This window comes from Nonomuraea sp. NPDC049750, assembly GCF_040659625.1.
Lineage (GTDB): Bacteria > Actinomycetota > Actinomycetes > Streptosporangiales > Streptosporangiaceae > Nonomuraea.
Map to the genome: position 1 here is coordinate 1 of NZ_JBFANB010000021.1, position 57,671 is coordinate 57,671.

The 57,671-nt window shown below is 68.6% G+C and carries 49 protein-coding genes (1 of these 49 running past the window's edge); 28 read left to right on the forward strand and 21 right to left on the reverse strand.

The features are described 5' to 3' along the window. The 3 genes from AB0J16_RS39700 to AB0J16_RS39710 form a co-directional block, all read right to left on the reverse strand. Positions 1-788, reverse strand: a 788-nt coding sequence (locus AB0J16_RS39700) for a non-reducing end alpha-L-arabinofuranosidase family hydrolase (RefSeq protein ID WP_358550047.1), incomplete at its 3' end; no start/stop codon positions are given. 105 nt (positions 789-893) lie between these two features. Continuing rightward, positions 894-2,540, reverse strand: coding sequence for a glycoside hydrolase 43 family protein (locus AB0J16_RS39705; protein ID WP_358549795.1), 1,647 nt, complete (start codon positions 2,538-2,540; stop codon positions 894-896). Then, the gene (locus AB0J16_RS39710; RefSeq protein WP_358549797.1) at positions 2,537-4,564 is read right to left on the reverse strand and encodes a beta-L-arabinofuranosidase domain-containing protein; all 2,028 of its coding nucleotides are present in this window, start codon (positions 4,562-4,564) and stop codon (positions 2,537-2,539) included. The genes AB0J16_RS39705 and AB0J16_RS39710 overlap by 4 nt, the downstream gene beginning before the upstream one ends. Before the next feature lie 813 nt (positions 4,565-5,377). On the opposite strand from AB0J16_RS39710, the gene AB0J16_RS39715 reads away from it, so the two are divergent. Next, positions 5,378-6,619 (forward strand): glycoside hydrolase family 30 beta sandwich domain-containing protein, encoded by a 1,242-nt coding sequence (locus AB0J16_RS39715; protein WP_358549799.1) that lies wholly within the window; start codon positions 5,378-5,380, stop codon positions 6,617-6,619. Here AB0J16_RS39715 and AB0J16_RS39720 read toward each other — a convergent pair. Next, complete coding sequence (locus AB0J16_RS39720) at positions 6,576-8,189, reverse strand: PLP-dependent aminotransferase family protein (RefSeq protein WP_358549801.1); 1,614 nt, start codon at positions 8,187-8,189, stop codon at positions 6,576-6,578. The two genes, AB0J16_RS39715 and AB0J16_RS39720, sit on opposite strands and share 44 nt — an antisense overlap. A 118-nt stretch (positions 8,190-8,307) precedes the next feature. Between AB0J16_RS39720 and AB0J16_RS39725 the strand changes: the two genes are divergently transcribed. Then, positions 8,308-9,285: an aldo/keto reductase gene (locus AB0J16_RS39725; protein ID WP_358549803.1), complete on the forward strand. Its 978-nt coding sequence runs from the start codon at positions 8,308-8,310 to the stop codon at positions 9,283-9,285. Between the two features lie 46 nt (positions 9,286-9,331). Here AB0J16_RS39725 and AB0J16_RS39730 read toward each other — a convergent pair whose 3' ends face one another. Beyond that, on the reverse strand, positions 9,332-10,495 hold the full coding sequence (locus tag AB0J16_RS39730) for a serine hydrolase domain-containing protein (RefSeq protein ID WP_358549805.1): 1,164 nt from the start codon (positions 10,493-10,495) through the stop codon (positions 9,332-9,334). Between the two features lie 257 nt (positions 10,496-10,752). Between AB0J16_RS39730 and AB0J16_RS39735 the strand changes: the two genes are divergently transcribed. Then, on the forward strand, positions 10,753-11,847 hold the full coding sequence (locus AB0J16_RS39735; protein ID WP_358549807.1) for a glycoside hydrolase family 43 protein: 1,095 nt from the start codon (positions 10,753-10,755) through the stop codon (positions 11,845-11,847). 36 nt (positions 11,848-11,883) lie between these two features. Here the strand turns inward: AB0J16_RS39735 and AB0J16_RS39740 are convergent, their stop codons facing one another. Then, positions 11,884-13,161: an ROK family transcriptional regulator gene (locus AB0J16_RS39740; protein WP_358549809.1), complete on the reverse strand. Its 1,278-nt coding sequence runs from the start codon at positions 13,159-13,161 to the stop codon at positions 11,884-11,886. Positions 13,162-13,319: 158 nt separating this feature from the next. Between AB0J16_RS39740 and AB0J16_RS39745 the strand changes: the two genes are divergently transcribed. The 5 genes from AB0J16_RS39745 (at position 13,320) to AB0J16_RS39765 (ending at position 19,047) form a co-directional block, all read left to right on the forward strand. Then, a complete protein-coding gene (locus tag AB0J16_RS39745; RefSeq protein WP_358549811.1) occupies positions 13,320-16,847 on the forward strand; it encodes an alpha-N-acetylglucosaminidase TIM-barrel domain-containing protein in 3,528 nt (1,175 codons plus the stop codon). A 437-nt stretch (positions 16,848-17,284) separates the two neighbouring features. After that, positions 17,285-17,632, forward strand: coding sequence for a hypothetical protein (locus AB0J16_RS39750; protein ID WP_358549813.1), 348 nt, complete (start codon positions 17,285-17,287; stop codon positions 17,630-17,632). Then, a complete protein-coding gene (locus AB0J16_RS39755; protein ID WP_358549815.1) occupies positions 17,632-18,384 on the forward strand; it encodes a transposase in 753 nt (250 codons plus the stop codon). The genes AB0J16_RS39750 and AB0J16_RS39755 overlap by 1 nt, the downstream gene beginning before the upstream one ends. Beyond that, on the forward strand, positions 18,381-18,533 hold the full coding sequence (locus AB0J16_RS39760) for a hypothetical protein (RefSeq protein WP_358549817.1): 153 nt from the start codon (positions 18,381-18,383) through the stop codon (positions 18,531-18,533). Before AB0J16_RS39755 ends, AB0J16_RS39760 begins: the two co-directional genes overlap by 4 nt. Before the next feature lie 346 nt (positions 18,534-18,879). Continuing rightward, complete coding sequence (locus tag AB0J16_RS39765) at positions 18,880-19,047, forward strand: hypothetical protein (RefSeq protein ID WP_358549819.1); 168 nt, start codon at positions 18,880-18,882, stop codon at positions 19,045-19,047. Between the two features lie 228 nt (positions 19,048-19,275). Here AB0J16_RS39765 and AB0J16_RS39770 read toward each other — a convergent pair whose 3' ends face one another. From AB0J16_RS39770 to AB0J16_RS39780, 3 genes are all read right to left on the reverse strand, one after another. Then, a complete protein-coding gene (locus AB0J16_RS39770) occupies positions 19,276-19,491 on the reverse strand; it encodes a hypothetical protein (protein ID WP_225301007.1) in 216 nt (71 codons plus the stop codon). A 679-nt stretch (positions 19,492-20,170) separates the two neighbouring features. After that, entirely contained in the window at positions 20,171-20,365 is a 195-nt protein-coding gene (locus tag AB0J16_RS39775) for a CsbD family protein (RefSeq protein ID WP_358449388.1), read from the reverse strand. 94 nt (positions 20,366-20,459) lie between these two features. Further along, positions 20,460-20,972, reverse strand: a complete 513-nt coding sequence (locus AB0J16_RS39780; protein ID WP_358549821.1) for a hypothetical protein — start codon at positions 20,970-20,972, stop codon at positions 20,460-20,462. A 216-nt stretch (positions 20,973-21,188) separates the two neighbouring features. Between AB0J16_RS39780 and AB0J16_RS39785 the strand changes: the two genes are divergently transcribed. The 3 genes from AB0J16_RS39785 to AB0J16_RS39795 all read left to right on the forward strand — a co-directional run bounded on the left by AB0J16_RS39785 (position 21,189) and on the right by AB0J16_RS39795 (position 24,481). After that, the gene (locus tag AB0J16_RS39785) at positions 21,189-22,337 is read left to right on the forward strand and encodes an NAD-dependent epimerase/dehydratase family protein (protein WP_358549823.1); all 1,149 of its coding nucleotides are present in this window, start codon (positions 21,189-21,191) and stop codon (positions 22,335-22,337) included. 401 nt (positions 22,338-22,738) lie between these two features. Then, a complete protein-coding gene (locus AB0J16_RS39790) occupies positions 22,739-23,161 on the forward strand; it encodes a hypothetical protein (RefSeq protein WP_358549825.1) in 423 nt (140 codons plus the stop codon). Between the two features lie 6 nt (positions 23,162-23,167). Beyond that, entirely contained in the window at positions 23,168-24,481 is a 1,314-nt protein-coding gene (locus tag AB0J16_RS39795) for a hypothetical protein (protein ID WP_358549827.1), read from the forward strand. 130 nt (positions 24,482-24,611) lie between these two features. Here AB0J16_RS39795 and AB0J16_RS39800 read toward each other — a convergent pair whose 3' ends face one another. From AB0J16_RS39800 to AB0J16_RS39815, 4 genes are read right to left on the reverse strand one after another with little or no spacing between them, the layout of a single operon-like run. Further along, positions 24,612-26,474: an ABC transporter ATP-binding protein gene (locus AB0J16_RS39800; protein ID WP_358549829.1), complete on the reverse strand. Its 1,863-nt coding sequence runs from the start codon at positions 26,472-26,474 to the stop codon at positions 24,612-24,614. 34 nt (positions 26,475-26,508) lie between these two features. Beyond that, on the reverse strand, positions 26,509-27,693 hold the full coding sequence (locus tag AB0J16_RS39805; protein ID WP_358549831.1) for a BadF/BadG/BcrA/BcrD ATPase family protein: 1,185 nt from the start codon (positions 27,691-27,693) through the stop codon (positions 26,509-26,511). After that, positions 27,690-28,589, reverse strand: coding sequence for an N-acetylmuramic acid 6-phosphate etherase (locus AB0J16_RS39810; protein WP_358549833.1), 900 nt, complete (start codon positions 28,587-28,589; stop codon positions 27,690-27,692). The genes AB0J16_RS39805 and AB0J16_RS39810 overlap by 4 nt, the downstream gene beginning before the upstream one ends. Positions 28,590-28,597: 8 nt before the next feature. Beyond that, the gene (locus AB0J16_RS39815) at positions 28,598-30,772 is read right to left on the reverse strand and encodes an alpha-N-acetylglucosaminidase TIM-barrel domain-containing protein (protein ID WP_358549835.1); all 2,175 of its coding nucleotides are present in this window, start codon (positions 30,770-30,772) and stop codon (positions 28,598-28,600) included. An 87-nt stretch (positions 30,773-30,859) separates the two neighbouring features. Here AB0J16_RS39815 and AB0J16_RS39820 point away from each other — a divergent pair, with 87 nt between their 5' ends. From AB0J16_RS39820 to AB0J16_RS39860, 9 genes are all read left to right on the forward strand, one after another. Next, positions 30,860-32,107 (forward strand): ROK family transcriptional regulator, encoded by a 1,248-nt coding sequence (locus AB0J16_RS39820; protein WP_358549837.1) that lies wholly within the window; start codon positions 30,860-30,862, stop codon positions 32,105-32,107. A 50-nt stretch (positions 32,108-32,157) separates the two neighbouring features. Continuing rightward, positions 32,158-33,477 carry an extracellular solute-binding protein gene (locus AB0J16_RS39825; RefSeq protein ID WP_358182840.1) on the forward strand — a complete coding sequence of 440 codons (1,320 nt, stop codon included), beginning with the start codon at positions 32,158-32,160 and terminating at the stop codon, positions 33,475-33,477. A 55-nt stretch (positions 33,478-33,532) separates the two neighbouring features. Next, a complete protein-coding gene (locus AB0J16_RS39830) occupies positions 33,533-34,426 on the forward strand; it encodes a sugar ABC transporter permease (RefSeq protein WP_358550049.1) in 894 nt (297 codons plus the stop codon). Between the two features lie 2 nt (positions 34,427-34,428). Beyond that, positions 34,429-35,244, forward strand: coding sequence for a carbohydrate ABC transporter permease (locus tag AB0J16_RS39835; RefSeq protein ID WP_358549839.1), 816 nt, complete (start codon positions 34,429-34,431; stop codon positions 35,242-35,244). A 187-nt stretch (positions 35,245-35,431) separates the two neighbouring features. After that, on the forward strand, positions 35,432-35,632 hold the full coding sequence (locus tag AB0J16_RS39840) for a ferredoxin (RefSeq protein WP_358549841.1): 201 nt from the start codon (positions 35,432-35,434) through the stop codon (positions 35,630-35,632). Next, on the forward strand, positions 35,629-36,816 hold the full coding sequence (locus tag AB0J16_RS39845) for an FAD-dependent oxidoreductase (protein ID WP_358549843.1): 1,188 nt from the start codon (positions 35,629-35,631) through the stop codon (positions 36,814-36,816). The genes AB0J16_RS39840 and AB0J16_RS39845 overlap by 4 nt, the downstream gene beginning before the upstream one ends. Before the next feature lie 18 nt (positions 36,817-36,834). Beyond that, positions 36,835-38,040 carry a cytochrome P450 gene (locus tag AB0J16_RS39850; RefSeq protein WP_358549845.1) on the forward strand — a complete coding sequence of 402 codons (1,206 nt, stop codon included), beginning with the start codon at positions 36,835-36,837 and terminating at the stop codon, positions 38,038-38,040. Between the two features lie 31 nt (positions 38,041-38,071). Further along, on the forward strand, positions 38,072-38,266 hold the full coding sequence (locus tag AB0J16_RS39855) for a ferredoxin (protein ID WP_357951422.1): 195 nt from the start codon (positions 38,072-38,074) through the stop codon (positions 38,264-38,266). Between the two features lie 120 nt (positions 38,267-38,386). Further along, positions 38,387-38,914 carry a hypothetical protein gene (locus AB0J16_RS39860; protein ID WP_358549847.1) on the forward strand — a complete coding sequence of 176 codons (528 nt, stop codon included), beginning with the start codon at positions 38,387-38,389 and terminating at the stop codon, positions 38,912-38,914. Positions 38,915-38,956: 42 nt separating this feature from the next. Here AB0J16_RS39860 and rfbB read toward each other — a convergent pair whose 3' ends face one another. Further along, a complete protein-coding gene (gene rfbB, locus AB0J16_RS39865; protein WP_358549849.1) occupies positions 38,957-39,937 on the reverse strand; it encodes a dTDP-glucose 4,6-dehydratase in 981 nt (326 codons plus the stop codon). Between the two features lie 249 nt (positions 39,938-40,186). On the opposite strand from rfbB, the gene rfbA reads away from it, so the two are divergent. Together rfbA and AB0J16_RS39875 are read left to right on the forward strand one after the other, a co-directional pair. Then, positions 40,187-41,089 carry a glucose-1-phosphate thymidylyltransferase RfbA gene (rfbA, locus tag AB0J16_RS39870; RefSeq protein ID WP_358549851.1) on the forward strand — a complete coding sequence of 301 codons (903 nt, stop codon included), beginning with the start codon at positions 40,187-40,189 and terminating at the stop codon, positions 41,087-41,089. Between the two features lie 60 nt (positions 41,090-41,149). Further along, positions 41,150-41,389 (forward strand): DUF5988 family protein, encoded by a 240-nt coding sequence (locus tag AB0J16_RS39875; RefSeq protein WP_357951430.1) that lies wholly within the window; start codon positions 41,150-41,152, stop codon positions 41,387-41,389. A 121-nt stretch (positions 41,390-41,510) separates the two neighbouring features. On the opposite strand, the gene AB0J16_RS39880 is transcribed toward AB0J16_RS39875, so the two are convergent. Further along, complete coding sequence (locus tag AB0J16_RS39880; protein WP_358549853.1) at positions 41,511-42,350, reverse strand: TetR/AcrR family transcriptional regulator; 840 nt, start codon at positions 42,348-42,350, stop codon at positions 41,511-41,513. A 345-nt stretch (positions 42,351-42,695) separates the two neighbouring features. Between AB0J16_RS39880 and AB0J16_RS39885 the strand changes: the two genes are divergently transcribed. After that, complete coding sequence (locus AB0J16_RS39885; protein ID WP_358549855.1) at positions 42,696-44,228, forward strand: MFS transporter; 1,533 nt, start codon at positions 42,696-42,698, stop codon at positions 44,226-44,228. Between the two features lie 101 nt (positions 44,229-44,329). Here AB0J16_RS39885 and AB0J16_RS39890 read toward each other — a convergent pair whose 3' ends face one another. Then, the gene (locus AB0J16_RS39890; protein ID WP_358549857.1) at positions 44,330-47,083 is read right to left on the reverse strand and encodes an AAA family ATPase; all 2,754 of its coding nucleotides are present in this window, start codon (positions 47,081-47,083) and stop codon (positions 44,330-44,332) included. A gap of 473 nt (positions 47,084-47,556) precedes the next feature. Here AB0J16_RS39890 and AB0J16_RS39895 point away from each other — a divergent pair, with 473 nt between their 5' ends. Then, the gene (locus AB0J16_RS39895; protein WP_358549858.1) at positions 47,557-48,333 is read left to right on the forward strand and encodes an alpha/beta fold hydrolase; all 777 of its coding nucleotides are present in this window, start codon (positions 47,557-47,559) and stop codon (positions 48,331-48,333) included. A gap of 216 nt (positions 48,334-48,549) precedes the next feature. Here the strand turns inward: AB0J16_RS39895 and AB0J16_RS39900 are convergent, their stop codons facing one another. The 4 genes from AB0J16_RS39900 to AB0J16_RS39915 form a co-directional block, all read right to left on the reverse strand. After that, positions 48,550-49,410, reverse strand: a complete 861-nt coding sequence (locus AB0J16_RS39900; protein WP_358549859.1) for a 3-hydroxybutyryl-CoA dehydrogenase — start codon at positions 49,408-49,410, stop codon at positions 48,550-48,552. Positions 49,411-49,567: 157 nt separating this feature from the next. Then, the gene (locus AB0J16_RS39905) at positions 49,568-50,566 is read right to left on the reverse strand and encodes a ketoacyl-ACP synthase III (protein ID WP_358549861.1); all 999 of its coding nucleotides are present in this window, start codon (positions 50,564-50,566) and stop codon (positions 49,568-49,570) included. A 31-nt stretch (positions 50,567-50,597) separates the two neighbouring features. Next, positions 50,598-51,956, reverse strand: a complete 1,359-nt coding sequence (ccrA, locus tag AB0J16_RS39910; RefSeq protein WP_358549863.1) for a crotonyl-CoA carboxylase/reductase — start codon at positions 51,954-51,956, stop codon at positions 50,598-50,600. 30 nt (positions 51,957-51,986) lie between these two features. Further along, positions 51,987-53,408, reverse strand: coding sequence for a carboxyl transferase domain-containing protein (locus AB0J16_RS39915; RefSeq protein ID WP_358549865.1), 1,422 nt, complete (start codon positions 53,406-53,408; stop codon positions 51,987-51,989). Positions 53,409-53,886: 478 nt separating this feature from the next. Between AB0J16_RS39915 and rfbC the strand changes: the two genes are divergently transcribed. Genes rfbC through AB0J16_RS39935 form a run of 4 tightly spaced genes read left to right on the forward strand, consistent with a single transcriptional unit; the run spans position 53,887 to position 57,478 of the window. Continuing rightward, positions 53,887-54,498, forward strand: coding sequence for a dTDP-4-dehydrorhamnose 3,5-epimerase (rfbC, locus tag AB0J16_RS39920; protein ID WP_358549867.1), 612 nt, complete (start codon positions 53,887-53,889; stop codon positions 54,496-54,498). Positions 54,499-54,502: 4 nt separating this feature from the next. After that, complete coding sequence (locus AB0J16_RS39925; protein ID WP_358549869.1) at positions 54,503-55,618, forward strand: aminotransferase class V-fold PLP-dependent enzyme; 1,116 nt, start codon at positions 54,503-54,505, stop codon at positions 55,616-55,618. Further along, on the forward strand, positions 55,615-56,541 hold the full coding sequence (locus tag AB0J16_RS39930; RefSeq protein ID WP_358549871.1) for a proline iminopeptidase-family hydrolase: 927 nt from the start codon (positions 55,615-55,617) through the stop codon (positions 56,539-56,541). Before AB0J16_RS39925 ends, AB0J16_RS39930 begins: the two co-directional genes overlap by 4 nt. After that, positions 56,534-57,478, forward strand: a complete 945-nt coding sequence (locus AB0J16_RS39935) for an ACP S-malonyltransferase (RefSeq protein WP_358549873.1) — start codon at positions 56,534-56,536, stop codon at positions 57,476-57,478. Before AB0J16_RS39930 ends, AB0J16_RS39935 begins: the two co-directional genes overlap by 8 nt. A 65-nt stretch (positions 57,479-57,543) precedes the next feature. Here AB0J16_RS39935 and AB0J16_RS39940 read toward each other — a convergent pair whose 3' ends face one another. Continuing rightward, on the reverse strand, positions 57,544-57,671 hold the 3' portion of the coding sequence (locus tag AB0J16_RS39940) for a phosphopantetheine-binding protein (protein WP_357951452.1). It continues 115 nt past the right edge of the window; only the last 128 of its 243 coding nucleotides appear in the window; the start codon falls outside the window, past its right edge; its stop codon occupies positions 57,544-57,546.

Below are 57,671 nucleotides of genomic sequence, written 5' to 3' on the forward strand. Positions count from 1 at the left end.
TAGGAGAAGGCGGTCCCACCCCACTGGTAGGCGAGCACCCAGATGTTCTTCGGGGCGAAGTAGAAGAGCGTCGGCGCGACAGCGGAAACAGACATTGTGTTCTGGCCGGCCGAGGCCATGTCGGACCAGTTGGTGAAGAGGCCGAAGTTCATCGAACCCCACCTCGTCCCCGTGTCGTGCGTCGTCGCGTAGACCAGATGCTTGCCGTTGTAGACGACGTTGGTGAAGTCCTTGAGCGAGACCCACCCCGACTTCGGGCTGGCCAGTTGGCCCGTCGATGTCCAGCGGTAGGTCGACGGAAGATCGCACGTACCGGGGTTGCCGCCGTCGACCCGGACAAGCTGCCACTGCTGATTGGTGCCGCCCCAGTCGTCGTATTGGACGATGTTGGCGCCGTCGGCGGTGGAGGCGCCCTGAACCTCCAGGGCCTTGTTGCTGTGGCGCGCGATGAACCTCACGTAGCCGTCCGAGCTGTCGGCGAGTCTCCATTGCTGGTTGGTGCCGTTGCCGTCGGCCCATTGGACGATGGAGCCGCCGTTGGCGGTGGAGAAGTTGTAGACGTCCAGGACCTTGCCGGAGTGGCGGGACTTGAGGCGGTAGTAGCCGCCGCCGGAGTCGACGAACTGCCACTGCTGCTGGTTGCCGTTGTTACGGGTCCACTGGGTGATGCGGCCGCCGTCGGCGGTGGACAGGTTGTAGACGTCCAAGGCCTTACCGCTGTTGCGATTGACCAAGACGTACCAGGCGTTGGTGTCGACGGTGGCCGCGTTGGCGGACTGAGCCTGCATGGCGACGAACAGGCTCGCCACTAAGGTGACCACCGTCGCGAGGACGGCCAAAAATCTGAATTTCACGATGCGCTCCGATGCATTCGACTCGGACAGTTGCACGTATCAGGCGTTGATGTCGATCAGCCTCGGGGTGGGAGAGCCGCCGTTGAGGAGCCAGGGGGTGGTGAGATCGAAGCGGCGTACGGTCACCGCGCCGCCGAGGGCCTGGGTGGCGTAGTTGAAGATCCCGAAGCGGTAGCCCATGAAGAACTGCCAGGCATTGTTCAAGGTGAAGGCCGGGCCCAGGCTCACGAAGTTGCTGCCGTCGGTGCTGTAAGAGAAGTGGGCCTGCCTGCCGGACCCCGGCCGGATGTCGGCGTTGACCCGTAGCCAGACCCGGCCGCCCGAGATGTTCGCGCCGGCCGCCTCGGTGCCGGTGCCGGTGGTCTGCCACGAGCTGTTCATGGTGAGCCCGTTCGTCATCACGACCCGGTTGACGCCGTTGTCGCGTTTGACACCGATCCAGGCCGACTGGTCGCGCAGCATGGCCAGCCCGGAGCGGTCGCCGTTGGCCATCTGCGAGTAGTCGAGCTCGATCGTCGCCGTGGACGACGGGCCCTGGATGCGGTGGGTCAGCGTGTTACGGGCGTTGTAGAGATCGCCTGTGACGGTCGCGGTCTGCAGACGCAGGCCGTTGCCGGTGGAGAAGCGGCTGGTGTCGGGGTTGTGGTTCCACTCCCAGCGGTGGCCGAGAGCGCCCGAGGCGAATGTGTCGGGGCCGATCATCGACGCCACGGTCCGGCTGGTCTGGATGTTCGGCCTCGGGTAGGTGACTCCCCAGCCGCCGTTGACGGTCTGCACGGTCGGCCAGTCATTGGTCCAGGTGATCGGCGCGAGCGCTGGGACCCGGCCGCCGGGGTAGGCGTCGACGAACGACATGTAGTACCAGTCGCCGTTCTGGGTCTGGACGAGCCCGCCTTGGTGGGGGACGCCGCCGCCGGAGATGGGGCCGGGCATGTTGAGCAGGACCTGCCGCATCTCGTACGGTCCCCACGGCGACGTGGAGCGCAGGACGTACTGGCCGTTGGCCGGGCGGGTCAGCCAGATGTAGTAGTAGCCGTTACGTTTGTAGAAGCGGGAGCCCTCCAGGGTGCCGACGCTGCTCGGGGTCTGGAACACTCGCTGGGCACGCACCTGGCTGAGCCCGTCGGCCGAGAGCTGGGCGACGCTGATGGTGCTGTTGCCGTAGGCGACGTACATGGTGTCATTGGTGTCGATCAGCAGGCCGGCGTCGTAGTAGCAGTTGTTGATCTGCGAGCGCTTGGCCCACGTGCCGTCGACGGCGGAGGCGGTGTAGACGTAGGTCCGGTTGAACTCGACGCAGCCGATCCAGTAGTAGGTGCTGTTGCTGGGCCGGTAGTTCAGGGCCGAGGCCCAGATGCCCTTCACGTACGCCCGGCCGCCGTTGAGGTCGTAGGCGGCGGAGTTGAAGTCGAGCCTCGGGACCGAATGGCCGGCGTACTCCCAGTCGACCAGGTTGTAGGAGCGCAGGATCGGTGCGCCCGGCGAGTAGTGCATCGTCGAGGCCGAGTAGTAGTAGGCGTCGCCGACCCGGATGATGTCGCCGTCGGCGAAGTCCTGCCAGACGACCGGGTTGGTGTAGTTGCCGTCCAGATTCGGGTTGGCGCCGACCGTCGCCGCTGACGCCTGAGCCGTGAGGAACACGCCCACGAGCAGCAGAGACGAGAGCATCGCGAGCACGCGTCTCACAGGAACCTCCCAAGGTTGTTGTTCGAGCCGTTGTCGTCGGCGAGCACGACCGGCGCGCCCTGAGAGGTGTTGGCCAGGCCGCCGTCGGTGGTGGACATGTTCTGGATGCCGAGAGCCGGCTCGCCGGCACCCACCTGACCAGTGGTGTTCCAGTAGACGACGTAGTTACGGCCATGGGCGTCGTAGAACGGCTCCAGCCGTACCGAGGCCCCGTTGGCGGTGGCCGTGAAGGCCAGGGACGAGGTGCCGGCCCGGGCGATCGATGAGAGGACCAGCGTCGGGGCCGACGACAGGCTGGTGTTGCCGTAGTCGCCCGACAACACGACCGGGCCGTAGGTGACGGCTCGCATGTTGGGGTTGTCGTTGGCGACCTTCATGGCCACCCGCATGGGCAGCCACACGGTCACGGTGTCGCCCGACGTCCACGAGCGGGTGAGATCGGCGTAGGTGCCCGGAGTCGTGGTGACGTCCTGCCGGACCCCGTTGACGCTGATCGTCGCGCCCTGGGTCCAGGCCGGGATGCGGACGCGCATCGTCCACGATCCGCTCACATTCCCGGTGACCTGCAGGGACGTGGTGTCGCTGACCGGGTACGAGGTTGTCTGGGCGACCGTGATGCCGCGCTGGCTCCAGTTGAGCGTGGAAGGCACGAACAGGTTCACGAACAGCGTGGTGCCGTTGTGGAAGTAGATCGAGTCCATCAGCTTGGTGTTGGTCTCGATGCCGGTGCCCTGGCAGCACCAGAAGGAGTTGTAGTCCGTGCTCCACGTGCCGCCGCCCCAGGCCGGGCCGACGCCCCGGCGCCCGCCCGGGTTGAGCGGGGTGAAGTAGGTGACGTGCCCGTGTGCGTCAGCCGGGTTCTGCTGCCCGATCAGATGATTGAGCAGAGCGTTCTCGTAGTAGTCGAAGTAGTCGGCCCGGGCCGGCGACAGCAGCCACAGCTCCCGGGTCAGCTTGAGCATGTTGTAGGTGTTGCACGCCTCGCCGGTATCCCTGTTCAGGTGGGCGGCGATCGCGTTCGGGGCGCGGAAGTGCTCGGCCTGGCTGTTGGAGCCGTTCGCGTACGTGTGCGCTCCGACGGTGATGGACCAGGCGTTGGCGGCGATGTCGCGGTAGCGGGTGGTGCCCGTCGCCTTGTACTCGCGGGCCGCCCCGATCCACTTGGGCACCTGGGTGTTGGCGTGCAAGCCGTTGAGCTGGTCCTGGTTCGCGGCCAGCGGGTTGAACACGGCCGCGTGGTCGAACCGCTGGGCCGTGGTCAGCCAGCGGGAGTCACCGGTCATCTGGTACAGGTCTGTGAGCACGGCGTTCATGCCGCCGAACTCGGTGCCGAGCATGGCCTGCATCTGGCTTGCGCTGAGCCGCGAGGTGCGGGTGTCCACCCATCCGGCCAGTGCCAGCAGCACGGTCCGGGCCTGGGTGTTGCCGATCAGCCGCCACACGTCCAGCAGCCCCGCCAGGATCTTGTGGAGGCAGTAGTAGGGCACGTTGCCGTTGGTGAGCGTGCGGTGCTCCAAGGCGGTTATGTCGGACTCGGGGAAGCCGGACAGGTAGCCGCTGGTGAACCCGGCGGCGCCGTTGTTGGCCTGGCATTTGGCCAGTTCGGCGACCATGCGGTCGGCCTTGTCCCGGCAGGTGGTGTCGCCGAGCACGGCGTAGGCCTGTGCCCACGCCGTCAGGAAATGGCCCTGCATGTGGGACCGGAACGGGAAGCTGGGCGCGTCCCAGCCTCCGTTGGCCGCCGCGCCGTTGGTGGACAGGCGGTGGTTGGCCCGGAAGACGTACAGCAGCCGGTCGACATCGACGAAGCGCAGGTAGCTCAACGTGCGGTTCTGGTTGTCCAGCCAGCGGCCGGAGGTCAGCCGGACCTGGCCGAGGTCGAACTCGTAGGCCGAGACGCCGATGTCGGATCTGGCCCAGGGGAGTGCGGCCAGGGCGGGGGACGTGCCGATTACCTGGCCGGCAGCCGAGAGCGCGACGGTCGCGCCTGCGGCTTGAAAGAGTCGGCGACGGCTCAAGGGCATAAGGAGCTCCTTGGATGTCAGCGGTGAAGACGGCGGCCACAGACTTGTTAGCGCTAACATTGTGTCCTGCTCAGTGGCGCTTACCTCCGGTGAGTGCGTTGTCGCGGAGTACATCCGACGGTCCGGCTCGCGTCAACGAGGGGCGGCCCTCGCCGACTCGGGCGTTTGCGCGGGAACGTCTTCCCGCCTGGAGCTTCGTCTCCGGGAAGATCGAGCCGCACTGCCGGTGGATGTGAAAGTTTCACAGAAGTAACCCGTTGGCAACGGGTAACTTGCGACGCCTTCGGAGTTAACTTGCAGTCTCCGGGCATGGCCCACGCCGACTCATCCTTGCCTCAGCTGAGTTGCCAGCGCACTGCGGTGGTCGGCGGGCCCGCATTTCCGCTCTTCGGTGAGGTCCTGCCGGATCGCCAGCGGCGATACGCCGAAAAGGCGCTGAGCTCGACCGTCGCTCATCGCCCTCTACCCCGAGGCTATTTGATCTTAGTTAAGTTTCCTCGGTGTGAACGGTTGACGAGCCGCAGTCGGGGCCTTACGTTCCAGCAAGAGATGTTAGCGCGAACAATCGGCGCTCTCGAGAGGGTTTTCGGCAATGGCCTGACCTATGTAAGCCTCATCGAAGTGACCCGGTGAGAACGCGTTTCTCCGATGGGAGCGCTCCCATAGCACGGCGGAACCGGCGCCGACTGGGCCAACGGGACCGGAAATGCGCGGACTCAGCAATAGCCAAGAGGAGGAGACATGACGCAAGGTCGGAATGAGGCTGTTGGCAGCGAGCGAGGATCGCTGAGCCGGAGAAGCGTCCTGGCGACCATGGGGGCTCTGCCGGTCCTCACCGTCGCGGCCTCGGCCGCGACAGCCTCAGTGGCCGAGGCCGCGACGGCTGCCGCCGCGGTGATCATCGATCCGTCGGCACGGCGGCAGACGATACGCGGCTTCGGCGGCATGACCCACACGGCCTGGATCGGCGATCTCACGGCTGCCCAGCGGGACACGGCGTTCGGCACCGGCGAGGGTCGGCTGGGATTCTCCGTGCTGAGGATCCCCGTCCCCGAGAACCAGGCGGACTGGAGCCGCGACGTGGCGACCGCGAGGCGCGCGATCGAACTCGGGGCGACCGTCATCGCGTCCCCCTGGAATCCCCCCGCCCGCATGGTCGAGACCTTCGTCCGCGGCAGTCAGAACAACGCGAGACGCCTCAGATACGACATGTACGGCGCCTATGCCCAGCACCTGAACGACTTCACCGCATTCATGCGGAACAACGGGGTGAACCTGTACGGCATATCAGTGCAGAACGAGCCCGACTACGCGCATGATTGGACGTGGTGGACCCCCACCGAAATGGTGCGATTCTTACGGGAGAACGCCGGCTCGATCAGCACCCGGGTCATCGCGCCCGAGTCCTTCCAATACCTGAAGAACATGTCGGACCCGATCCTCAACGACCCCACGGCGCTCGCCAACGTGGACATCATCGGGGCGCACCTCTACGGCACCTCCTTCGCGAACTTCCCCTATCCCCTCTTCAAGCAGAAGGGCGCGGGCAAAGAACTCTGGATGACCGAGGTCTACCACCCCAACAGCACCGATTCGGCGGACCTCTGGCCCCAGGCGCTCGACGTGGGGGAGCACATCCACCGCGCCATGGTGGACGCCGAGTTCCAGGCGTACATCTGGTGGTACATCCGGCGCAGCTACGGACCCATGCGGGAGGACGGCCAGATCAGCAAGCGCGGGGCTAACATGGCGCATTTCGCCAGGTTCGTCCGCCCCGGATACGTGCGGATCGGGGCGACGGCGAACCCGGCGTCGAACGTATACGTCTCGGCGTACCGGGGCGGTGACTCCACGGTCGTCGTCGTCGCCATCAACAAGGGGACCTCTGCGGTGAGCCAGCAGTTCACCCTGGCGAACGGCGCCGCGTCCAGGGTCTCGTCCTGGCTGACCGACGCGAGCAGGAACGTCGCACCCCAGGGCACGACCGGCGTGTCGAACGGTTCCTTCACCGTCACGCTTCCCGCTCGAAGTGTGCTGACCTTCGTGACCGCGTGACCGGCGCCATCGTCCGATACGACGGCTGGGGGTCGCCATTCGCGCCCCGCCCGGCCCGCCGACCGCGGGCGCTCTGTGCGGATGCGGTCAGGGATGCCGCGAGGCGGTGGATCGCGGTGACGATGTGGGGCTCAGGCGTCGCCGCGTGGCCGAGGAGCAGTCCGGGGCGTTTGGCCGGTTCCTGGGCGTGCGCGGACAAGGGCTGCACGTCCACGCCATACGCCGCGGCCCGGAAGGCCGCCTCTCTGTCATCGATGTCTTCGGGCAGCCAGCCGACGACGTGCAGGCCCGCATCGGCGGGCGTCACCGACAGGACGCCGTCGAGCTCTTGACGCGCCGCCCGGACGAGGGCCGCCCCGCGTTCCGCGTACAGGGCCCGCATCCGCCGGACGTGCCGGGCGAAGTGCCCGTCGGCGATGAAGTCGGTGAGGGCGGCCTGCTCCAGCACGGGGACGTGCGCGGCCGCGAAACGTTGCCCAGCCGTGAAGGCGTCCACCAGTTCGTCGGGCACGATCAGGTATCCGATGCGCAGCGCGGGGAACAGCACCTTGCTGAAGCTGCCGACGTACACCACTCGTCCGGCGCCGTCCAGGCCCTGGAGCGAGGGAAGTGGATCTCCGATGTAGCGGTACTCGCTGTCGTAGTCGTCCTCCAGGACATAGGTGCCGGCGGTGCGGGCCCAGTCCAGCAGCGCAAGGCGGCGGTGCAGGCTCATGGTGACGCCCAACGGGAACTGGTGCGAGGGGGTCACATAGGCGATGCGGGCGTGGGGCGCCCGGGCGTTCCCGGCGTCGATGTCCAGGCCGTCGGCGTCGACGGGGACCGGGACCGGGGTGGCTCCCGCGGCGATGATCGCTCCGCGAGCGCCGTAGTAGCCCGGGTCCTCCATCCACGCGTCGTCACCCGGGTCGAGGAGAAGCCGGGCGGCCAGGCTGAGACCGGCCTGCGCGCCGCCCACAACCAGCACCTGTTCCGGGGTGCAGCGCACCGCCCGGGCCATGCCGACATACGCGGCGATGGCCTCGCGCAACGGCTGATAGCCGGCGGGATGCTGGTAACGCAGGAGGGAACCGGCCGACCGGCGGGCTCGTCGTGCCACCACCTTGCCCCAGAGCTCGGCGGGGAACGCGTCGATCGCCGGTCGGCCGACCGGGAACGCCGGCGGGCCCGAGCCGGGGCCATCCATGGTGTGCCTCATCCGCCACCGCACGCCGGCCAGGGCGGCGCCTTGGGCCGACAAACGCGGCGGCTGCCGTACGTTCGGGGGTTCGTGGACGGGAGCCGCCGCAGGATGGGGTATCCGCAGGAGCGCCACAGTGGTGCCCGCGCCGACCCGCCCGTCCAGGTAGCCCTCGTCACGCAGCCGCTCGTACGCGGTGACCGTGGTGGTACGCGACACACCCAGCTCCGCCGCGAGCGCACGCGAGGACGGCAGCCTGAGCCCTGGCCTGAGCTGGCCGGACAGGATGGCGTCGCGGATCCGCTCATAGAGGTGGCGCGAGAGCGCGATACCCGGGGTGGGGGCGAGCGTGATGCCGGCCGCGGCGAGGGAGGGGGACTGCTTGGGCATGATCGGCCAGAAATGGACTTGCCGGTTGACGAAGAAATGGCTCTTCAGACGGTACCAAGTGCGGGCCTACAGTGCGCAGGCGGACGAACCGCATGAAGATTCATTGAGGAGTGGTGAGTTGTCCATCTTGACCAGGAAGCTCGGGCAGACGGGGCTGGAGGTCAGCGCGATCGGGCTGGGTTGCTGGGCGATCGGCGGGCCGTTCCTGCTCCGCGGCATGCAGGACGGCTGGGGGGAGGTGGACGATGACGAATCCGCTCGCGCGATCAACCGCGCCGTCGACCTGGGCGTCACCTTCTTCGACACCGCCGACGTCTATGGCACCGGCCGCAGCGAGCGGGTTCTCGGCCGCGCCCTGCGGAATCGGCGCGACGCCGTCGTCATCGCCACGAAGTTCGGCTACACCTACGACGAGACGCGAAAGGAGATCACCGGCACCGACACCTCCGCCGCGTATGTCCAGCGCGCGTGCGAGGCGTCCCTGGCCCGCCTGGGCACTGACTACATCGACCTCTACCAGATGCATGTGGGAGACGTCGACGCCGCCGAGGACGTCTTCGCCGAGCTGGAGAGCCTGGTCGACAAGGGCATGATCCGCGGCTACGGGTGGAGCACCGACGATCAGGAGCGGGCCCGCCGGCTGGCCGGTCGGCGTGGGGCGGCGGCGGTGCAGTTCGCCATCAACGTCCTCAGCGACGCACCCGGGATGATCGAGGTCTGCGAGGAGAGCGGACTGGCCGGCCTGGCTCGTTCGCCACTGGCGATGGGTTTGCTGACCGGCAAGTTCACCGCCGAGTCGCGGCTGCCCGCCGATGACGTACGCGCCAGCGGGCACTCTTGGGTGAGCTATTTCCGCGACGGACGTCCCGACCAGGACTCCCTCGACCGGCTCGCCGCCATCCGGGAGATCCTCACCAGCGCCGGCCGCACTCTCGCCCAGGGCTCCTTGGCATGGATACTCGCACGGGGCGACCAGATGATCCCCATTCCGGGGTTCAAGTCGATCGCTCAGGCGGAGGAGAACGCGGCGGCCCTCGAGCGTGGCCCGCTGACCCCGGCTCAGCTGGACGAGATCGACGCGTTGCTGGCTCGCTGATCCGGAGGAGCCGATACTCGGCGATCAGCAGTGGGTACTTGGTCGATCACCGCGCCTTCGACGCCGCACCCGGCAGTTCGTACGGCTCACCGCAGAAATAGCGGTTGAGCGCGTCAACGGCGGCCAGCAGCATGCGCGCGACCGCCGGATCGCTGCGATGCACGTTGACCGACAGCGTCATCCGGCGTTCGCCCGTGGCGTCGGCGAAGCTCAAGGTCTCGTAGCCGGGGATCGAGCCGGTCGCGCCCCACATCTGGCCGCAGGTGAGCCCCACCGCCTCCAACCCGAGCCCGTACCGGGGGAAGATCGGGGCCTGGGGTGTGGCGACGCCGGTGCGCATCTGCGTCAGCAGGTTCCGGCTGACCAGCCGGCCGCCGAAGAGCGCCTGGTAGAAGCGGTTCAGATCGCGGGCGTCTGACACCACTCCGTACGCGGCCCAGGCGAAGGACGGGTTCAGCCGGGTGATGGGCCGCAGCGCGCCCGGCCGGCTTGGATCGGCGCCCGTGGGCAGGTAGTAGCCTGTGGCGTGTGGACCACGGATGCCGTCCCAGGTCTTGGGCAGGTAGGAGCGCGTCATGGCGGCCGGCCGGAAGATCCGCCGATCGAGTTCGTCGCTCAGCTCATGGCCCGTCACCTTCTCCACGAGCAGCCCGAGCAGGATGTAGCCGGTGTTGGAGTAGCTGAAGCGACCCCGCTCGGGCGAGGGCAGCCGCTCGGCCTCGTCGATGAGCTGCCGCGGGGTATAGGTCCGCTTGCCGTACTGCTCGGGATCGGCGAACTCGGCGGCTTCGTCGTAGGTGGCCAGGCCGCCGGTGTGGTTGAGCAGCTCTCGCACCGTGATCTGGTCGCCACCGTCGATCTGGCCGGGTAGCCACGTGCCGACAGGCTCGTCCAGGCTCAGCTTGCCCTCCTGAACCAGCTGCAAGACGGTTGCGGCGACCATGCTCTTGGTCACGCTGGCGACGCGGAAGCGCGCCTCGCGCGGCACCGCTCTCCCGGTGTCCAGGTCGGCGGTTCCGCTGGTGCCGATCCAGGTCCCGTGGTCGTCGTCGATCCGGACCAGGACGCCGGGGGCACCGGCGGCCACCGTCGCCTCGAGCGCCTGCCGCATGCCGACGGGCTCGTCGTGCCGCGCCTGTGCGGTGGCCGGGACAGGCGACAGCAGGCCCGCGGCGACGAGCACGGCGACCGTCATGCGCTTACCGTTCATTGGCCTTCCTTTGGATGGAGGTCGTGGAAACGATCTCCATCCTGGTGGCGTCGGCGGCCGTCTCTCGTCAGCACTCGTGACGATCTTTCCCTGCGACCAGGGTCGCATCCCGGTAGTTCTCCAGGCTGACAAAGCCGGAGTGACCACCGCGGCGCGGTCTCGCGTTCGGCGGGGCGGGATCTTGAATGAGCGCCGAATCTATTAGTAAACTTTGTTTAAAGATTACCTGCGGGCGACCCGCGGGTAGAAGGAGCCTCATGAGAAGACATGCTCTCCGACCGGTGGTCCTCGCCCTCGCCTTGACCGTTGTCGGCGGCACCGCCGCCTCTCCCGCCAACGCCGCACCGGCCGCCGAGCCCGCCAAGAAGTCAGTAGCCCTCGGCCGCACCACCCTGGGTGGTGCGGACCCCAGTGTCATCCGGGTCGGCAACCTCTACGTCGCGGCCAAGTCGGTGAACGGTGGCGTCGCCGTACGGACGGCGACCACTCTCGAGGGCATCGCCGCCGCGCCCCCGCGCCAGGTGTGGAAGGACACCGGCAACCTCGGTGAGGTGTGGGCGCCCGAGATCGTGCACCACGACGGCCGGTACCACATCTACTTCTCGGCGGGCCGCAGCGCCGCCCACCGGATGTACCACATCAGCTCCGCCACCGCCGACTCCGGCTATTCCGCCGCGACGAAGGTCGCCCTGCCCGGCGACAAGTGGGCCATCGACGGCGCGCCGTTCACCTTCAACGGGCAGCGCTGGTTCGTGTGGTCCGGCTGGGCGGGCGACACCAACGTCGAGCAGAACCTTTACATCGCCCGGATGAGCGGCCCCACCACGGCCACCGGCGGCCGTTACATCATCTCCCAGCCGCGAGAACCGTGGGAGCGGGTCGTCGGCAACCCGTTCATCAACGAGGCTCCCGAGCCGATCCTCGACCCGAACGGGCAGTTGCACATCGTGTACTCCGCGAACGGCAGTTGGAGCAGCAAGTACTGCCTCGCCGATCTGCGGCTGCGCTCCGGCGGTGACCCCACGAACGTGTGGGACTGGTACAAGAGCAACGGTTGCCTGTTCGGCTCATACGCGGCGTACATGATGGCCGGCTGGACCCCGACGCTGCACGTGGACGGCCCGGGCCACCACACGTTCGTGCTGGAGGACGGCGACATCGCCAGCAGCCCGCCCTCCGGCAACCGGTTCCCGACCATGTACCACGCTGTCGCCAAGGGCACGCCGTACGAGTGGTCCAACCGGTACTGGTACACCGGCACGGCCGTCTGGTGGAGCAAGACCACCTACCGGCGGGCGAACGTGCCCGGCCCCAACACCGACGTCGGGTACAGCCTCAAGTTCTTCGAATGACGTCCCCAGAGCGGCACACGGAAACGTGCGTATCGGTCAGCAGACGGCCAGGGTGTCGCGCCACACCTCGTCCAGGGCCATCTGGATCGCGCCGGTGAGTACGGTGCCCTCGGCCAGCTCCGACAGTTCCACGCTGGGCGGGGCGAGGGTCAGGTCTTCGAGGTGCCGGGCGATCGCGTCCAGCAGGACCGCGCCGGCTCGGGCGATGCCACCACCTATCACGATCACATGCGGGGACAGTACGAGGACCACGGGCGCGATCGCCTCGGCGAAGACGGCGGCGACCCGGTCGACGACCTCGGCGGCGATCGGGTCGCCCCCGGCGGCGGCCGCGAAGACGGCGGCCGCGTCCGTCGCACGGGCGAGCCCGGACTCCGGATGCTCGGCGGCGCGGCGGCGGGCGAGATTGACGATCGCCTCGGCGCCGATCGCGCGCTCCAGCGGCCCACGACCGTCCCCAGCCGCGTCGGGAAGGTCCGCGTCGGGAGCGTCGGCGTTAGGAGGGTCGGCGTTGGGAGGGTCGGCGTTGGGAGGGTCGGTGTCGGGAAGATTCGCGTCGGGAAGGTTATCGACGGGTCGAATGAAACCGATTTCACCGGCCTGGCCCGCGCCCCGATGCAGCCGTCCGTCGATGACGACGCCGGCCCCGAGCCGCTCGCCCCACTGAACCGCGAGCAGGGTGCCCGCGCCGGTGCGCTGGTGGGCCGCCGCCAGCGCGGCCAGGTTCGCGTCGTTCTCCACCGTGACCGCGCACCTGAAACGAGCCCGCAGGCGGCCGGCGAGGTCGATCTCCGACCAGCCCGGCACACTCGGGACGAACAGCACCCGGCCGGTGGTCTCCTCGACGATGCCCGGGGTCGCCGCGGTGACCGCCGTGATCTGCTCGGCGGCCAGGCCGGCCGTCGCCAGCGCTTCATCCGTCGCCTCGTCGACCGCCTCGAGCAGGTGCCGAGCGCTGCGCCGGCCCACCGTCCGGCGAATCACCGCGAGGCGCTCACCGGCCAGGTCGGCGATCCCCGCCGTCACGGTGTGCGGGCCGACGTCCAGGCCGAGCACGGGTGCCGCCCGGCCGTTCAGGGAGAACCGCGTCGCCGGTCTGCCCACCGTGGCCGGCCGCGGCGCGTGCTGCCGTAGCCAGCCGGCGGCCAGTAGATCCTCCACGGCCTGGGCGACCGTCGGGCGGGTGAGCTCGGTCAGCCGGCTGAGTTCGGCCAGCCGTACGGGCTCGGGTGCGCGCCGTCGGACCGCGTCGAGCACCGCGGCCCGGTTCATCCTCCGTAGCACGGGTGTGCCCGCCGGCCGCTCCTCCGTCATCCGCGCCCCTCGCTGTCCGGTTCGTGAATATCCGCCGTGAGATCTTGACCTCTGGTCGCCTGCGGCTGAGTATATTTCGCAAAGACGTTACGAAAAGTCTTTACATAACTTTCTCTATAGTAGGCCCCTTAGTCGCCCCCCTCGGAGGTGGCCGCCCGATGACCCGTTCCAGCGAACCCCGCAGCCCCTTACCGCGCCGATGGCGAACGCTCCTGACGGCGCTCGCCGCAGTCCTGCTCACGATGCTCACCGCGCCGTTCGTCTCCCCGCGCGAGGCGGCGGCCGACACGGTCGCCGGGTTCGGCGGCCCTGCGGCGCAGGCCCTCGAACGGCTGATCGGGACATCGCGCGCCAAGCAGGTCACTCTGCTCACGATCGTCAAGGGCACGGGCCGAGACCGGTTCCAGGTGTACGGTTCCAACGGCCGCCTCGTCGTCGCCGGCACGACGCCCGCGGTTCAGCTGACCGGCTTCGGCTACTACCTGCGTCAGGTGGCCCACGCCGACATCGCGATCAACGGCTCCCAGGTCGACCTGCCCGAGCACCTCCCGTTGCCCGCGGCACCCATCGCCAGAGACTCCTCGGTGGATCACCGCTTCGCCCTCAACGACACCAACCAGGGCTATGCGGGCGCGTATCTGAGCTGGCCGGAGTGGCAGCGGCGGATCGACGTCCTCGCGCTGCACGGCATCAACGAAGTGCTGGTCTACGAGGGCCAGGAGGCGGTCTACCAGCGTACCTTCATGAAGTTCGGCTACTCCGACCAGCAGATGCGCGCGTGGATCCCGCAGCCGGGCCACCAGTCCTGGTGGCTGCTGCAGAACATGTGCTGCACCGACAGCCCGATCTCCCAGCAACTCATCGACCAACGGGTCGACCTCGGCCGCAAGATGGCCGACCACCTGCGTTCCCTGGGGATGGTCCCGGTGCTGCCCGGCTACTTCGGCACCGTGCCGACCGACTTCAAGGCCCGCAACCCGGCAGCCAACACGGTCCCGCAGGGCACCTGGAACCAGCTCGAACGCCCGCACTGGCTCGACCCGACCAACGCGGTCTTCGCGCGTGTCGCGGCCACGTTCTACCGGGTGCAGAGCGAACTGTTCGGCAACAGCACGATGTACAAGATGGACCTGCTGCACGAGGGTGGCACGGCCGGAGCGGTCAACGTCGCACAGGCGTCACAAGCGGTACAGCGGGCATTGAACACCGCCCATCCCAAGGCGCTCTGGACGATCCTGGGATGGCAGAGCAACCCGCTGCCGGCGACGCTTCAGGCCATCGACCGGACCAAGATGTTCATCGTCGACGGCATCAGCGAGGAACCCGGCATCACCGACCGGGACAAGGACTTTCTCGGCACCGGGTACGCGTTCGGCACCATCTGGAACTTCGGCGGTCACTTCAACCTCGGCGCCCGGCTGACGCTGTGGAACCAGAAGTTCCACGCCTGGCGCGACAAGCCCGGCACGGCGATGAACGGCATCGCCCTCATGCCGGAGGCCATCGACAACAACCCGGCCGCGGTCGCGTTCTTCGCCGACCTGCCATGGCAGGACAGCCCGGTCGACATGCGGCAGTGGTTCGCCGACTACGCCACCGCGCGGTACGGCGGGGAGGATCCGCACGCCAAGGCGGCCTGGCAGATCCTCCTCGACACCGTCTACAGCTGGCCCGCCGGCGCCGACTCCCGGCACGTCACCGGCCTGTACGACGACGAGCCCGGCCTGGCGAACACCGGCTACCCGCTCCAGTACGACATCGCCACCTTCGACAAGGCGCTCGACGAGCTGCTCCAGATCGACAAGGGCCTGCGCGGCTCCGGCGCCTACCGCTACGACCTCGTCGATGTCGCAAGGCAGGTGCTGGCCAACCACAGCCGGCTGCAGCTACCCAAGATCCGCGCTGCCTACCGGGCCAAGGATCTCGAACGCTTCGAGCGCCTCACCGGCCAGTGGATGGACCAGATGCGGCAGATGGACCGGCTGCTCGGCACCGACGAGAACTTCCTGCTCGGGGCGTGGCAGAAGGAAGCCCGCCGGCAGGCCGCCACGCCGGCCGAAGCGGCGACGCTCGACTACAACCTCAAGTCGCTGGTCACGATCTGGTCCGCCGACGCCCGTCTGCAGGACTACGCCCGCAGGGAGATGAACGGTCTCGTCGGGCAGTACTACGTGAAGCGCTGGCAGATGTTCTTCGACGGTCTGAAGACCGCGCTGCGCTCGGGCGAGGATTACCCCGAGAAGATCGACTGGATGGCCGTCGCCAAGGACTGGGCCAAGGCCGGCACCCAGCTCGCCTCCGAGCCACGCGGCGACGCCTACGCCGAAGCGAGCACCGTGGCCGCACTGCCCGACGGCGCGGTGACCATCGGGGTCGACCGTAAGGGCGTCAAGCCGGGTGGGACCGTACAGGTCACCGCCGCGTTCACCAACGACAACACCTCGCGGCCTACCGACCGGGCGACGCTTCAGCTCGACGCCCCGGACGGATACCAGGTGCAGGCGACCTCCCCGACCAGCGCCGACCACGTCGCCTCGCGTGACAAGCTCACCGCGACCTGGACGGTGACCGTTCCCGCAGGTGAGGCCCCAGGCGGCACTCCGGCGCTGGACGTCATCGCCTCCTGGGACTCCGGCGACGTCGCCCGACGGGACACGGCCTCGACCCGCCTGCTGATCGCCGGAGCCGCGCCCGCGCCGTACAAGACGATGAGCAACACGCAGGCCGAGTTCGCGGCCACCAACGACGGGGTCGCGATCGCGGCGAGCGGCGCCGACCTTTGGAAGGAGACCAACGAGCTGGCCACCGCCTACCGCGCGGACGCACTAGCCGACGGGCAGCAGCTCACCAGCACGGTGCTGCGACAGGACGGGGCGTCGGAGTGGACCCGGTCCGGGCTGGTGGTGAGCGACGATCTGGCCACCTCCGGGGCCACCGGGTATGCGAACATCGCCGTCACTCCCGGCCACGGCTGCGTGTTCAGCTGGGATTCCGACGGCAACGGGCAGCTTGACTCGTACACCGAAGTGGGTGGGTTCACCCCGCCCGTACGCGTGCGCATCGGCAAGTCCGGCGACCAGCTCACCGGCTCGTGCGGCAGCGACGGCAAGAACTGGTCGGTGATCGGGTCGGCCCGCGTCCCGGGCACCGGTGCCACGCTCGACGCCGGCCTGTTCGTCAGCGCGGCCAACCGAGACACCGGTCAGCAGGCGACCGCCGTGCTGACCGATCCCGAGTCGGCCCCGTCGACCGCCCGCGACGGCGCGGGGGACACACTGCAGAGCCTCCGCAAGCCGGTCACGGCACTGAGCTGGGAGTCGGGTCGGGGCCCCGAGTACGTGAACGACGGCAACCGGGCCAACTCCCCGTACTTCGCCAGCCAGATGACCTGGGACACCACCTGGTGGAAGGTCGACCTGGGGGCGGTCGACGACATCTCACGTGTCAACGTCCGCAACTATGTCGGAGGCGGGCGCTACTACGAGTACCGGCTGGAGGGCAGCCTCGACGGCGTCACCTGGTACACCCTCGGCGGCCGTCGTGGCCCCAAGGCCGCGACCGACGCCGGAGACACCATGACCACCGAGGCGAAGGCCCGGTACGTCCGGGTGATCGGCACCCACAACACCGCCAACCTGTCCTTCCACCTCACCGAGGTCAGCGTGTACGGCACGCCGGCGCGATAGGAGCCGTGAACGTGGGCGTTTCCCAACGTTGATCACGAGGGCGGGAACGCCCACGCGAACGGCCTCAGACCGGCGCGCCGTCCAGATCCGGCCGCTTCTCGATTCGGACGTGCCGAGCGCGCCTCCGTAACTTTCTGCGAGGGAAGAGGGGGCGGTACCAGGAGCCAGGGGGCGCACGGGGACGCTCCGGAAAGAGGGTGCTCAGTGCCCAGAATGACGTGGCTTCGGGGACCGCTGCTGACCGGCGTGCTGGTCGTGACCAGCCTGGTGATCGCCACACCGGCACATGCCGACTTCATCTGGATGGTGGCGCGGGGGACCCGGTCCTTCAGGGTTGGGAGGAAGCGCCACCCCTCCTTTCGAAAAGAGTATGGAAAGACTCGGTCACGTTCGGTAACATGTGCGGTGAGTGAGGCCACTGTGACAAGAGGTGCACGATGGCGATCCGCCGCTCCGCCACCAAACGACACGGCCTGCCCACGATCGTGCAACTGCGGCTCACACCCGCCCCGGCCCAGGCCGACGCACTGGCCGCAGCGGTGCAGGTGTGCAATCAGGCGGCCACCGTCGTGTCCCGGCTGGCCTTCCAGCATCGCGTATTCGCCGCGGTGGAGTTGCACCGGCTGGCCTACTACGAGGTGCGCGGGCAGATGGCCGGGCTCGGCGCGCAGGCGGCGGTGCGGGCCATCGCCCGGGTCGCCGGCGCCTACGCCAACCGCGCGCCAGCAAGAAACGCGCCCACGTCTTCCGCCCGCACGGTGCTATCCCCTATGACGCCCGGCTGATGAGCTTCAACCGGGACGCCCGCACGGTGTCGCTGTGGACCCCCACCGGCCGCGTCACCGTCTCCTACACCGGCCGGCCGGAAGACCTCAAGGCCGTGGACGCGTTGCCGGTGGGTGAGGCCGACCTGATCTGCCGTCGCGGCGTGTGGCTGCTGCAGGTCGCCGTCACGCTGCCGAAGCCGGTGGTGCGTGAGCCGGTTCACGGCTTTGTGGGGGTGGATCAAGGGGTGGCGGGCACGGCGGCGGCGCGGTGGGTGCTGCGCCGCCTGTCCGGTCGTGAGCACCGGATGATGACCGACCTCAACCAGCGAATCTCGACGTTTGTGGTGCGTGAAGCCGAACGCACCGGCCGCGGCATCGCCCTGGAGGACCTTCAGGGCATCCGCGCTCGGGTAAGGGCTCATCGGCTCCAGCGGCGCACCCTGCACAGCTGGGCGTTCGCCCAGCAGATCACCTTCACCCGCTACAAGGCCGCCAGAGCCGGAGTCGCCTTCGTCCTGGTCGACCCCGCCTACACCTCGCAGGCGTGTCCGGAGTGCGGATGTGTGGCCAGGGCGAACCGGCCGGCGCGGGGCCGGTTCGTCTGCACCAGGTGTGGCCTCGCTGGGCACGCCGACCACATCGCGGCCCGCAACATCGCCACACGCGGCATAGCGGGCTGGGCTGCCATCAACCAGCCACACGCTACCGGCCTCCCTTCAGCCAGACGGGACCGCGAGAGCAAACCACCAGATTCAACCAGTGGTAGTTGATCAGCGCCAACTCGACGGTCCAGAACGACGGCATCGTGCCGATGATCAAGGTGTTCCAGAAGCTGAATCGCGGTTGCTGGGGCGAAGACACCTTGTCGTCGGACCAGGTCGACCCGGGCCAGAAAGTGAGCTGGCGCCGAGTCGTGTGACCTGTCGATCGCCACGGGGACCGAGGACGAGGTCTGTATTGCCTCTACGGCTCGCCGGACGACGTCATCTACCGGTTCTACTGGGACGTTCCGAGGCCTGCGATGCCTCCACGAGCGATCACATCCCAACCTCTCCGGCATCGCCACCACCACCTGCCAGGACATCTCCGGCCCCGCGTACGACTTCGACCCGGCGGGCAACACCTTCTCCGCCACCGCCACCGATGTCGCGGGCAACCTCGGCCAGGCGTCTTCTGTCACCTTCAAGCTGGTCGTCACCTATGACGACCTGTGCACGCTGTCCAGGCGCTTCGTCACCAGACCGGACGGGGTCCCCGCCATAGCCATGTGCGCCGCCCTCGACGCCGCCGAGCGCGCCGAGGAGATGGGCGACGCCACGGCCAAGGCCGCCGCCATCCACGCCTATGTCATGCGGGTGAACGCCGCTGTAATCAGCCGCTCCCTCACCCCGGCCCGAGCCGCCATCCTCAAGAAGCTGGCGGCCGCCCTGTAACCCACGCCCCGGGGTGGGCGGGCCACCGGCTGCCCGGTAACCGTAACGGCGGGTCACCGGCTGCCCGGATACCCGACCTGGCTGGGTGGGCCACCGGCTGTCCGGTAAAGCCGCCTCGACGCGGTGGGCCATCGGACGCCCGGTGGCCCACCCCGCGTGCGGAGTCGGGTCTCCCCGCTTGAGCCGTGAAGCAGCTGGAGCGAGACCGCTGTGCGAATCGATCGCCCGCTAGGGGCTCTTCTGCCCTCGGTCGAATGCCCCTGTGTGGTTCATGATCGTGGTGACGAGGGTGGCTGTCGCGATGAAGGTACCCCCGCTCCATCCAAGAGCTCCGACCATCGGCACCCCATTCTCTCTCGCCACGATGAAGGCGATGAGCGCGATCACCAGCGAGAGAAGCATGTCGATGGTTAAGCAGAGCGCGATGCGCAGGGTGATGCTCACTTCTTTCTCATTTCGGTCCGATGGATCGAGATCGGAGAAAGCGTGCGGCGCTCGGTCGACCTCGGCGGCGTCAATGTCCGGACAGGCAAGCCGGGAACTGCCCCTTTCGTCTGCTGATCTGGTGGCAGGCTCAGGCTGGCGTCAGGACGGATCGCCGTTTCGGCGGTGCTCGTCCATCGCCGCCCTAGATTATGGCGGTTCGCGAGCAGCCGCGCAGGTGCAGATGCATGTGCATGTATGGATTTTCCCCTGCGGGATGACAATCCTCCACCGGCGCGGCTTCTCGGGAGAAATTACCGATGCGTTTAGGTCTCATAGAAGCACATAATCCACAGAACGTTAATATGTGACTACGTAAAGTATCTGCACGTGCAGGCTGGCCGCTGGGCTGGGTCGGCGGCTGGCCACTGTACGCCGCGCCGCAGGCGGCTGTGGCGGTGGCCGCGCCTACAGCGGGGTGTCGGGGAAGGCGCCGCAGGGTCGGATCCAGGTGGACCGGACGGCGGAGGCCGACGCGTCCAAGGGCGGCGAGGTCAACTCCGAAGTCGAGCTCGACCGACCTGGTGATCGTCACAGCGTCAGGGCCGCCTTCGCGCGGCCAATCGTCACAGCGTCGGGGCCGCCTTCGCGCGGTCAAGCGCGAGGGCGGCCCCATATCCGGCGGTGTTCGTCGTGGCGGTTACTTCTTGAAGGCGTCCTTGACCTTCTTGCCGGCGTCCTTGACCTTCTCGCCGGCCTGTCTGAGGCCCCCTTCGGCCTGTTCTGTACGCCCTTCGGCCCGCAGGTCCTCGTCGTCGGTGGCCTTTCCGAGGGTCTCCTTCGCCCGGCCCTTGAGCTCCTCCGCCTTGTTCCGGATCTTGTCATCGGCGCCCATGTCCATGCCTTTCTCGTCGGTTCCCGGAAACTCCCACTTTCCGAACAGACCGACTAGAAACATGGGGACCGGTCAGGCGAGGCCCCGCACCGGGTTAGTTGACGCAGTCCTGCTTGTGGAGCCCCAGCGCCATCTCGTACACCTTGCCGTTGTTGAGGAGGAAGGAATAGTAAGCATGCGCCTTGCCGGGGATGTCGGCGTACGGGTAGCCGCTGGCGGCCGTCTTCAGCTTGGGGTAGGCCTTCTTGATCTGCTTGTACGTGGAGCCCAGTCCGATGCCCTCAGGGGTCTTGGCGCCCTTGGGCGCGAAGATCACCGCGACGCCGTGCTTCTTGGAGATGTAGAGGCCGACGGAGTCGCGGCCTACCGGGTGAGCCTTCAGGCTCCAGCCGGTGCAGCTGGGGGAGCCGGCCGCGCCGGCCTGCACGAGCTTGCCGCTGGCCTTGGCCGCCTTCGCGTTCATCCCCAGCGTGATGCCCCCATATCCGGAAGGGCCGAAAGCGGCGGGCGCGGTCGCGGCGTGCGCCGCTGGTGCGAGGCCGCCCAGCACCAGCCCTGCGGCCAGGGTCGTGCCCACTACGGTACGGGTCATCGTGTGCGTCGTCATGCACGGTTCGATGCCCGAATGGGCCGCGAAGTTCGCACGAGTCGAGGTTCTGACAGCCGCTCCCGCTCGAAGTAGCCTCGAGATCGGGCCGTGGACCGTACGCGACCCTGGGCCCGAAGCCCGCACGGTCGCGGCCAAAGCCTCGCCCTCCATCCCCCTTCCGCCAACAAAGCGCCCTTCCGCCAACAAGGCCCCCTTCCGCCAACGAGGGACGACATGCCGACCACGAGATCGTCATCAGGAACGGACAGTCGCCGGCTCAACGACCTCATCCTCGTCACCGGTGGCAGCGGTCACGTCGGCTCGCACCTGGTCAGCCGGCTGCTGCTCGACGGTCACCGCGTGCGCGCCACGGTCCGCTCGCCCGCCCGCGAAACCAGCCTCCGCGAGGCGGTGGCCGCGGCCGGCGCCGATCCAGGGGATCGGCTGGACGTCTGCCACGCCGATCTGTCCGCGGACGACGGTTGGGCCGCGGCCACGGCGGGCTGCGCCTATGTCCACCACGTCGCATCGCCGCTGCCCGCCGGTCAGCCGAGGGACGACGACGAGCTGATCGTCCCGGCCAGGGACGGAGCGCTGCGCGTCCTGCGTGCCGCCCGCGACGCCGGGGTGGCGCGGGTGGTGATGACGTCGTCGTTCACCGCGGTCGGGTACAGCCGTAAGGCGAGCGACGAGTACGACGAGCGCGACTGGACCGACCCCGCCGACGACAACACGGCCTACACCAGGTCGAAGACGATCGCGGAGCGCGCGGCCTGGGACTTCGCGCGGACCGAGGCCGATGACCTCGAATTGGCCGTGATCAACCCCACCGGGATCTTCGGTCCGCTGCTCGGCCCGCACCTGTCGGTCTCCACCATGCTGGTCAAAGCGATGCTCGACGGGGACATGCCGGTCGCGCCCCGCGTCTTCTTCGGCGTGGTGGACGTGCGGGACGTCGTGGACCTGCACGTGCGAGCCATGATCCACCCGGCCGCGGCCGGACAGCGGTTCCTGGCCGGCAGTGGCGAGATGATCAGCTTCCTGCACGCCGCCCGGATCCTGAGCGACCATCTGGGCGAGATCGCGGCCAAGGTGCCGAAGCTGGAGCTCCCCGACGAGCAGGTCAGGGCCGCGGCGCGGACGAATCCCGAGTTACGGGCGATGGTCGACCAGCTGGGCCGCATCCCTGTCGTCCACGCGGACAAGGCCCGTGAGGTCCTCGGCTGGCAGCCGCGCGCCCCGGAGACCGCCATCGCCGACACCGCGGACAGCCTCATCCGCCTCGGCCTGGTGGCGAACCGACCCTCGGCCACCAGTCGTTCGGCGACGTTCGGCAACCCGATCGAGATCATGAACCCGAGAGTGGGGCGTGCTCGCCAATAACAGAGCACTCGCTCCATAATGGTGTATCGTCGTTTCCGGCGCTGTGAAGCGTGCGGTGGCCTGTCGCCAGGCCGATACTCACCCGACCCGATCTTCCACGGATCTTTGAGGAAGTAGTTCTGGGCTGATAATCAGGAGTTTTGATGTCGGCAAATCTCTCCCGGTCTTGCCCCCCTGACTTTGTCGAAAGCTCTCGGCGGGTTGATCGGACAAGACGAGAAGTTCGCTTTGGAAGCGTCGCCGCAGCATGCTCCTGTCCCCGGAAGAGGTATCCGAGCTTGGGGTAGCGGTCGCATCAGGGGCGCCGAGGTCGAGATTCAATGGGCGGCCATTGAGCACTGTGTCATGGGCCAACGGGATATTCACAATCGACGACTCAAGTGCGATTTAGGAGCGTGAGAATGGCGCCAGAATCGATACCACCCAAAGCCCTGGAAGACAGCTGGCCGGGTCTGGACGCGGAACGAGATGGCGTCACCTACAACGAAAAGGTGATCAGGGAAAGTGCCAAAGCGCTGAGAGAGGCGCTGGGGCGCTTCACCGGCGAAGGGGGCAGCGCCAAGGGAAGCAGCCTGGCCGCCGGCCAGGGCTCCATCGATGATCTGACCCAGTACGCCGCGCTCGAGAAACTGAGGACCCAGTTGCAGAGCGTTGCCCGGTGGGAGGGCGGTCGCACGTTCGCCGAGATGCTGGAGACCTGCCACCAGGAGTTCACCACGATCTATCGAGAGGTCCACAAGAACTTCGATATCGCGATCGCGCTGCTCGACGCCGGCGCGGGCAAATACAAGGACGTCAGCGACGCGAACACGGACGGAGCCTAGCCACCCATGGTTGCGAAGACCGACAAGAAGACACGCTGGCTCAAGCCCTCCCGCGGTGCGGACTGGACGATCGATAACGATGACCGCAGATTTGAGGAGGTCAGGGACTTCATCAAGGGCATCAGCGTCAAGGAGATTCAGGATGCCGGCGCCTCCTACGTGGACGCGTGTTCGGTCGTCGCCAACGCCCAATGGGTGCTCGGGCAGGAAGCCGAGGCTCTCGCCAAGGTCTGGGAGGGCAAGGCCTCCGTAACGGCACAGCGGGCCCTGAGAACTCTTTACATAGCGCTCGGCGAACTCTCTGACAAGCTGCTGGCGATGGGCCGTCCGCTCGAGACCCTGGCCGGAGTGGTACGCCAACACCAGGAGTCCATCGACGGCGAACTTTCGGAGGCGGAGCGCGAATCCTCGAATTTCGGCTTCAGGCGCGATGGTCACGGCGACCTCATTTTTAACGGAGTCCTGCAGTCGGGCAAGCATGGCGTGGATTTAACCTGGAAGAATCTGGGAAAGCTGGCAGGACTGCAGTTGGAGGCGTTCAGCAAGGACCTCGAGGCGATCTACAGCACCCTTCCCAAGACGGTGGAGATGGAACTGCCCGCCATCGCCTATCCGGTGGCACCGCATGAGAAGCCCGAAACGGTCGACTACAGATTCGGCGAGAGGCCGTCCGCCGGAGCCTCCGACCGCTCTCCCTCCCATATAGGCCCCACTGACACTGACCGCTCAGGCGGCGGCCCTGCGTTACCTGACGGCGCGGACTCTTCCGCAGCGCATGGCGAGCGCGCCCATTTCCCTGGTGATCCCGAGGACCGGGACAGAGCGGACCTCAGCCAAGGGCCGGACAGCCCATCGTCCGACGCCGCCCCGGGCGGCACGAACGCACCCCGTTGGCCGGCCATCCTCGACGCGAACGGCAGCGACGCATCGCCTGGCGACCCCACCCGCGGCTCGAACGATCCCACGAGCGCCTTGGATCGGCCCACCAACCTGCATACCAAGCTGGCAGACTTCCAGCGCCCAATCGACTCGGACAGCGGCCCGATCCACTCCACCCTCAAGAGCCCGAACCACTCCCCGGCCACCGACCCCGGCAATCCCGGCGCCGGTATGGGCAGTGGATCGGGAGCCCCGGCGACGATCAACGGTATTCGGGCCACCGCCACGAACGGGACGGGCTCCTCCTTCATGCCGATGAGCGGGATGGGCGGTGCGAGCGGCCAGGAGGAGAAAGAGCGCGAATCCGCCACTTGGCTCCATGAGGACGACGACGTCTGGGGCGACGACATGGACGGTGTGGTCCACGACAGAATCGGCTGATTGCCTGCCAAGCGCCACAGTAAGGCCCGTGTCGTGTCCGGTCGCCGTCACCAGCGGTGCTGAGAACGTTCTGCGTATGACGGCCGGTGACGACGGCGCGGGGTTCGCCGTCGCCGCCGTTGCTCCGCGGTTATCGGTAGGCGCTGGCTTGGAGGGTGTAGAGATCGGCGTACAGGCCGTCCAGTGACATGAGGGTGTCGTGGGTGCCCTGCTCGGTCACCTTGCCGTGCTCCAGGACGTAGATGCGGTCGGCGTAGCGGACGCTGGCCAGCCGATGGGTGATGAGCAGAACGGTGCGGCCGTCGGAGTGGCCGCGGATGCGTTCGAACAGCGCGTGCTCGGCGCGGGCGTCGAGGGCGGCGGTCGGCTCGTCGCAGATGAGCAGCGCCGCGTCGCGGTGGAAGCCCCGGGCCACCGCGATGCGCTGCCACTGGCCGCCGGACAGCTCGTGGCCGTCCTTGAAGCGCCGGTCGAGCAGCGTGCGGTAGCCGTGGGGGAGGTCGCCGATGACCACGTCGGCCCCGGCCACCTCGGCTGCCGAGTGCAGGGCCGCTTCGCCCTTGTCGGTGCCCATGGTGATGTTGTAGCGGGCCGTGAGCGGCCAGCGGGTGTGGTCTTGTGCGATGACGGCGGTGCGCAGCCGGAGGTCGTCGGGGTTGACGTCTTTCAGGTCGATCTCGTCCCAGGCGACGGTGCCGCTGTCGGGTTCGTAGAGGCCGGAGAGGATCTTGGCGAGGGTGGTCTTGCCCGAGCCGTTCTCGCCGACGAAGGCGACGATCTCGCCGCGCTTGATCTCGATGGACACCTCGCGGAGCGCGGGCTCGTCGGCGCCCGGATAGGTGAAGGACACCTTGTCGGCGACGATGCACTGGAAGGACTCGGGCGCCGTGAGCGGGCGGGGGCCGGGCAGCCGGCGTTCGGCGTCGGCGCAGAACTCCAGGAAATCGGTGAAGTAGAGGCCCTGCTCGTAGAGGCGGTTGGTGGCGTACATGAGGCTGCTCAGGGACTGCTGACCGGATCTGATCGCCAGGACGGCGGTGCCCGCCACGGCGAGCGGGATCGCGGCGATGGCCAGCAGGATGCCGAGCGCGACGTAGACCACGCCGGCGCCCAGGCCGCCGAAGGCCTCGCCCACGAGCCGGGCCACCGTCTGCCGTCTGGCCAGCAGCAGGAGCACCTCCTGCTCGGCCTTGGCCACCGCGTCGTACATGCGCAGCAGGAAGCCGCGCATCGTGAACGAGCGGACCTCGGCGGCGGCCTCGCGCTCGGCCAGCAGTTCGGCGATGATCCACTTGCGGCGGCGGGCCGGGATGAGGGAGTGCATCGTCGTGTAGCGCATCCGCGCGCTGCGGACCGCGGCCCAGGCGTCGGGCAGCACCGCCAGCAGGAGCAGCGGCAGCAGCACCGGGTGGAGGACACCGAGCACCCCGGCCACGGCCGCGAGGCCGACCACGGCCGTCACCACGTCGATGGCCGAGGACACCACCGAGTCGGCCACCGCCACGCCCCGCATGTTGGCGCGTTCGAGGGAGTCGTGGAAGTCGGGGTCGTCGTAGGCGACCAGGTCGACGCGGCTGGTCAGGCCGTAGAGCCGCTCCTCGGTGTGCCGGGAGATCTGGGGAGTGAGGCGGGATTCCGCCCAGCCGGCGCCCGCTTGCATGGCGGTGCGCAGGGCGGCGGCGGTGGCGACGAGGGCGAGGCTGGGCAGCGCGGCCATCACGCGGTCGGGGGTGGGACCCTGGCTGAACAGGGCGGCGAGCACGCCGGTCGTGGCCAGCAGCCCGAAGGCGGTGAACACCCCGCCGAGCAGGTTGAGCGCGACGGTGGCCAGGGTGTCGCGCGGGCTGGCTCCCCAGGCCATGCGCAGCGCCTGGCGCACCAGGGAGGGGAGCCGGCGGGCGATGGTCAGGAAGCTGACTTCCGCCATCTTGTCGGTGTGGGCGTGCCAGTCGGCGATGGAGATCTCGCCGAGTTCGAGAGGCTCATCAGACATACGCTCAGTGTGCACTCGGGCACCGACAGTTTCATCAGGTCGTCTTTTCCGGGGCCGCCGCCGATGCTCGGCGCCGTTCCGTACCGCCCGTTCGTACGCTGTCCGGACGATCCTGTGTCGCCTCGGTGAAGACGTAGACATAGGGGTGGTGCGGCCGTACCGAACCGTCGGCGGCGGCCCGCGCCAAGGCGAGCGCGCCGTCGGCGGAGTTGCCTCGGGGCGGTTCGAAGCGAGCCTCGGGAAGCAGCGTACGGACGGTGCTCTGGAAGGGCTCCATCAGCAGATCCGCGGCGTCGAACAGCCGGCCGCCCCAGGAGAAGACCGGGTCGAGCCCGGACGCGGCGGCCAGCGCGGTCTGGCCGAGCTGCCGACCGGCCTCGGTCCAGATCTGCCGGGCCACCGGGTCCCCGTCACGGGCCGCCTCGCCGACGGCCGGTGCGAACGAGGCGAAGTGGTGGGCCGCCGATCCCGCCGCGTACACCAGCGTTACCAGCTCCGATGGGGGCCCGAAGTGGGCCGTCAGGCGCTCGAGAAGCGCGGGCGACCCGCCCGTCCGGCCGTCATGCGCGCGCAGAGCGGCGTGCAGGCCGCGCATCCCGATCCAGGCGCCGCCGCCGTGGTCGCCGAGCAGGTATCCCCACCCGTCGGACTGGTTCCAGACGCCGTCCAGGTCGGTGCCGAGGGTGATGACGCCGGTGCCCGCGGCGACGACGACGCCGGGCCGGAACCCGAGCGCGCCGACGTGCGTGGTCACCATGTCGCCGGTGACCACGAGCGTGCCCATGCCGAACCGCCCGCGCAGGGCGTGCCAGAGCGTGCCCGGGTCCGGGACCAGACCCGGCAGGCCGGTCGTGCCGATCGCCATGCCGGCGAACCGGTCGATCTCCCGGCCGCCCACGGCGTTCTGGATGACCCGGATGATCCGCGCCGCGAGCCGATCGAGGTCGACCCTGCCCTGCACACGCGGCACCGGCGACGCGTCGTCCCCGGACACGATCGACCCGCCCGCCTCGATCCGCACCCTGATCCCGCCACCGCCGACGTCCACGCCCGCCAGGTTCATCTGCCGCCCGTCAACGCCGACGTCCACGCCCGCGAGGTTCATCTGCCGTCCGTCAGCGCCGATGTCCACGCCCGCCGGATGAGCCCGGCGCCTGTCAGCGCCGAAGTCCACGCCCGCCGGTCCGCCGCCGCCGGCGTTCACGCCTCCCAGGCTCATCCGGCGTCCGCCAGCGCGGCGACGGCCGCACGCACGCCCGGATGCCGCTCCAGCGCGGTCCGCGCCCGCTCGGCCGAGCAGCCGGTGAGCAGCCGTACGAGCGCCTCCGGGATGTTGCCGCCCGCGTCGGCCAGGACCGCGCGGCAGCTCGCCGCCTCCTCACCCGTCGCCTCCACGAGCAGGCTCACCGCGCGCTCGCTGAGCTTGGCGTTGGTGGCCACCAGCCCGACCATGAGGTTGCCGTACGTCCGGCCCGCCTTGATCATGAGAGCCGTCGAGAACGAGTTGAGTATCACCTTCGTCGCCGTGCCGGCCTTGAGCCGGGTGGAGCCGGTCAGCGCCTCCGGCCCGGTGGCGGCGACGACGTTGATCTCGGCCAGCTCGCGGAGCGGAGCGTCCGGGTTGCAGGTGACCAGCACCGTGAGGGCGCCGGCGGCGCCGGCCGCGCGCAGCGCGCCCGCCACGTACGGAGTGGACCCGGACGCCGTGATCCCGATCGCCACACTGGCCTCGTCGAGGACGGCGGCGTCGGCGGCGCCCAGCGCCTCGGCGTCCTCCTGGTCGACGGAGGAGTCGGTGACGGCGGCGAGCCCACCGGCGAAGTGGGCGGTGAACAGGCCACGCGCCGCCCCGAAGGTCGGCGTGATCTCCGTGGCGTCCAGCACCGCCAGCCGTCCGGAGGCGCCGGCGCCGAAGTAGTGCACAGTTCCGCCCCGGTTCAGCCGGAGATGTGCTTCGTCCACCGCGCGGGCGAGCTGGTCGCCGGCCGCGCCGACGGCCTCGACCGCCAGGGCGTCCTCCTCTCGCAGCAGCCGGAGGACCTCACGGGACTCCAGGGTGTCGATGTCGGCGGTGCGTGGGTTCCGGCGCTCGGTCGGAGGTACCACCTGGGGCATCGTTCTCCTCATCGATCGTGTTCGTAAGTTTGGGCAAGTGAGTCGGCTTGGTCCGCGTAGGCGGTGAACAGCCGGCGTGACTCCGTGGCGAGATCGCCCAGGTCCTGTGGCGGCGCAGCCGGGCCCTCCCGCAGGAAGAGCTCGGCCCGGTCACGGAGCCGCTCATCCAGGTCCGCATCGGGCCCGTCGCCGGGCGTGGCGAGCGCGTCGTTGAGGCCACGCGCCCACAGCTCCCAGCGATCGCGGTAATAGCCGCCGACGAGCCCGCTCCAGTGCCGCCCCGCGTAGTCGTCGAGCAGGGGACTGGAGGAGGTGCCCCAGACCGTGATGATGCGGCGGGCGTTGTCCCGCAGGACGTCGCGTTCGGCCGGGTCGGTCGCCCACGACAGGGCCTTGGACTCCCAGTGCTGAAAGGTGTACTCGGGGCGAGCGGCCAGCATCCGGTCCAGGTCATCGAAGACGCGCAGGAACCGGTCGACATGGGGCCGGCTGGCCGTACCGAGCGCGGCCGACCGCTCCACGGCGTCGAGGTAGTAGCGGTCGGCCACCCTGACCATGAACGCGATGCCCACCTCGACGAGGTCGTGCCCCAGCGGACCGGTCACCAGGTCATGATCGTGCTCGGCCACCTCGATCATCCGTTCCCAGGCCGCGGCCAGCTCCGCCGGGTCGTACCAGAGGGTGCCGGTGACGTTGGCGCGCGCCTCGGCCATCCCCGCGTAGGAGGGTTTGGCGGTGAGGACGCCGTTGAACTGCGCGGGGTAGATCCGCAGGCCCCGGGTGTCGTAGACGGTGTTCAGGAGGCCGCGCCAGGCGGTACGCAGCGGGGCCGCGCTCCTGTCGTAGCGCTGGGTGACGAAGGCGTCGAGCCAGACGTCGAGGTCGGTGACCCGGTTCCAGATCTGGTCGGTCACGAGCTCGAAGAAGACGGGGTTGTTGCGGGTGGCCTCCATGGACAGGCCGAGGCCCGTGGGCGGGTTCGGCGCCGCCAGGGCGGTGTCGATCGCGGCCGGCACCGCCCGCAGGTCGGCGACCGGATCGGTGCGGCCGCCGAAGTTGAGCAGCGCGCACCAGAGCCAGGGCTTGCCGGAGAACTCCTCGAAGCGCTCCCACAGCGGGTCGTACTCCGCCCACAGGTCCGCGACGAGCATCCGGTCATTCGGGATCGCGTCGAGGAAGGCGGTGACGCGGTCCTCGGTCCAGAAGTCCCGCTGGTAGGAGAAAGGCCAGGCCTGCATGAGCCAGACCGCGTCCGGATCGGCAGCCCGCAGCCCGGCCAGCGTCGCCGTCGCCACGGCCCCGGGGAAGGAGGGGTCGGCGTCGACCGGGATCATCTCGATGAACGGATCGGCCGCGTACAGGTGATCGGTGCCGAAGAGCTTGATCTGGGCGCGGGCGATCTCGGTGCTCAGCCGCTCGTAGAGCGGGTCGGCCGGGTCGAGGACCCAGGTCTCGAACCCCTGCCAGTCGCGGCGCGCGGCTCGCGACGACGCGGCGATCTGCTGCGGGACGTGTCCGGTGAAGGCCGGAAGGACGGGCGTCATGCCGAAGGCGCGCTCGCGGTCGAGGATGCGCGCCCCGAGCTCGCGATGGCTGTCGATCCAGGACGCGGGGAGCGGACCGGCGAAGTTGTCCATACACCCCATGAACTGGAACGGAAGGTAGCCTGGCCCGCCAAGGAAGCTACGGATGGTGTGATCCTCGAGACCGAGGAGGGAGTAGGCGGCGTGCAGCGCGGCCTCGTGGCCGGTGATGGCGAGCGGCATGGTGATGCCGTGCAGCGCCATCCAGTCGATCTCGCGCTCCCAGTCGGCCCAGTCCCAGTAGGGCATGGTGTAGCTGAACGTACAGAAGTTGAAGTAGTAGCCGTCCTGGACCCGCGCCGAGCCCTGCCGGGGCGGGCTGTCCGCGAGGGACGTCAGCCGCAACGGCAGCACGGTGTCCCAGCCCACGGACAGCTCGCAGCATTCACGCAGATAGTGATGGAGGGCGACCGAGGCGCTCACGCCGTCCGTCGCGGCGACGGTGAGCGCTCCGTCTCTCGCCTCGTACTCATAGCCACGCCCCGCGCCTTCGCGCGTGAGGAAGCGGATCGACTCGGCCACCGGCCCGAGAACGCGGTGGGCGAGACCGCTGACGGTGTCCGCCCACGGCGGGGGCTGCTCGTCGTCACCGGATGACATCGCAGGTCACACCCCTCGACGAATTAGTTCCGTACGGTCCATAATTATTATGCTAGCGTACCCGCAAGTCGAGCCCAGGGAGAGGTCATGGAGCAGGTGGTCGCCGTTGGCACGCAGTTCATGCGTGAGGTCAACGCGGGTGCCATCCTGCGGCGGCTGCGGACCGAGACCAGCATGAGCGTGTCCGCGCTGGCCAAGGCGGTCGGGCTTTCCCGGCAGGCGGTCACCCGTTCGCTCAACGCGCTGGCCGCGGAGGGGCTCGTCGAGTTCGGCTCCCTCGATCGCGACTCCAGCAGGGCCGGACGGCCCGCGCAGCTCGTCCGCTTCCGGGCGGAGGCGGGCTACGTGCTCGGCATCTCGATCAGCCCGCAGGAGCTGCGGGTCGCGGTCTCCGACCTGGCCGGTACGGTCGCCGCGGCCGACGCGGTGCAACTCGGCGGCGATTCCCATGCCGCGCAGGTGGTGGAGACGCTCCTGCCCGCGGTGGCACGCACGCTGGAGGCGGCGGGCATCACGACCGGCGACCTGTGGTTCGCCTCGGTGGGCACGCCCGGCATAGTCGACCCGGCGACCGGGATCATCCGGCTCATCCCGAGCATGCCCGGCCTGACCGGCGACCTCCTGCATCGCCGGATGAAGGACGTCCTCGGCTGCCCGGTCTACCTGGACAACGACGTCAAGCTGGCCACCCAGGGCGAGCGGTGGCGGGATCCCGAACGCCGCGAGGACTCGCTGGTGATGGTTCACTGGGGCGAACGCGTCGGCGCCGGCATCGTGCTGAACGGCGAGCTCTACCGCGGTGCCTCCAACGACGCCGGTGACGTCGGCTTTCTCGACCTGTTCGCGGCCACCCCTCCCGAGCCCCGCCATCCGCACGGCCTCGGCCCGTTCGAGGACTGGGTCGGCGGCGAGGAGATCGTCCGCCTGGCGAAGGCGGCGGCCGAGCGCGACGGCGACGACGCCCTCCGGGCCCGGCTCGAAGCGGCGGGGGAGCGGGCGTTCGACGCCGTGCTGGACGCCGTTGTGGACGGCACACCCTCGGCCCTGGACGCGCTCGACGTGGTCGCCCGCCGATTCGCCAAAGGCGTCGCGGCGATCCGGGCGATCCTCGACCCGCGGCTCGTGGTCATCGGCGGGCCGCTGGCCAGATGCGGCGAGACACTGCTCGCCGCGGTCCGGCGGCACCTGGCCGAGCAGCCCCTGGACCAGCCGGCCCTGGAGGTCTCGACCCTCCAGGACGACGCCGTCGTCCACGGGGCCCTGCGTCACTCGCTGGAGGAGATCGAGCGAACCAGGTTCGACCTGGTGAGAAGCGGCCGCCAGGAGGTCCGTTGAAGAACCCGCTTGGAGTTTGGCGACTCGGAGATAGGCGAAAGGTCATGCACATGGCAACACCAGGTCGGTGGCAGGCGCTCGTGGCGCTCGGCACCGCGGCGACACTCACCCTGACGGCCTGCGCGGGCACCGGCGGCACCGCCGCCCCGAGCGGGGACGCGGCGAAGAAGATCGACGTATCGACGACCATCCCCAACGACCCGGTCACGCTGACTCTGGCCTACAGCAACGATCCCCCCACCCAGACCCTCATCGACGGCTTCAGGAAGAAGCACCCGAACGTCACCATCAAGCCCCAGATGACGCCGTTCAACGACTACGTCAAGTCGATCAAGCTATCGATGTCGGGCGACGCGGCGCCGGACATCGCCCAGTACAACCCGGGTGCGATGAACTCCCTGGTCCCGGCCGGTCTCATCCTGGACCTGGGCCCGTGGAACAAGGCGTACGGGTGGACCGGCAAGTTCCCGCCCTCCAGCCTCGAGGTCCTCAGCTCCGACAAGGCGGCCAAGCAGTTCGGCACCGGCGGCCTGTACGCCGTGCCGGGCGGGCTGTCCGTGGTCGGCGTCTACTACAACAAGAAGATGGTCAAGGAGGCGCCCAAGACGCTGGCCGAGTTCGAGGCCGCGATGCAGAAGGTGAAGGACGCCGGCCAGACCCCGCTGAGCCTCGGCGCGCTGCAGGTCGGCGGCTTCCACCTGTGGAACGCGCTGCTCAACGTCACCGGCGACGTCGACGCCTACCGGAGCTGGGTCTACGGCAAGCCGGGCGGGACGATCAAGACCGACGCCGCGAAGAAGGCCTCCCAGACGTTGATCGACTGGTCGAAGAAGGGCTTCTTCCCCGCGGGCGCGAGCGCCACGGCGGACCCCGACGCGCTGGCGAACTTCTCCAAGGGCAAGAGCGCGTTCCTGGTGACCGGCAACTGGGGCGCCACCGCCGTGGAGAAGGAGCTGGGCGCCGACGCCGGCTTCTTCCTCATGCCCACGGCATCGGGCGAGCCGGCCAAGGTCGCCTCGGGGGCGAGCGTCGCCTACGCCATCTCGGCCAAGACGAAGCACCCGAACGTCGCCGCGGCGTTCCTCGACTACCTGAGCTCGCCGGAAGCGGCGAAGATCGAGTTCGACGGCGGGTTCATGCCGGTCGACACCAAGGCCGAGCTCGGCGCCCAGGGGCTGCGCGGTGAGATCGCCACCGCCTTCACGCCGGTGGCGCAGGCCAACGGGATCGTCCCCTTCCCCGACTACGCCTCGCCCGGCATGATCGACAAGCTGACCCCCGGCATCCAGGGGCTCCTCAGCGACAAGATGACCGTCGACGACTTCCTGAGCTCCCTGCAGGAGTCGTGGGACGGACACCATGGCTCGTGATGTGAGCACGTCCATCTCCCCGCCGCGGGCCACCTCGGCCCGTGGCGGGGAGCGGGTGGCCGACAGCGCGCGGGCTCGCCCGCCCCGGCGCGGCGGACGGGCCCGCGGCTGGCTGTACGTGCTGCCCGCGCTCGCCGCCTACCTGGGGTTCGCCATCTGGCCGGCGCTGAACACGGTGCGCCTGTCATTGCTGAACTGGGACGGCATCCTGCCCGCGACCTTCGCCGGCCTGGACAACTACGTCAAGATTTTTCGTGATTCGGCGTTGTACGAGGCCATCCTGCACAGCCTCATACTGATCGTCTTCTTCTCGTTCATCCCCATCGGGGTCGGGTTGTTCATGACGGCCCTGCTGATGGGCAAGGTACGCCGGGGGATGACGTTCTTCCGGACCGTGTTCTTCCTTCCCCAGGTGCTGCCGCTGGTGGCCGTCGGCATCACCTGGCGGTGGCTCTACAGCGAGTCCGGCGTCGTCAACCAGGTCCTCGACCTGGTGGGGCTGGGGGCGATCACTCGCGCCTGGCTGGGCGACTACGGCCTGGCGCTGGTCGCGCTCGGGCTCATCGGGACCTGGGTGATGAGCGGGCTGTGCATGATGCTCTTCCTGGCCGGCGCGCAGAAGATCGACCCGTCCCTGTACGAGGCGGCCACGCTCGACGGCGCCGGGGCCTACCGGCAGTTCCTGCACGTCACCCTGCCCGGAGTGCGTAAGGAGATCACGATCGCCGGCGTCATCACCACGATCGCCGCGCTGGCCAGCTTCGACCTCGTCTTCACCACGACGAACGGCGGCCCGGCGGGGCAGACCAACGTGCCGGGCCTGCTGGTCTACCGGCTGGCCTTCAACGAGGGCGACATCGGCGGCGCCAGCGCGCTGGCCGTCGTGCTGACCGTGATCGTGATCGCCGTCGTCGGTGCCGTCCGATACTTCACCAGGGATGAGAGTTGAGCATGCGCGGCGGTGTCGGAATCCGGTACGGAGTGCTCGTCCTGATGGCGGCCATGATCCTGGTGCCGTTCCTCGGCATCATCCTGGCCGCCCTGCATCCTCCGGGCTCGCAGCTCAGCGGGCTGAGCATCCCGGACCAGTGGTCGTGGGAGAACTTCGCCCTGGCCTGGGAACGGGGCAACTTCACCGCCCTCATGCGCTCCAGCCTGCTGATCGCGGTCTTCGTGGTGCCGATCGCGGTGACACTGGCCACCCTGGCCGGCTATGGCCTGACGGTCCTGAAGGTGTGGGGCAACCGGGCGCTGTCGTTCGGGTTCGTGCTGGGGCTCACGCTGCCGATCGAGGTCATCGTGGTGGCGCTCTACTTCAACCTGCGCGAGGTCGGCCTCACCAACTCCTACGTCGGCATCATCCTCGCCGAGGTGGCGCTGTTCATGCCCTTCGGCGTGTACTGGATGCAGACGCACTTCTCCAACATCCCCGACGAACTCGTCGAGGCGGCCCGCATCGACGGCGCCCGGGACTTCATCGTGCTGGCGCGGGTGCTGCTGCCCATCTCGTGGCCGCAGATCACCACGCTGTCGGTCCTGTACTTCATGTGGTCGTGGAACCAGTTCATGCTGGTCCTGGTCATGATGCAGGACCCGGACCGGCGTACGGCGCCGGGCGGCCTGGGGCTCTTCGTCGGCCAGTACACCACCGACATCCCGCTGCTGGCGGCGGCCTGCCTGATCGTCGTCGCGCCGATCGTGATCGTGTACCTCATCTTCCAGCGCAGCTTCGTCAACGGCATCACCCAGGGTGCCATCAAGGGTTGACCAGCATCGCCCCGCCGCCGCCCGTGTTCGAGCACCGGGCGGCTCTTGGCGTTTCAGCGCACGTCTCAGCTCATTTTAAATCAGTCGCTTGACTTAACGTTGCGACCCCGGTTAACTGACCACGAACCGAAGGAGGTTCTCGCGGAGGGCACCTCCACCACCCGTAGAGGCACAGGAGGGACTCTCGATGAAAGTACGCGTGGACGAGGACAAATGCTGCGGCGCGGGCACGTGCGTGATGCTCGCGCCGGAAGTGTTCGATCAGCGGGAAGAAGACGGCATCGTGATCCTGCTCGACGCCGAACCGGCCGAGCGGCTGCACACCACGGTCCGCGAAGCGGCCAGCATGTGCCCGGCGGCCGCGATCGAGCTGAGCGAGAACGCGTGAGCGCTCCCTCCGGCGTTCTGGTGGTCGGCGCCTCGGCCGCCGGGCTCGCCACCGCGGAGGCGTTGCGGCGCAAGGGCTACCAGGGCGGCCTGACCGTCCTCGGCGCCGAGCCGCACCTGCCCTACGATCGGCCGCCCCTGTCCAAGCAGGTCCTCTCCGGCGCCTGGGACCCCGAACGGGCTCAGTTGCGACCGCAGGCCGCTCTGTCCAGCCTGGACGCCGAGTTCGTCCTCGCCGATCCGGCCGTCGGCCTGGACGTGGCTGTACGCACCGTGCACACCGCGGCCGGGCGGGCCCTGCGGGCCGACGCCATCGTCGTGGCCACGGGACTGCGCGCCCGGACGCTGCCCGGGCAGGCGGATCTGACCGGGGTCCACGTACTGCGCACGCTGGACGACGCGCTGGCCCTGCGCGCGGATCTGCTGGCCGCCTCGCGGCTCGTGGTCGTGGGGGAGGGCGTGCTCGGCGCCGAGATCGCCGCCACCGCGCGCGGCCTGGGCCTCGAGGTCACCATGGCCGGCCCCCTGACGGCACCGCTGGCCGGCCAGATCGGGCCCTCGGTCGCGGGACTGCTCGCCGAACTGCACACCGAGCGCGGCGTCCGCCTGCGGCTCGGCGCCGGTGTCGACCGGCTCACCGGCCAGGACGGCAAGGTCACGGGCGTGCGCCTGGACACCGGCGAAGTGCTGCCGGCCGACGTGGTCGTGGTGGCGATCGGTTCTGACCCGGCGACCGGCTGGCTGGCCGACAGCGGCCTGCGGGTGGAGAACGGACTGGTGTGCGACTCGCGCTGCCGCGCGGCCGAGGGCGTCTACGCGGTGGGCGACGTGGCCCGCTGGCACCACGACCGGTTCGGCACCCTGCTGCGGCTGGAGAACCGGACCAACGCCACCGAACAGGCCAACGCCGTCGCGGCCAACATCCTCGGCGACGACCAGCCCTACTGCCCGGTGCCCTACTTCTGGACCGACCAATTCGACACCAAGATCCAGGTCCATGGCGTGCTGCCCGTCGATGCCGAGGTGACCGTGGTGGAAGGCGACCGTTCGGCCCGCCGGTTCGTCGCGCTCTACCGCAGTGACGGCAGAGTCACCGGCGTACTCGGCTGGAACATGCCCAAGCAGACCCGCCTGCGTCGCCAAGAGGTCGTCGACGCGCTTCCCGACTTCGTCTCCACCCTCTGACTTTCCTTGGAGAGCCTGATGACCAGTACGTTGGACACCCCGGACTACCCGATGACGAGGGCGGCCGGCTGCCCGTTCGATCCGCCTCCGGCGCTGCGGGAGAAGCAGAAGGAGGGCCCGCTCACCAAGGTCCGCCTGTGGGACGGCAGCACGCCGTGGCTGGTGACCCGTTACGCCGACCAGCGGGCGCTGCTGGCCGACCCGAGGGTCAGCGCCGACGCCTACCAGCCCGGCTATCCGAGCCCGACCGCCCTCGTCGGCTCGGGCTCGCCCATCAGCTTCATCATGATGGACGACCCCGAGCATGCCCGGCTGCGGCGGATGGTGACGGCGCCGTTCACCATCAAGCGGGTGGAGGCGATGCGGCCGGCCGTACAGAAGATCGTGGACGATCTGATCGACGACCTGCTGGCCGGGCCGAAGCCGGTCGACCTGGTGGAGGCGTTCGCGCTGCCGGTCCCGTCGCTGGTGATCTGCGAGCTGCTCGGCGTACCGTACGCCGACCACGACTTCTTCCAGGACAACAGCAAGACCATCATCAACCGGGACGCCGACCCCGAGCAGCGGGCGGCCGCCCTCGGCCGGCTGGCCGGCTACCTGGACACCCTGCTGGGCGAGAAGCTCGCCAGCCCCGGCGACGACCTGCTGTCCGGGCTGACCGAGCGGGTCAAGACCGGGGAACTGTCCCAGCGGGACGCGGCCGGGATCGGGGTGCTGCTGCTGATCGCCGGGCACGAGACGACCGCGAACATGATCGCGCTCGGCACGCTCGCCCTGCTGGAACACCCCGACCAGCTGGCCCTCCTGCGCGACCCGGCGGATCAGAAGCTGGTCACCTCAGCGGTGGAGGAACTGCTGCGCTACCTGCACATCACGCACAATGGGCGGCGCCGGGCGGTGCTGGCGGACATCGAGATCGCCGGACAGGTCATCCGCGCCGGCGAGGGGCTGATCATGGCCAACGACATCGGCAACCGTGACCCCGACGCCTTCCCCGACCCCGACCGGCTGGACCTCCAGCGCGACGCCCGCCACCACGTGGCCTTCGGCTTCGGCATCCACCAGTGCCTGGGCCAGCCGCTGGCCCGCATGGAGCTGCAGGTCGTCTACAGCACCCTCTATCGGCGCATCCCCACCCTGCGGCTGGCCACGGACCTGGACCAGATCCCGTTCAAGCACGACGGGTCCGTGTACGGGGTCTACGAACTCCCCGTGACCTGGTGACCTCCCCAACAACGACAATCAAGAGGGTCTCATGAAGGTCATCATCGACCAGGACAAGTGTGTTGCTTCCGGGCAGTGTGTGGTCGCCGCGGCGGAGGTGTTCGACCAGCGCGACGAGGACGGCATCGTGGTGCTGCTCAACCCGGACCCGCCGGCGGAGCAGGCCGCCGACGTCAGGCATGCCGCGGTGGTCTGCCCGGCGCTGGCCATCCACATCGAGGACTGACACCCGAACCGGAGCCCCCTCGTACGCGCGACGGGGCGCCGCTGCGGCGACCGTCTGACCAGGAGGTTTATTCTTCGGGCCGTTCGGTAGTCCACCCTGTGACGAACGGGGGCCGACACCATGCGACAGAAGCCGATCCTGCGTTCCGGGGCCAGGGGCGCGATCGCCGCCATGGCGATGTCCGGCCTCAGGCAGTTCTCCACATCGATCGGCCTGATGGAGAAGGTGCCGCCGGAGGCCGTGCTGGAGCACACCACGCCCCGGTTCTTCCGCGGTGTCCCGGCCGCTCGCCGGCCCGCGATCATCGAGCTCGCGCACTGGTCGTACGGGGCGTTCGGCGGCGCGCTCTTCGGGGCCCTGCCCGAGTCCGTGCGACGGCACCCGTGGGCGGGGCCCGCCTACGGCCTGCTGGTCTGGGCGGGCTTCCAGGCTGTCATCGCGCCCGCGCTCGGCCTGCCGCACAAGGGCAAGACCACAGTCACGGAACGTCTGACGCTACTCGCCGACCACGTGCTGTACGGGATCGTGGTGGCCGCCTCTCCCTGGCCGCACCACGACGTTCCTGAGGGCGACGCACCGGAACACCAGACCGGGCACCGCGAGCGGCCGACGAACTCTATGGCCGAACCGGCGACCGCGAGCGGCTGACGCCCCGGGACGCGGGCCACCGCGAGCGGCCGTGGCTCGCCGCTACGCACTTGGCGTGCGGGCGGGCAGGAGTGGCTCCCACCAGGGGCGATTGTCGCGATACCAGGCGACGGTCTCCGCCAGGCCGGTGTCGAAATCCTTGCGTGGCCGGTAGCCCAGCTCGGTGCGGGCCTTGGTGCAGTCGACCGAGTAGCGGAGGTCGTGGCCCTTGCGGTCCTCGACGTAGGAGACCTGGTCCCAGTCGGCGTCACAGGCTTTGAGGAGCAGGCCGGTGAGCTCCCTGTTGGTGAGCTCGGTGCCGCCGCCGATGTTGTAGATCTCGCCTGGACGGCCTCCGGAACGGACCAGTTCGATGCCCCGCACATGGTCGTCGATGTGCAGCCAGTCGCGGGTGTTGCCCCCGTCGCCGTACAGCGGCACCCGCCGGCCGTCGAGCAGGTTGGTGATGAACAGGGGGATGATCTTCTCTGGGAAGTGATGGTGGCCGTAGTTGTTGGAGCAGCGGGTCACCCGTACGTCGAGACCGTGGGTGCGGTGGTAGGCCAGGGCGAGCAGGTCGGAGGCCGCCTTCGAGGCGGAGTACGGAGAGCTGGGCCGCAGCGCGTCGCTCTCGAGCGAGGAGCCGTCGGCGACCGAGCCGTAGACCTCGTCGGTGGAGACGTGCACGAAAGTCCTGAGGCCGCTGCGGACCGCCGCGTCGAGCAGGGTCTGGGTGCCGGTCACATTGGTGCGCACGAACTCGGTGGCGCCCATGATGGACCGGTCGACATGCGATTCGGCCGCGAAGTGGACCACCTGGTCGTGGCGGGCGACGAGCGGGTCGACGAGTTCGGTGTCGCATATGTCGCCCTGGACGAAGGTGAATCTCTCGTTCGTACGGACCTGCTCAAGGTTCGCCGGATTGCCCGCGTAGGTGAGCTTGTCGAGAACGGTGATCTCCGCGTCCCCGTCGTCCTCGTCGAGCAGGGTGCGTACGTAGTGGGAGCCGATGAAGCCGGCGCCGCCCGTCACCAGGATCCTCATCGGGTGATCTCCTCCCAGGCTTCAGCAGTGGACGCCGCTTCCCCGCGGTCACGATCTGTCTTTCGCCGTGGAAATCATATCGCCGGTAAACCGGGCGCAACCGTTTAGTGGCCGACATAGGGGGGCGCGGGGGGATGGCTAGGGGGTGAACGAGGGTCGTCTTGGAGTCCATTCCGATGTGCAGCGGTGTGATGCTCGGTGCACGAATATCGACTCCGGCTACCGGTTTTCCCTGACGAAGGGTATTTCGTGAAAGGCATAATTCTGGCCGGCGGGCACGGGACCCGGTTGTATCCTATTACGCTCGCGGTCTCGAAACAGCTCCTGCCGGTGAACGACAAGCCGATGATCTATTATCCCTTGTCCGTCCTCATGCTGGCGAATATCAGAGAGATCCTGGTGATCTCCACCCCGGAGGACCTGCCGAACCTGGCACGCCTGCTCCGAGACGGCTCCCACCTCGGGCTCGACATCAGCTACGCCCGCCAGGACGAGCCCGTCGGCCTGGCCGACGCCTTCATTCTCGGCGCCGACCATATCGGCGACGATTCCGTGGCGCTCGTGCTCGGCGACAACATCTTCCACGGAAATTCGTTCTACGACATCCTCCAGGAGAACACCGCGGACGTCGACGGCTGCGTGTTGTTCGGCCATCCGGTCAGCGATCCCGAGCGCTACGCCATCGCCGAGAGGGACGCGCTCGGCGGGCTCGTCTCCATCGAGGAGAAACCCGCGCACCCGCGTTCCAACTGCGCCGTCGTCGGCCTTTATCTCTACGACAACGACGTCATCGACATCGCCAAGAACGTCCAGCCGTCCGCTCGTGGAGAGCTTGAGATCACCGATGTCAACCGGGTGTATCTCGACCGGGGCAAGGCGAAGTTCGTCGAACTCGGCCGCGGGTTCGCCTGGCTCGACGCGGGCACGCCCGACTCCATCCTGCAGGCCAGCCAGTACGTTCACATGCTCGAAGCCCGGCAGGGCGTACGCATCGCCTGCATCGAGGAGATCGCGCTGCGGATGGGCTACATCGACGCCGAGCAGTGCCACCGCCTCGGCGCGGAGCTCCTGCCCTCCAGCTACGGCCGGTACGTCTGCGCCCTGGCCACCGAGTTCCGCCATGCCCGTCAACCGGCCGGCTCATTCTCCTAGAACCCCTAGAGATCGCCGATGGCCGGCCACCCCCGGCCACGATCACCGGAGGTACCCGACATGACCATCCCCTCCGCCGCCTCACCCCTGCCCGGCCGTGGGCCCGTGGAGGTCGCGCTCGAAGGCGGCCCCGCCGATGTCCCGCGAACGCTCCGCGTCATGCACGACGTGGTCTCGGATGGAAAGATAAAGATTCCACGCAATGGCGGGTACGAGCATTTCGAACGGGTCGGCGCGGCGCCGGAGTCCGGCGGCCCGCCGCTGTTTCGGTGGACCACGCGGACCAAAGTGGCCGAATGAGCCGGCCCAGGGCACACAGCGCCTTACTGCGGTTCGGGGAGCACCGCGCCTTCCACGGACTCAGGGGGCACCGCGCCTCTCACGGATCCGGGGCGCACCGCGCCTTTCCGAGAGTCGGGTCTCACAGCGCCTTGCGCAGACCCGGTCCGAGGTCGGTCGAGCCGGAATTCTCCCGTTCCTCGACGAAGACGGCCACCCCGTCGAGCAGGCGGCGAAGACTGAACCAGAGCCATTCGTCGATGTGGGCTATTTCCTCCTGTCTCTCCAGCAGGCTCGACAACATGGGGAACTGCCCGGATTCGAGGATCTCCGACAGCATCGGCATCTTGGCCGCGCGCCACTGCCGTGTGGTGACGCCGGTGCGCCGCTCCGCCTCCCATTCGCTGACGCGAAGCAGGGCGGCGCCTTGTACCTGAGCGCTTACGGCGATGGTCACCCAATGCATCATCACCGGATCGAGGCCGAGGCCGTCCAAGGCGCCCATGGCCCGCTCGAGGTCGGCCAGAATGTTCGGCCCGAGCGGAGGTTGCGGGGTCGCGATGACCTGCAGCACCCATGGGTGGCGCGAATAGAGTCTCCACTCGCGCAGCGCGGACAGTTCGAGCCGGGCGCGCCAGTCGTCCGGAACGGGCGTCAGATTCTTGTCTTCGCCGTGTACGCGATCGACCATCAATTCGATCAAGGCGTCCTTGCTCGACACGTATCGGTAGAGAGACATCGTGCCGACGCCCAGGTCCGCCGCCACCCGGCGCATGGACAGCGTCTCCAGACCTTCGGTGTCGGCGATCTCGATGCCGGTGCCCACGATGCGTTCGAGAGTGAGCCCTTCGCGAGACTCCCGCGGGATCGCCTCGGGTTTGGTGGGCTTGTCGACTTCCATGACCGGCTCCGCGGGGAGCTTTTCAGAGAGTGGCCCTTCGGAGCAGGGCCCTTCGGAACAGGGCAGGGCACGTGCCGCCACACGCGCTCTGTACGCCCGACCCTGGCACGACCGCGAGCAGTATCGCGGACGTCGCCCCCGAGGTGCGGCATACAACGGTCTGCCGCATTGTGCGCAGGTGAGCATCTGGCCTCACAGATTTTGTCACGCGCATATTGATATGTAGTGAAATTATATCACACGAAGTCGTGATGAAACTGATCGGCGAGTGTGATGAAATGCCCCCGACCGCCACCAAAATTGCGTGATATATACCCGCTGGTATCTCTTTGTCGGAATTTATTCCTCGATAAAGATCTTGAAGTCGGTCGAAGGCAAGTCTGAGTACGTCGTATGCACGCGTACACGCTATCCGAGGAGTGTGGGATGGAAACGGCTTCGACGACCGCTGGACGACGGGAATGGGTGGGACTGGCGGTTCTGGTCCTCCCCGTCCTGCTGATCTCCATCACCGTCACGGTCCTCTACTTCGCGTTGCCGTTCCTCAGCGCGGAGCTGAAGCCGAGCGGGCCCGAACTGCTCTGGATCGTCGACATCTACGCCTTCTGGCTGGCGGGCCTGCTGCTCGTCATGGGCACACTCGGCGACAGGATCGGCCGACGGCGTCTGCTGCTCCTCGGCGCCGCAGTCTTCGGCGTCACCTCCGCCGTGGCCGCCTACGCGCCCAGCGCCGAGATGCTCATCGTCCTGCGCGCCCTGCAAGGGGCGGCGGCCGCCACGCTCATGCCGTCCACCCTGGCGTTGATCCGCAACATGTTCCACGAGCCGCGCCAGCGCCGGCTGGCCATAGCGATCTGGGCGGCCGGTTTCTCCGGAGGCAGCGTGCTCGGCCCGATCGTGGGCGGGTGGATGCTGGAGAGATTCTGGTGGGGTTCGGTGTTCCTGATCAACGTGCCGATCATGGCCCTGCTGCTGGTGCTCGGTCCCATCCTGCTGCCGGAGTATCGCGATCCGCAGGCGGGCCGGCTCGATGTGCTGAGCACCGTTCTGTCGCTGGTGGCCGTGCTCCCGGTCGTCTACGGGGTGAAGGACATCGCCGAGCAGGGCCTGACCCCGACGGCCGCGCTGGCCATGGCCCTGGGCCTGGCCGCCGGCGCCTCGTTCATCTGGCGGCAGCGCGCGCTGGCCGACCCGATGCTCGACCTGCGCCTGTTCGCGAATCGGGCCTTCGGCGTCTCGCTGATCACGAGCACGCTCGCGATCTTCGCCCTCATGGGACTGTTCTACTTCATCGCCCAGTACCTGCAGCTGGTTCTGGGGCTGCGCCCGTTCGTCGCGGGGATATTGACGTTGCCCGCCGCGGGGATGGCCCTCGTCGGGTCGATGCTGGCCGTGGCGGTGGTGCGCTGGGTCCGCCCCGGATTCGTCATCGGCGGCGGCATGTTCGTCGCCGGTCTGGGGTTCGCGGTGCTCTCGCAGCTCGAAGGCGAGCCGGGGGTGCAGACACTCGTGATCGGACTGGGACTGCTGGGCCTGGGCCTGGGCGCCGTACAGGCGGTGGCCTCCGATCTGGTGATCGCGGTGGCGCCGGCGGAACGGGCCGGCTCGGCGTCGGCGGTGCTGGAGGCCGGCACCGAGTTCGGCGCCGCGCTCGGCGTCGCCGTCCTGGGCAGCCTGGGGCTGTTGATCTACCGCTGGACGTTCGAGGTGCCCGTCGACCTTCCCGGTGAGGCCGCCCAGACGGCGCGTGAAACGCTCGGCGGCGCGGTCCAGGTGGCGGCCCAGCTGTCGGGCCCCGCGCAGGAGGCCCTTCTCCAGGCGGCCCGTACGGCCTTCACCGAGGGCATGCGGGTGGCCGCGCTGTCGGGCACGGCCATCCTGGTGGCCACGGCGATCCTGGCCACGATCCAGCTCCGGCGGGTGTCCATCGAGGAGCAGAGCCCCGATCGGGCGATATGAGGTCGGGCGAAATGAGGTCGGCGAAAAGAGGTCGGCGAAAAGAGGTCGACGGTAAGAGGTCGGCGTAAAGAGGTTGGCGTAAAGAGGTTGGCGCTGTGTGGTCAGCGGAGTTCGACGTAGGAGAACTGTGAGGGCAGGTCTCTTCTGCCACGCACGTTGAGCTTGCGGTAGATCCGGGTCAGATGCTGCTCGACGGTGCTGATCGTGATGTAGATCTTCCGGGAGATCTCCCGGTTGGTGTAGCCCAGCGCGGCGAGGGAGGCGACCCGCTGTTCGGCGTCGCTCAGCAGGCCCATGCTCTCCGGGGTCTCCGCCTCCTGCTCGGCCGGATCGTCCTGCCGCACCGCCCAGCGCAGCGGCTCGGCCTGGCACTCGTCGGCGACCCGGTCGGCCCAGTAGCCGATCATCCTGGCCTTGTGGAGTTCGCCGATCTCGTTGAAGGCGTGGGTCAGATCGACGAGCGCGTACGCCATCTCCAGCCGGTCTCCCGCGTCCTGGAGCATGTCCACGGCCTCCCTGAGCAGCGCTGGGCGCTTCTTGAGGTCACCGATGGCGGCCAGCAGCCGCAGCGTGGCCCCTCTCGCCCTGAGCGAGTCGCCGCCGGGCAGATCATAGGGTTCCTGGAGGAAGGCTCTCGCCTGGTTCAGCTGGCCCATCTGCAGGTGCGCGGCGGCCGCACCCTGGCGCCAGGGCACCAGCACAGGAGTGTCGAGGTTCCAGGCCCGCATCAGCCTTCCGCAGCTCAGGAAGTCGCTGAGCGCCGCGTGCGACAGGCCTGTCGCCAGGTGGAAATGGGCCCGTGCCTGGAGATAGTGCAGCCCGAACCGGGTCTGGTAGATCGCGGTGGGTACGGGATGCCTGAGCAGGCGCGCCGCGACGTCGAACTTCCCCATTTCGGTGTTGACCCGGATCAAGGCGGCCAGCGGCAGGGCGATATGAATCCCCAGACTCCGGCGCGGTAGTACATCCAACGCTATAGAGGCATATTTAACGGCTATCGCTAGATCTCCGTGGCGAATGGCGATGTGCGCCCGGACGCCGGCCAGCACGGCGCGCCAGGTGGGGGAGCGCCGTTGGACGGCTTCTTCGAACAGGACATCACAGAGCGGTGCCGCCCGATCCGCCTGATCGGAGTAGAGCAATGTGAAAAGAGAGGACTCTATGGCTTCAAGGTTCGACTCGTCCAGTGTGGTGGACTGCAGGACGCGTTCGGCGGTATCGATCTTTTGCTCATTCTCCTCCGTTCGCAAGAAGCGTGACAATAGGGCGGCCCCCTGAAGGGGAGATACGCCAGGTGCCCCCGGCTTGGGGGTGCCGGAAGAGGCGTCCGCCACCTCGAGGAGAAGCGAGGGAAAGGCGGTGGACAACCACTGATGAGTGACTTCCAGCCGCATGGGCGTGTCTTTTTCGCCCGATTCGGCGGCCAGGGCGTTCAGCCGCCGAAGCACCTCTCCGGCTTCTTCAAGTCGTCCGTGCCACAGGAAGAACCTCAGCAGCATGCGAAGGTCGTCGAAGCCCAGGCCGCCCTCTCGCGCGATCGACATCAGATGGTCGAGATGCTGGGCGGTGGCCGCGGGGTTGATCAGCCACTCCACCCGCGCGAGCGAGGCCCGCAGGGACGCTCGGCGCGCGTCGTCGTGACAGAAGGCGATCGCCAGCTTCAGGCATTGGATCGCGAACTCGTGCTCGTCGTTGAGCAGCGTCTGATCGGCGGCTTCACGCAGCTCCACCGTCGCCCATGGCTCCGGGCAGTCGGAGGCGTGGATGAGGTGCTCGGCGACCGCGGTGCTCGCCGCTCCCTCCATGTGGAGCAGTCGGGCGGCGCGCCGGTGCATCTCCCTGCGCTCTTCGGCGTCGAGGTCGTCGAGAACGGCGGAACGGGTCTCAGGATGGCAGAAGTGCTGTCCATCGGTGATTCCGACGGCGGCGAGGTGGTTAAGGGTCTGCTGGACGGTCGCCGGCGGAAGTTCGATTAGTTCGGGCAGTAGGTTGGGAAAGGCTCCCTCCCCGAGTATGGCGAGGCCGCGAGCGGTGCGCAGCGAGGTCGGGTCGGTGCGATGGAGCAGGGCGCGTACCGATCTGGAGAAGGCATCGCCGATGACCAGCGAATTGGATTCGCCGGACTCGTGTAAATAGTCCTCGACCAACGCCTCGACAAGTAAGGGGTTGCCGCCGCCGGCCGCATGGAAATCAGGACCGAGTTTTTCCGCCGTATCCTGGTCCATGGATTTGCAGAGCATCTTCGTGACGCCTTCCTGGGAAAGCGTGCCCAATCTCAGGTGCTGGCAGTGCGGGTGGCGCATCAGATCCACCTCGATGAGCGGATCCATGCCCTGCGGGTTTTCTGTCGCGGTCACCACGACGAATACGTTCGCATTGTTGAGACGCTGTACGAAATTGAGCAGGAGTTGCCACGACAATGCGTCCGAATATTCGACGTCGTCGACGGTGATGAGCACCGGCGCACTCGTGGACAGCTCCAGGACTATCGACCACAGCCCCTGAATGGTGTGCAGCCAGTCGGGATTGTGCGCCGAGGTTTCGATGGACTTCGCGCTGAAGGCGGCCTCCTCGATCAGCCGGGCCGCCTCCGAGGCGTGCTCGATCGGCAGCGCCGCGCTGTGAAAGCTCTGGCTGGCCATCCCGAGCGGCAGGTTGCGGTCGGCTCGTGAGCAGGTGGCGCTCAGCCAGGTGACGCCGCCCGCGGCGGCGCGCTGGCTGAAGGTGTAGGCGAGTTCGGTCTTGCCGACTCCTGTGGGTCCGGTGATCACCATGACCCGTCCCTTGCCTTGTAGGCAATCGGTGAGCAGGTTGTCCAGCTCCGTGATTTCGTGGTCACGCTCGATGAGGGTCATCGTGATTCCCGTTCGTCCCCTAACGCGGTATGAGGGATCATGCCTCGTCCCGATCCTTGCACAGACCCTTGAGAATCATTCTCCTACGGCCGCCACGGCACTTGTCAATACATTTGGACAAGCCTGGGAGTGGCGGTGGATTTCATCACATTGCGTCTCGGCTATTTCATCATTTCGTCACGGTGGGGCCTGCGGTTTCGGGCTGGGACGCCGAGGTCGGCTACCCGATGTGGCCTATCGAAACCCCTCAATGGCCCTTACTTGGCGGACGAATCTAGGGGGCTCCTTGTGCGCACGGCGGGACTGAATGAGTTATTCTCCTGTTCATCGCAAAGAGGGCCGGCCGAATGTGGACGGCTACCGAGAGATTTCACCACGCGGTGCAGCGCGAGGTGAATGTTCGGTGGATATAAAGTCCACTGCTCTTCTTGATTTACGCCCGGCCCGAAAAACGAGCCGAGAAAGGGATTGCTGTGAGTGACGCGGTAAACACCGGTGAAGCCTGGATCCGGCGTTACCACCCTTCGCCCGAGGCGTCGTCCGTACTCGTCTGCCTGCCGCACGCCGGCGGCTCGGCCAGCTTCTATTTCCCGGTCTCGCGGATGACGCCGGCCTCGATGGAGGTCCTGGCGGTCCAGTTCCCCGGCAGGCAGGACAGGCGCGGTGAGCCGTGCGTCGAGAGCATCGGGGAACTGGCCGATCGCGTCGTGGAGACGCTGCGGCCGTGGATCGGTATGCCCATGGGGCTGTTCGGGCACAGCATGGGCGCGACCGTCGCCTTCGAGGTGGCCCGCAGGCTCGAACGGGAGGGTACGTACCCTCTGGCGCTGTTCGCGTCGGGGCGACCGGCGCCGTCGGCGCTGCGCCCGGGCTTCGCCGGGCGGCGCTCGGACGAATGGCTCCTGGGGGAGCTACGGGGCCTGGGCGGCACCGACGCGCAGGTGCTCGGCGACGACGAGTTCGTGCAGGCGATCTTGCCGGCGCTCAGAGGCGACTACCGGGCGGTGGACACCTATCGCTACCTGCCCGGGCCGAGGCTGTCCTGTCCCGTCTTCGCTCTCAGGGGCGAGGACGATCCCAAGGTCGACCACGATGAGGCCTGGGCATGGGGCGACCACACGACGGGCGGATTCGAGCTGCGCACGTTCGCCGGTGACCACTTCTATCTCGCGGAGCACGCGGCGGAGGTCATCGCCCTGATCGTCGACCGGATGAGCGCCGCGCTGAACACGTCCCGAGCGGCGCGCTGAACGCGCCCACCGCCCGAGTGGCGCGCTGAACCGCGCGGTCCGAGTGGCGCGCTGAACCGCGCGGTCCGAGCGGCGCGCTGAACCGCGCGGTCCGAGCGGCGCGCTGAACCGCGCGGTCCGAGCGGGATGCTGAACCGCGCGCGGCCCGAGCGGGGCGTTGAACGAGGCCCGCGCAGGTCACTGAGGGCCCGGTTAGCGCTGCGCTGCGAGAAGAGCCTACGAATAGTCGTAGAAGCCGCGACCGGACTTCCTGCCCAGCAGGCCGCCCTCCACCATGCGCAGCAGAACCGGCGGCGGCGAGTAGCTCGGCTCCTTGAACTCGGCGTACAACGCGTCGGCGATGGAGGCCACCGTGTCGAGCCCGATCAGGTCGGCCAGGCTCAGCGGGCCCATCGGATGGGAGCACCCCAGTACCATGCCCCGGTCGACGACCTCCGCGGTGGCGAACCCGGACTCCACCATCCTCATGGCCGCCAGGAGATAGGGGATCAGCAGGGCGTTCACCACGAATCCCGCACGATCCGCAGAGTGAATCACTTGCTTGCCGAGCGTTCCGACGACGAACGCCTCGGCGCGGGTCTTGGTCTGGTCCGTCGTGAGGAGCGACCCCGTCAGCTCGACCAGCGCCAGCGCGGGAACGGGGTTGAAGAAGTGGACGCCGATGACCTGGCCGGGCCGGCCGGTCGCGCGCGCGAGCCTGATGATCGGAATGGAGGAGGTGTTCGACGCCAGGATGGCGTCGGGCGATTCCACGATCTTGTCCAGCGCGCCGAACAGGTCGAGCTTGGTCGACTCCGTCTCGGGGACGGTCTCGAAGACGATCTGCCGGTCGCCGAGATCGTTGAGATCCGCGGTGAAGACGACGCGGCCCACCGCCGCGTCCCGTTCCTCCTCGGTGATCGTCCCCTTGCGCAGGCCGCGGTCGAGCGACCTGACCAGGCGCCGCCGCCCGTGGGCCACGGACGCCTCCGTGGAGACCGCCACCCGCACATCGAGGCCCGCGCGGGCGCACACGTCGGCGAGGCCGGAGCCCATCACCCCGCATCCCACGATGCCGATCCTGTCGAACTGGGTCATCTCGCCTCCCGTGCTGCTCTGTTCGTCAAGCTCTGGCCGTCATATTCCGGCCGCAAAACCTCTGGTCGGAAAAGCTCTGGTCGGAAAAGCTCTGGTCGGAAAAGCTCTGGTCGGAAAAGCTCTGGTCACTAAAGCTCTGGTCGCTAAGCTCTGGTCGCTAAGCTCTGGTCGTCCAGCGGAGCAGGCAGGCGCCCACCGACATGCCGCCGCCGAAGCCGGCGAGCAGGACGAGATCGTCCTGTTTGAGGATTCCCGACCGATTCGCCTCGTCGAGCGCGACGGCCACGGAGGCGCTGCCCAGGTTGCCGTACCTCTCGAGGGTGCGCGGGGTGTGCGAGCCGGTGAGGCCGCAGCGCTCGACCAGCTCCGTCACCAGGCGGCCGTTCGCCTGATGGGGTACGAACGTGTCGATCTCCTCCAGCCCGAATCCGGCACGGTCCACCAGGCTCTTCATCGCGGGCGGCACGTGCTCCAGCACGAACTCCGTCACCGCGCGGCCGTCCATTCTGAAGTAGTGCTCGCCGTCCGCGACGGTCTGGGGCGAGGCCGGATGCCTGCTGCCGCCCGCCTTGATGCCGATGAGCCGGTGGTCGGCACCGTGGCTGGACAGCTCGAAGTCGATGAAACCCGAGCGCTCCGGCACCACGCCGACGATGGCGACGCCGGACCCGTCGCCGAACAGCACGGAGGTGCGGCGGTCGGTGAAGTCGAGCTGCCTGCTGTACAGGTCGGCGCCGATGACCAGGGCGTAGGTGTCCGGGCGGCGCGCGATGAGACCGTCGGCGATGGCGAGCGCGTACACGAATCCGCTGCAGACGACGTTGATGTCGAAACAGGCGGCAGCACGCGCGCCCAGCGCGTCCTGCACGAGATAGGACGTCGGGGGCTGGGGGAAGTCGCCGGTGGAGGTCGCCACGATGATGTAGCCGATGCGGCCCACATCGATGTCGGCGCGCCGCAACGCGTCCAGGCTGGCCTGTACGGCGAGGTCCGAGGTCGCCTCGTGCGCTGCGGCGTGCCGGCGGAACCCGATCTGCGTCTTGCGCAGGATCCACTCCGCCTCGACGCCCACCCGCTCCGCCAGGTCCTCATTGGCGACCTCGTCCCCGGGGAGATACGAACCGGTCGCCAGGATCCCGGTAGTGTGTCCGGCCACTGTCAGCTCCGCCTTCTCCTGGAAACCACGCCTACGCCAGCGCCGCGGGGGCGGCGTCCGCCAGGCCACGCAGCGGATTGATCCGCCGCTCGCCGATCTCGGCGCGCCGCGCGGGGTCGGTGACGCCCAGTCCGGGCTCGGGCGCCATGCACAGCACGCCGACCTTGCCGATGTGGCCGTTGGTCTGCACCAGCCGGGTGGCCTCCGCGACCTCGTCCAGCGGATAGACGGTCGACAGGGTCGGCATCACCATCCCGAGGTCGAACAGCCGCACGCACTCCCGCACCTCCTGCAGGTTCGCCGCATGGCTGCCGATGATGCGCTTGAGGTGCATCCAGAGATACCGGTTGTCGTAGTGGTGCTGGAATCCGGTGCTGGAGCCGCAGGTGACGACCGAGCCGCCCCGGCGGGTCACGAACACGGAGGTGGCGAACGTCGCCCGGCCCACGTAGTCCATGACGATGTGCGGGTCCTCGCCGACCGCCGCGCGGATGGCCGCTCCCAGGCGCTTGCCCAGTGCGATCGCCTGTTCGGGCGTGCTGTCGATGTCGTCGGTCATCCCGATGTCGTTGCGGTTGATGATGACGTCGCAGCCGAGACTTCTCAGCATCGCGGCCTTCGAGTCGGAGCCGACGACGCCCACGGGGATGCCGCCGCCGTTCTTCACCATCTGCACGGCGTACGCGCCGAGGCCGCCGGCCGCGCCCCAGATGAGGACGATGTCGCCCTGTTTCATCCGGGCGCCCCGGGCGCTGACCAGCATGCGGTAGACCGTGCCCGCGCACAACGTGACGCAGGCGGCCTCCTCCCAGGTCAGGTGCGCCGGCTTGGGCGCCAGCTGACTGGCCCGCACCAGGGTGTAGTGCGCCAGCCCGCCGAAGTTGGTCTCGAATCCCCAGACCCGCTGCTCGGCGCCGAGCATGCCGTCGTCGTGCGTCGCCGCTTCCTGGTCGTCGGCCTGGATCGGACTGATCACGACGTGGTCGCCGACGCTCCAGCGTCGCACGCCCGCGCCGACCGCGACGATGACCCCGGCTCCGTCGGAACCCAGCACGTGGTACGGCTGGTCGTGCCGCGCCGCGAACCCGCCGGCCCGGCCGAAGCGCTTGAGGAAGCCGAACGTCGGCAGCGGCTCGAAGGTGGCCGACCAGACGGTGTTGTAGTTGATCGAGCTGGCCATCACCGCCACCACGACCTCGTCGGGCGCGAGTTGCGGCATGGGCACCAGGCCGACGCGCAGCGATTTGCGCACGTCCTTGTCCTCCATGCCAGCGAACATCTCGGTGTCCTCGACCCGGAGGTAAGAAGCCGGATACTCCTTCGGCAACGCGATCTTCGCCAGGTCGCCGGGCGCGGCTCCGCCCAGCAGGGCCTCGGCCATGGGATCCATGTCACTCCTCTTGGTGTGGTGGTCAGCCGGTCACAGCGGGATGTTGCCGTGACGGCCTCGTGTCGCCGAGGCCGCCGCGAGCGCCATGGCGAGCTTGGGCCGGGTCTGCGCGGGGTCGATCACTTCGTCGACGACGCCCAGCGCGACGGCGCGGGCGACACCTCCCGCGACGAGGGTGTGCTCGGCGACGAGCCGCTGCCGCAGCTCGGCGCGCTCGTCGTCGTCGTGCGCGGCGGCCAGGCGCTTGCGGTGCAGGATGCCCACCGCCGCCTCCGCGCTCATCACCGCGATCCTCGCCTCCGGCCAGGCGAACACCGCGGACGCGCCGAGCGAGCGGGAGTTCATGGCGATGTACGCCCCGCCGTACGACTGGCGCGTGACCAGCGTGACGCGGGGGACCGCCGCCTCGGCGAAGGCGTGCAGCAGCTTGGCGCCCCGCCTGACCACGCCACCCCATTCCTGGGTGACGCCGGGCAGGTAACCGGGAACGTCGACGAGCACGATCAGCGGAATGCCGAACGCGTTGCACATGCGGACGAATCGCGAGGCCTTCTCGGCGCTCAGCGAGTCGAGGCAGCCGCCCATGCGCAGCGGGTTGTTGGCGATCACGCCGACGCTCCCGCCGGTCAGGCGGCCGAGGCCGACGACGACGTTAGGGGCCCAGCGCGGCTGGAGCTCCATGAACGGGGCGCCCTCGTCGAGGATCTCGCGTACCAGCGGGCGCACGTCATAGGCCCGCCGCGCCCGCTCCGGCAGCAACGAGCGCAGGTCCTTCCCGGCCGTGGCGAGGTGGGGTTCGATGCGGGCGCGATGGGCCAGCAGCAGGGTCACCTGGCGGGTGGCCTCGTACGCGTCGCTCTCGGAGTCGACCACGATGTGCGCCACACCCGACTTGCGGCTGTGCGTCTCGGCGCCGCCCAGCGACTCCATGTCGATCTGCTCACCGGTGACGGAGCGCACGACATCGGGGCCGGTCACGAACATCCGGCCGGCCCTGGACATGATCACCACGTCCGTGAGCGCGGGACCGTAGGCGGCGGCTCCGGCGGCCGGGCCGAGGATGACCGAGATCTGCGGCACGCGCCCGGAGGCGCGGGTCATCGCGGCGAACATCCGCCCGACACCGTCCATCGACTCCACGCCGTCCGCCAGCCGGGCGCCGCCGGAGTGCCACAGGCCGATCACCGGGCAGCCTTCGAGCAGCGCCGCGTCGATGGCCGACACGATCTTGTCGCAGCCCGCGGCGCCGAGCGCGCCGCCCATGTTGGCCGGGTCGGTGCAGAAGGTGATCACCTTGTGGCCCGCGATGCGGCCACTGGCCGCGGACACGCCGCTGGCGTCCGGGTCATGCAGGGGCACCACTGAGTCGGCGTCGAGCAGCCGGGCCAGCCGTACGGCCGGCGCACGCTGATCGAGCGGGAAGTGTTCCTGCGTGATCGGTGTGGCGGTCAACGCCGTCTCCCGTTCTCATGCAGGGTTGAATTTATTGGTTCCCGCATGTTTCCTACCTCCAGCGCCAACGCTGAGGACTTTTCTGATGGATTCCAGCAGACTGCTGAAAATAGGCTTATCCACGCACTATCTCCACACAACCCTTACCAGTCCCCCTAAGCGCCCTGTAGCGTTGCTGAGCGAGGGCGAACGGCGTCGTCCTGGGGCTGATCCGCGGCGATGTTTCGTGGGCGAAGCCACCACTGCTGCGATCATGTCCGCACGTCAGGCCCGATGCCGATCCGCATCCGGGTCGTCCGGCCGACGACGCCGCCCCTGCGGAGTGGGAACGTTCCGAAAAACAATGGCTTTATCGCATATAGCGCCATAGTTGCCGCTAGGGGGGCCGGTAGGGGTTGTTTCGCGCGTCTCCAACGGCCAATCATGGTGCCGTCATTTCGACGTACGGCCAGATTTCCTATGTCTGAAAGGCATGCGCATGGAGATAGCCGAGCTTGGCGTGGAGAAAGCTTTCCTGATCACTCCGGACGTCCACTCCGACCACCGGGGAGTTTTCCTCGAAGTGTTCAGCCAGCCGGCGTTCGAGCGGGCGGTGGGCCATCGGTTGTCGGTGGCGCAACTCAACTGCTCGCTGTCCCGGCGCGGGACCATCCGCGGCATGCATGCCATCGCGCTGCCGGGTCAGGCCCGTTATGTCAGCTGTGCGCAGGGGGGCATCGTCGACATCGTGCTCGACATCCGCGTCGGCTCGCCCACGTACGGCGAGCATGTCGCGGTCGAGCTGACCGCCGCGAACCGGCACGCCCTGTACCTGGCGGAAGGGCTGGCGCACGGGTTCGCGCCGCTGACCGACGAGGCGACCGTCGTGTACATGTGCTCGAGCACCTGGTCGCCGGGCTCTGAGGTCATCATCAACTCGCTCGACCCGGAACTCGGCCTGCCCTGGCCCACCGAGCCCGAGCCCGTGCGCTCCGACAAGGACGCGGCGGCGCCTTCCCTGCGCGAGGCCGCGAAGCGGGGGCTGCTGCCCACCATGGCCGAGTGCCGGGCGTTGTACGCCGAACTCGACGATCTCACGCTCACGAGGTGACGGCATGATCCCACTGTTCCGGGTGGCGATGTCTCCCGAGGCGCCGGCCATGGCCGCCCAGGTCATCGGCAGCGGCATGATCGGCCAGGGCGCCAAGGTCCAGGAGTTCGAACGAGCGCTCGCCGGGCGGATCGGCCGGGACGAGGTGGTCACGGTCAACAGCGCCACGGCGGGCCTGCACCTCGCCCTGCACATGGTCGCCCGCGAGGATGCCGACGACGGCGGCGAGGTGCTGTCCACGCCGTTGACCATGGAGGCCACCAACTGGGCGATCATGGCCAACCGGCTGCGCGTCAAGTGGGTGGACATCGACCCGGCCACCCTCAACGTCGATCTGGACGACCTGGCCCGCAAGATCTCGCCGAAGACACGGGCGATCATGATCGTGCACTTCGGCGGCTACCCCCTCGACCTCGACCGCCTCCGCGAGATCCTCGACCAGGCCGAGGCCAGATTCGGGTTCCGCCCGCCGGTGATCGAGGACTGCGCGCACGCGTGGGGCGCGACCTACCGCGGCGCGCCGATCGGCAGTCACGGCAACCTGTGCGTATTCAGCTTCCAGGCCATCAAGCACCTGACCTGCGGCGACGGGGGCGCTCTCGTCCTGCCGAGCGAGGAGCTGCGCCGGCGCGCCGAGCGGCTGCGCTGGTTCGGCATCGACCGTACGGCCGACCGGCTGCGCAACCCGCCGGACGTCACGGAGTGGGGCTTCAAGTTCCACATGAACGACATCAACGCCTCCATCGGCCTGGCCAATCTGGCGTGGGCGGAGGAGGTGGTGGCCCGGCACCGTGCCAACGCCGCCTTCTACGACAGGGAGCTGGCCGGCGTCCCCGGCGTCGAGCTGACCGAACGGGCCGCCGACCGCCAGTCCTCCTTCTGGATCTATCCGATGAAGGTGGAGGACCGCGAGGGCTTCATGAAGCGCATGGACGAGGCCGGGATCATGGTCAGCAACGTGCACGAGCGCAACGACCTGCACACGGTCATGCGCCCGTACGCGTCGCTGCTGCCCGGCCTCGACCATGTGGCCCCGCGCGTGGTGTGCGTGCCCGTCGGCTGGTGGATCACCGAGGAGCAGCGCGCGCACATCGCGGACACCGTCAGGCGGGGCTGGTGACCGCGCCCGCCGCCGTACACAACGCAGGGCGGGCGGCGAAGGGCACGGTGCCGTTCGGGGAGCACCGGACCTGGTACCGGATCACCGGCGAGCCGGGCGGCGCGGGCCGTCCGGCCGTCGTCGTCCTGCACGGCGGCCCCGGCAGCACGCACGACTATCTGGTCGGCCTGGCCGTCCTGGCCCAGCACGGCTGGCCCGTCGTGCACTACGACCAGCTCGGCAACGGCGGCTCCACCCATCTGCCGGACAAGGGGGCGGAGTTCTGGACGCCGCAGCTGTTCCTCGACGAGCTGGACAACCTGCTGCGCCGGCTCGACGTGCGCGACGACTACGTGCTGGTCGGACAGTCGTGGGGCGGCATGCTGGCCGCCCTGCACGCCTCGGCCAGACCGGCGGGCCTGCGCGGCCTGGTGATCGCCGACGCCCCCGCCTCCTACCGGCTCTGGCTGAGTGAGATGCGGGTGCTGCGCGACCGGCTGCCCGACGGCGTCGACGAGACGCTGCGCCGGCACGAGGCTGCGGGCACGACCGACTCCCAGGAGTACTTCGACGCGATGATGGTCTTCTACAACCGGCACGTCTGCACCCTGGACCCCTGGCCGCGCGAGTTCGTCGCCACGTTCATGGAGATCTACAACGACCCGACGGTCTACTACGCGATGAACGGCCCCAGCGAGTTCCACGTGATCGGCTCGCTGCGTGACTGGGGCGTGGAGGACCGCGTCGCGGACATCCAGGTGCCCACGCTGCTCATCTCCGGGCGGCACGACGAGGCCACGCCCGCCACCGTGCGACCGTACTTCGACCTCATCCCCGACGTGCGGTGGGAGGTCTTCGAGGAGTCCAGCCACACGCCGCACCTGGAGGAGCCCGAACGCTTCACCCAGGTGCTGATCGACTTTCTGAAGGGCCTGGGTGAGTGAAGTGGACATGCGGACCGCGATCGTCTTCCCCGGGATGGGGCCCACCCGGTTCACCGACGTCGACGCGTTCATGCTCGGCGACCCCGTCGCGCGGCGGCTGGTCGCGCGCGCCGACGAGGTGCTGGGCTACTCGCTGGCCGACCGCTTCCGCGACTCCGCGGACGACTACTCCGAGGCGGCCCAGGTGGCGTTCCTGGTGAACAGCCTGGCCCTGGCCGAATGGGCCGAGCGGACGCTGGACATCGCCCCGCACGTGTGCGCGGGCCCGAGCTTCGGCGGCAAGGCGGCCGCCGCCTACTCGGGCGCGCTGTCCTTCCCCGACGCCGTGCGCATGACCGCCGAGCTGGCCCGCTGTACGGCGGACTACTTCGCGCACGAGCACCGCGACCTCGTCACCTGCTCCTTCGTCCGCGTTCCCGAGGACAAGCTGAGCGAGCTGCTGGCCGAACTGCGCGAGCAGGGCGAATGGCACGACATCTCCTGCTACATCGACCACGACTTCTACATGGTCTCGCTGCGGGAGCGGCGGGCGGCGTGGCTGGAAGGCAGGATCCGGGCGCTCGGCGGGCTGCCGCTGTACAGGATGCGGCCGCCCATGCATTCAGCCGTGCTGGAGCCGCTGCGCAAGAGGGCCGAGGAGGAGGTGTTCGGCGCTCTGCGCTTCACCGACCCGCGGCTGCCGGTCGTCGACGATCACGACGGGACGCTGCTCACCGGCGCGGCGGGCGTGCGGGCCATGGTGCTCGACGGCTTCGTCCGGCCGCTGCGCTGGCCCGAGGTGGTGGCCACGTTGCGGCGGCTCAACGTCACGAAGGTCGTCGTCAGCGGCCAGGACGCCATGTTCGGCCGGGTGCCGGTCACCACGCGGAGCTTCACCGTGGTCCCGGTCAACCCGAGGATGGCGGTACTGCCGCGGCCGTCGGTCCCATCGGCCTGACGAGGTCCCGTGGACCTCGTCAGGCGCCGGTCGATCAGGCGGGCGGCCGGTCGGGCGGCGGTCGGTCAGGTCGCGGGAATCCCGGACAGGACTTTCCAGAGTGTGCCCGGAGTGGCGAACGTCTCCTTCGTCAGCGCCTCGTCCCTGAATCGCACGCCGTACGTCTCCTCGAGCGCGGCCAGCAGCTCGACGA

Coding starts and splice junctions, on each gene's coding strand:
- AB0J16_RS39710 (WP_358549797.1), bottom strand. CDS start 4,564: ATGCCCTTGAGCCGTCGCCGACTCTTTCAAGCCGCAGGCGCGACCGTC.
- AB0J16_RS39715 (WP_358549799.1), top strand. CDS start 5,378: ATGGGGGCTCTGCCGGTCCTCACCGTCGCGGCCTCGGCCGCGACAGCC.
- AB0J16_RS39720 (WP_358549801.1), bottom strand. CDS start 8,189: ATGCCCAAGCAGTCCCCCTCCCTCGCCGCGGCCGGCATCACGCTCGCC.
- AB0J16_RS39730 (WP_358549805.1), bottom strand. CDS start 10,495: ATGAACGGTAAGCGCATGACGGTCGCCGTGCTCGTCGCCGCGGGCCTG.
- AB0J16_RS39735 (WP_358549807.1), top strand. CDS start 10,753: ATGAGAAGACATGCTCTCCGACCGGTGGTCCTCGCCCTCGCCTTGACC.
- AB0J16_RS39740 (WP_358549809.1), bottom strand. CDS start 13,161: ATGACGGAGGAGCGGCCGGCGGGCACACCCGTGCTACGGAGGATGAAC.
- AB0J16_RS39745 (WP_358549811.1), top strand. CDS start 13,320: ATGACCCGTTCCAGCGAACCCCGCAGCCCCTTACCGCGCCGATGGCGA.
- AB0J16_RS39750 (WP_358549813.1), top strand. CDS start 17,285: ATGGCGATCCGCCGCTCCGCCACCAAACGACACGGCCTGCCCACGATC.
- AB0J16_RS39755 (WP_358549815.1), top strand. CDS start 17,632: ATGAGCTTCAACCGGGACGCCCGCACGGTGTCGCTGTGGACCCCCACC.
- AB0J16_RS39765 (WP_358549819.1), top strand. CDS start 18,880: ATGTGCGCCGCCCTCGACGCCGCCGAGCGCGCCGAGGAGATGGGCGAC.
- AB0J16_RS39775 (WP_358449388.1), bottom strand. CDS start 20,365: ATGGGCGCCGATGACAAGATCCGGAACAAGGCGGAGGAGCTCAAGGGC.
- AB0J16_RS39780 (WP_358549821.1), bottom strand. CDS start 20,972: ATGACGACGCACACGATGACCCGTACCGTAGTGGGCACGACCCTGGCC.
- AB0J16_RS39785 (WP_358549823.1), top strand. CDS start 21,189: ATGCCGACCACGAGATCGTCATCAGGAACGGACAGTCGCCGGCTCAAC.
- AB0J16_RS39790 (WP_358549825.1), top strand. CDS start 22,739: ATGGCGCCAGAATCGATACCACCCAAAGCCCTGGAAGACAGCTGGCCG.
- AB0J16_RS39795 (WP_358549827.1), top strand. CDS start 23,168: ATGGTTGCGAAGACCGACAAGAAGACACGCTGGCTCAAGCCCTCCCGC.
- AB0J16_RS39800 (WP_358549829.1), bottom strand. CDS start 26,474: ATGTCTGATGAGCCTCTCGAACTCGGCGAGATCTCCATCGCCGACTGG.
- AB0J16_RS39805 (WP_358549831.1), bottom strand. CDS start 27,693: ATGAGCCTGGGAGGCGTGAACGCCGGCGGCGGCGGACCGGCGGGCGTG.
- AB0J16_RS39810 (WP_358549833.1), bottom strand. CDS start 28,589: ATGCCCCAGGTGGTACCTCCGACCGAGCGCCGGAACCCACGCACCGCC.
- AB0J16_RS39815 (WP_358549835.1), bottom strand. CDS start 30,772: ATGTCATCCGGTGACGACGAGCAGCCCCCGCCGTGGGCGGACACCGTC.
- AB0J16_RS39820 (WP_358549837.1), top strand. CDS start 30,860: ATGGAGCAGGTGGTCGCCGTTGGCACGCAGTTCATGCGTGAGGTCAAC.
- AB0J16_RS39825 (WP_358182840.1), top strand. CDS start 32,158: ATGGCAACACCAGGTCGGTGGCAGGCGCTCGTGGCGCTCGGCACCGCG.
- AB0J16_RS39835 (WP_358549839.1), top strand. CDS start 34,429: ATGCGCGGCGGTGTCGGAATCCGGTACGGAGTGCTCGTCCTGATGGCG.
- AB0J16_RS39840 (WP_358549841.1), top strand. CDS start 35,432: ATGAAAGTACGCGTGGACGAGGACAAATGCTGCGGCGCGGGCACGTGC.
- AB0J16_RS39850 (WP_358549845.1), top strand. CDS start 36,835: ATGACCAGTACGTTGGACACCCCGGACTACCCGATGACGAGGGCGGCC.
- AB0J16_RS39855 (WP_357951422.1), top strand. CDS start 38,072: ATGAAGGTCATCATCGACCAGGACAAGTGTGTTGCTTCCGGGCAGTGT.
- AB0J16_RS39860 (WP_358549847.1), top strand. CDS start 38,387: ATGCGACAGAAGCCGATCCTGCGTTCCGGGGCCAGGGGCGCGATCGCC.
- rfbB (WP_358549849.1), bottom strand. CDS start 39,937: ATGAGGATCCTGGTGACGGGCGGCGCCGGCTTCATCGGCTCCCACTAC.
- AB0J16_RS39875 (WP_357951430.1), top strand. CDS start 41,150: ATGACCATCCCCTCCGCCGCCTCACCCCTGCCCGGCCGTGGGCCCGTG.
- AB0J16_RS39885 (WP_358549855.1), top strand. CDS start 42,696: ATGGAAACGGCTTCGACGACCGCTGGACGACGGGAATGGGTGGGACTG.
- AB0J16_RS39890 (WP_358549857.1), bottom strand. CDS start 47,083: ATGACCCTCATCGAGCGTGACCACGAAATCACGGAGCTGGACAACCTG.
- AB0J16_RS39900 (WP_358549859.1), bottom strand. CDS start 49,410: ATGACCCAGTTCGACAGGATCGGCATCGTGGGATGCGGGGTGATGGGC.
- ccrA (WP_358549863.1), bottom strand. CDS start 51,956: ATGGATCCCATGGCCGAGGCCCTGCTGGGCGGAGCCGCGCCCGGCGAC.
- rfbC (WP_358549867.1), top strand. CDS start 53,887: ATGGAGATAGCCGAGCTTGGCGTGGAGAAAGCTTTCCTGATCACTCCG.
- AB0J16_RS39925 (WP_358549869.1), top strand. CDS start 54,503: ATGATCCCACTGTTCCGGGTGGCGATGTCTCCCGAGGCGCCGGCCATG.